29 protein-coding genes and 1 pseudogene are annotated in these 41,369 nt (G+C 39.6%); 15 read left to right on the forward strand and 15 right to left on the reverse strand.

What is annotated here, in order from left to right; translation table 11 throughout:
• The first annotated feature begins 530 nt into the window (after positions 1-530).
• Both H6G06_RS25615 and H6G06_RS25620 read left to right on the forward strand, forming a co-directional pair.
• On the forward strand, positions 531-953 hold the full coding sequence (locus H6G06_RS25615) for a hypothetical protein (protein WP_190564885.1): 423 nt from the start codon (positions 531-533) through the stop codon (positions 951-953).
• A 470-nt stretch (positions 954-1,423) separates the two neighbouring features.
• Complete coding sequence (locus H6G06_RS25620) at positions 1,424-2,164, forward strand: DUF429 domain-containing protein (RefSeq protein WP_190564886.1); 741 nt, start codon at positions 1,424-1,426, stop codon at positions 2,162-2,164.
• A 443-nt stretch (positions 2,165-2,607) separates the two neighbouring features.
• Here H6G06_RS25620 and H6G06_RS25625 read toward each other — a convergent pair whose 3' ends face one another.
• On the reverse strand, positions 2,608-3,060 hold the full coding sequence (locus tag H6G06_RS25625) for a DUF29 domain-containing protein (RefSeq protein WP_190564887.1): 453 nt from the start codon (positions 3,058-3,060) through the stop codon (positions 2,608-2,610).
• A gap of 286 nt (positions 3,061-3,346) precedes the next feature.
• Entirely contained in the window at positions 3,347-5,911 is a 2,565-nt protein-coding gene (glgP, locus tag H6G06_RS25630; RefSeq protein WP_190564909.1) for an alpha-glucan family phosphorylase, read from the reverse strand.
• A 1,065-nt stretch (positions 5,912-6,976) separates the two neighbouring features.
• On the opposite strand from glgP, the gene H6G06_RS25635 reads away from it, so the two are divergent.
• From H6G06_RS25635 to H6G06_RS25650, 4 genes are all read left to right on the forward strand, one after another.
• Positions 6,977-7,174 carry a hypothetical protein gene (locus H6G06_RS25635; protein WP_190564912.1) on the forward strand — a complete coding sequence of 66 codons (198 nt, stop codon included), beginning with the start codon at positions 6,977-6,979 and terminating at the stop codon, positions 7,172-7,174.
• 916 nt (positions 7,175-8,090) lie between these two features.
• Positions 8,091-8,789, forward strand: a complete 699-nt coding sequence (locus tag H6G06_RS25640; RefSeq protein WP_190564888.1) for an acyltransferase — start codon at positions 8,091-8,093, stop codon at positions 8,787-8,789.
• A 362-nt stretch (positions 8,790-9,151) separates the two neighbouring features.
• A complete protein-coding gene (locus tag H6G06_RS25645; RefSeq protein ID WP_013190888.1) occupies positions 9,152-9,268 on the forward strand; it encodes a photosystem II reaction center protein I in 117 nt (38 codons plus the stop codon).
• A 201-nt stretch (positions 9,269-9,469) separates the two neighbouring features.
• Positions 9,470-12,046 (forward strand): DUF3769 domain-containing protein, encoded by a 2,577-nt coding sequence (locus tag H6G06_RS25650; protein WP_190564889.1) that lies wholly within the window; start codon positions 9,470-9,472, stop codon positions 12,044-12,046.
• Positions 12,047-12,091: 45 nt separating this feature from the next.
• Here the strand turns inward: H6G06_RS25650 and H6G06_RS25655 are convergent, their stop codons facing one another.
• From H6G06_RS25655 to H6G06_RS25680, 6 genes are all read right to left on the reverse strand, one after another.
• Positions 12,092-13,681 (reverse strand): iron uptake porin, encoded by a 1,590-nt coding sequence (locus H6G06_RS25655; protein ID WP_190564890.1) that lies wholly within the window; start codon positions 13,679-13,681, stop codon positions 12,092-12,094.
• A 57-nt stretch (positions 13,682-13,738) separates the two neighbouring features.
• The gene (locus tag H6G06_RS25660; protein WP_190564891.1) at positions 13,739-14,746 is read right to left on the reverse strand and encodes a phosphotransferase family protein; all 1,008 of its coding nucleotides are present in this window, start codon (positions 14,744-14,746) and stop codon (positions 13,739-13,741) included.
• Positions 14,747-14,749: 3 nt separating this feature from the next.
• Complete coding sequence (locus H6G06_RS25665; protein ID WP_190564892.1) at positions 14,750-16,645, reverse strand: ABC transporter ATP-binding protein; 1,896 nt, start codon at positions 16,643-16,645, stop codon at positions 14,750-14,752.
• A gap of 1 nt (position 16,646) precedes the next feature.
• Positions 16,647-17,813 carry a glycosyltransferase gene (locus H6G06_RS27930; RefSeq protein ID WP_190564893.1) on the reverse strand — a complete coding sequence of 389 codons (1,167 nt, stop codon included), beginning with the start codon at positions 17,811-17,813 and terminating at the stop codon, positions 16,647-16,649.
• On the reverse strand, positions 17,810-19,066 hold the full coding sequence (locus H6G06_RS25675) for a glycosyltransferase family 4 protein (protein ID WP_190564894.1): 1,257 nt from the start codon (positions 19,064-19,066) through the stop codon (positions 17,810-17,812). The genes H6G06_RS27930 and H6G06_RS25675 overlap by 4 nt, the downstream gene beginning before the upstream one ends.
• A gap of 76 nt (positions 19,067-19,142) precedes the next feature.
• Entirely contained in the window at positions 19,143-20,429 is a 1,287-nt protein-coding gene (locus H6G06_RS25680; protein ID WP_190564895.1) for a glycosyltransferase family protein, read from the reverse strand.
• 671 nt (positions 20,430-21,100) lie between these two features.
• Here H6G06_RS25680 and H6G06_RS25685 point away from each other — a divergent pair.
• The 3 genes from H6G06_RS25685 (at position 21,101) to H6G06_RS25695 (ending at position 24,688) form a co-directional block, all read left to right on the forward strand.
• Positions 21,101-22,672 (forward strand): sensor histidine kinase, encoded by a 1,572-nt coding sequence (locus H6G06_RS25685; protein WP_338422991.1) that lies wholly within the window; start codon positions 21,101-21,103, stop codon positions 22,670-22,672.
• Between the two features lie 74 nt (positions 22,673-22,746).
• Positions 22,747-23,415: a response regulator transcription factor gene (locus H6G06_RS25690; protein ID WP_190564896.1), complete on the forward strand. Its 669-nt coding sequence runs from the start codon at positions 22,747-22,749 to the stop codon at positions 23,413-23,415.
• A gap of 148 nt (positions 23,416-23,563) precedes the next feature.
• Entirely contained in the window at positions 23,564-24,688 is a 1,125-nt protein-coding gene (locus tag H6G06_RS25695) for a HAMP domain-containing protein (protein ID WP_190564897.1), read from the forward strand.
• Between the two features lie 179 nt (positions 24,689-24,867).
• On the opposite strand, the gene H6G06_RS25700 is transcribed toward H6G06_RS25695, so the two are convergent.
• Both H6G06_RS25700 and H6G06_RS25705 read right to left on the reverse strand, forming a co-directional pair.
• Positions 24,868-26,358, reverse strand: coding sequence for a hybrid sensor histidine kinase/response regulator (locus H6G06_RS25700; RefSeq protein ID WP_190564898.1), 1,491 nt, complete (start codon positions 26,356-26,358; stop codon positions 24,868-24,870).
• The gene (locus H6G06_RS25705) at positions 26,345-28,786 is read right to left on the reverse strand and encodes a GAF domain-containing protein (protein ID WP_190564899.1); all 2,442 of its coding nucleotides are present in this window, start codon (positions 28,784-28,786) and stop codon (positions 26,345-26,347) included. Before H6G06_RS25705 ends, H6G06_RS25700 begins: the two co-directional genes overlap by 14 nt.
• Positions 28,787-29,148: 362 nt before the next feature.
• On the opposite strand from H6G06_RS25705, the gene H6G06_RS25710 reads away from it, so the two are divergent.
• The gene (locus H6G06_RS25710) at positions 29,149-30,741 is read left to right on the forward strand and encodes an alkaline phosphatase D family protein (RefSeq protein WP_190564900.1); all 1,593 of its coding nucleotides are present in this window, start codon (positions 29,149-29,151) and stop codon (positions 30,739-30,741) included.
• A 449-nt stretch (positions 30,742-31,190) separates the two neighbouring features.
• Positions 31,191-31,454 (forward strand): DUF3146 family protein, encoded by a 264-nt coding sequence (locus tag H6G06_RS25715; protein ID WP_096566311.1) that lies wholly within the window; start codon positions 31,191-31,193, stop codon positions 31,452-31,454.
• 111 nt (positions 31,455-31,565) lie between these two features.
• On the opposite strand, the gene H6G06_RS25720 is transcribed toward H6G06_RS25715, so the two are convergent.
• From H6G06_RS25720 to ntcA, 3 genes are all read right to left on the reverse strand, one after another.
• Complete coding sequence (locus H6G06_RS25720; protein ID WP_190564901.1) at positions 31,566-32,003, reverse strand: pre-16S rRNA-processing nuclease YqgF; 438 nt, start codon at positions 32,001-32,003, stop codon at positions 31,566-31,568.
• 123 nt (positions 32,004-32,126) lie between these two features.
• Positions 32,127-33,617, reverse strand: a complete 1,491-nt coding sequence (locus tag H6G06_RS25725) for a DUF3084 domain-containing protein (protein ID WP_190564902.1) — start codon at positions 33,615-33,617, stop codon at positions 32,127-32,129.
• A 179-nt stretch (positions 33,618-33,796) separates the two neighbouring features.
• Positions 33,797-34,468, reverse strand: a complete 672-nt coding sequence (ntcA, locus tag H6G06_RS25730; protein WP_190564903.1) for a global nitrogen regulator NtcA — start codon at positions 34,466-34,468, stop codon at positions 33,797-33,799.
• A 389-nt stretch (positions 34,469-34,857) separates the two neighbouring features.
• On the opposite strand from ntcA, the gene fabI reads away from it, so the two are divergent.
• From fabI to H6G06_RS25750, 4 genes are all read left to right on the forward strand, one after another.
• Complete coding sequence (fabI, locus tag H6G06_RS25735) at positions 34,858-35,634, forward strand: enoyl-ACP reductase FabI (RefSeq protein ID WP_190564904.1); 777 nt, start codon at positions 34,858-34,860, stop codon at positions 35,632-35,634.
• 97 nt (positions 35,635-35,731) lie between these two features.
• Positions 35,732-36,328: an imidazoleglycerol-phosphate dehydratase HisB gene (gene hisB, locus H6G06_RS25740; RefSeq protein WP_190564905.1), complete on the forward strand. Its 597-nt coding sequence runs from the start codon at positions 35,732-35,734 to the stop codon at positions 36,326-36,328.
• Positions 36,329-36,460: 132 nt separating this feature from the next.
• On the forward strand, positions 36,461-37,444 hold the full coding sequence (locus tag H6G06_RS25745) for an ABC transporter ATP-binding protein (RefSeq protein WP_190564906.1): 984 nt from the start codon (positions 36,461-36,463) through the stop codon (positions 37,442-37,444).
• A gap of 562 nt (positions 37,445-38,006) precedes the next feature.
• The gene (locus tag H6G06_RS25750) at positions 38,007-39,449 is read left to right on the forward strand and encodes a polysaccharide biosynthesis/export family protein (RefSeq protein ID WP_190564911.1); all 1,443 of its coding nucleotides are present in this window, start codon (positions 38,007-38,009) and stop codon (positions 39,447-39,449) included.
• 300 nt (positions 39,450-39,749) lie between these two features.
• On the opposite strand, the gene psbC is transcribed toward H6G06_RS25750, so the two are convergent.
• Both psbC and H6G06_RS25760 read right to left on the reverse strand, forming a co-directional pair.
• Positions 39,750-41,135, reverse strand: a complete 1,386-nt coding sequence (psbC, locus tag H6G06_RS25755) for a photosystem II reaction center protein CP43 (RefSeq protein WP_190564907.1) — start codon at positions 41,133-41,135, stop codon at positions 39,750-39,752.
• A pseudogene (locus H6G06_RS25760) lies at positions 41,119-41,369 on the reverse strand (photosystem II D2 protein (photosystem q(a) protein)); the annotation flags it as partial. The gene psbC and the pseudogene H6G06_RS25760, both read right to left, overlap by 17 nt.

A 41,369-nucleotide genomic window follows, 5' to 3' on the forward strand; every position in this document is an offset into this window, starting at 1 on the left:
GACAAGCACCAAATCACTGAGGAGCCGTGTGAAGTTAACGTTTCATGCACGGTTTTGTAGCCGAGTCAGGAGGGTGACTTCCTGGCTTAGGCATCCATATATTTTACAATACTGTTGCCTTTCCATTTTCATTTGTGCTTAATCAATTCTGCTGTTGTAATTGCTGCCAAGCTTTGTATATATGTTCTGGTTTAAAGATAGTGCGTTTTATCTCGCCACTAGTAAGTATATCTTGGTTGTGATCAAGAATTATTTGGATATATTTGCCCTGGTCTAGAACACCGATTACTGAAATAGTTTTCTAGCAACACCCCTATTTCAGCCTGAAATTGAGCATTGGAGAGTATTTGATAGCCTTTGCCCAGTTTAGATTAATATTTTTCAGGTATTACCATTAGATCGGGAACTTTCTTTGGTTCTTACCTGTGATGGATATTTAAGCAAATACTAGCTCAATCTGTAGCATGATGATCAAGAAGTATTTATTTGAGATGGTTAGTAACTGATGACATTTGAAAAAGGTTTCATTTATGACTATCAATCGATCAGCATTAATCTCTGTATTGGGTGCCGGCTTGCTTATGTTTGGTGTTCCAGCTGTAACACTCACTCAATCAGCATCGGCACAACAAAAAACAAAGCAAGCTACCTTTGCCAATCTGATTGCAGCTCTCAACAACATCAGCGCAGAGATTCAAAATTTGAGTGTTCTCAATAATCTGACTGTTAGCCAAGTGAGGGTGGTTAATGTTGAGAATCTACTCAATGATAATAATGTAAAAGTCTTCAATGATGCTTTGAATAAAAACAATGTTCAGATCCTCACCTTACGCAATGTTCTCAATAATAACGAAGTGATCCAGAATGTTCTGAACAACAACAATGTTGATATCGGTCAAGTAGTTGCCATTGATGTTCTTAGTGGTGGCGATGTTATTGTCTTCTACAAGTAGTTAGAGCATTTCTAGGTCATAAGCTTCAGATAGCTTAAGTAGTTGTAGCGACCTGCAATAGACCTCTCCGGAAATATGGTAGAGACGTTCCGGCGGAACGTCTCTACAAGGGTTTCAAACCACGCACATTTAATTACCGGAGATGTCTAATAGACATGACCTTTCTAGAGACGTTGCATTCAACATCTCTACAAAGGTCATGTCAGACACATATTTGAATTTGGTCGATGTCTAATGGGAAACTAAGACACCATAAGTAGGTAGGCGTTGAAAATTGTCGTTATGGCAAGGCAAGAGGCAAGAGGGAAGAGACCTTCAGAGATTTTAAATTTTGTTACATACCTTGGTTTTTCCGAGCCGACTTACTTACAAGAATCTGTGTCTAAACCGAAACGTCTGAAAGATAGATTTATTTCCTACCTGTATTCATGCCAAATGCGATAATAATTGCATATTGAAGCTAAAAAAGCATGAAATTTATTGGTATTGATTTGGGCTGGAAATCACAACCGAGTGGTTTATGTTACTTAGAATTAATAGATGGAAAACTGCAACTACTGGATTTAGATCGCCAAGATGCCATTGCAGACATCTTGACTTGGATTGATAACACCATAAAACTAGAAGAATCAGCCATTATTGCTGTAGATGCACCCACCTTGATCCCCAACGCTATTGGCAGTCGTTTACCAGATAAACTTAGTCATAAATACTTTGGTAAATATCATGCTGGATGCTACCCAGCCAACCAAAACCTAGCCTTTGCAGAACGCACTATTAATTTTGGTTTAGAATTAGAATCCCGTGGTTTTGTTCATGCACCCTGCATTGAACCTCAAAAACCAGGTAGATATCAAATCGAAGTCTTTCCCCACCCAGCTATAGTTAACTTATTTCAATTAGAACGCATCCTCAAATATAAAAAAGGAAAAATTAGAGATCGCCGTTTAGAACTAATCAAACTATATAATTACATCATAGATATTCTCCCTTCACTTTCTCCTCCTCTGCGTTCTCTGCGTCTCTGCGGTTCGTTTCCTTCAGAAATACCAAACACAGGTGCAGCACTCAAAGAAATAGAAGATAAACTAGATAGTTTAATTTGCGCTTATGTGGCTGCATATTGGTGGTTTTGGGGAACAGAAAAAAACCTAGTGTTAGGAGATTTGAGTACAGGTTATATTGTTGTACCTCAGAGAATTTGTACCTAAGTTTTCTATAGATTTTTGTGTCTGAATCAGTCAGAAAATATCCAAAATAGATCATGTTATTTCCGTTTACTAATCCATATTCCTAACATAGCGATAAGAGTACATTCAATGGTAGCAACAACACTTAAAAATAAAGAAGCATAAAATGGATTCGCTGAACTATTGAGCGGATACAAAATGTTGATAAGTCTGTAGTATTGCCGCTTCTTCACCATCTACACAACTTAACAGTTGTTGATATGCCTGTAAACGCTTTTCATCCATAAGCTAGGGTTGGGTTAGGGTAGCATTTATGATCATGCTTCAATAGTATTTTCCCCATTTCGGACAATTTTATCCTAAAAATCCTCAAATCTTGAATATCCTGATTCAGCCCAAAAAATCCCCATCCTGTAAATCCTCAAATCTCCTCAAATCCTGGACATCCTGATTCTGACAATTATTTATTCTTCCCAAAAATCAACATTTAACATTGCTTCAATATCACAACTAAACGGCCACGTATCAGGAAACTCAAACTGCGGATAACCATTGCGGACAATTTTCAGAGCATCTGTGTAAGCTTCATCAAACACTTGGCTAAAATAAGGCTTGAGACTAGGTGAATTTTTGAGTAACTTTCTGATTCCAATCCTTTGTTTAATAATTGATTCTACCCACCCACGATAACAATCAGTCATGTTCACATAATTCCGCTTGAGAATATGTTCTAAAAGTTCTACTAACCTATTTTCAAGTTCACGTTTATCTGAGCGCCCCAAGTCCTCTATCTCCTCAATCAAATTCTCAAAATCTAACCCCTCAATATTCCTACTCCGTAACTTATTGACCGTATCCTCAATCCACAGTAAATAGTCTTGTTCATATAAAGATATTGCAATCGGTGTCTGTGTCATTGCTGTACATCCTGTAAATGACCTAATTCCATTTTAAGTGAAATCATTTGCAATGTTTAACTAGACAATCAACCTGTAAACTAGCAACGCTAACACAATTTAAGTTGTTTTAATATTTTGCTTATGCAAAGCATAGCATATAGTGATAAATCAAATCCTAGAAATCCTGATTCAGACAATTAAATCCTGAAAATCCTCAAATCCTGGACATCCTGATTCTGACAAATAAATAACAAAAAGCGTTGCCAACCTCAATCAGCAACGCCTAATATTAAAGATTCAAAAACTATTCAGCCCAAGCAATTAACCGGGGTTCATAAGGAGTAGCAAGGTATTGGTTTTGTGGTAACACACGCAAAGATAAACCTTGCAAACCAGAAGTGGTGTAAGTGATATCTACCGTGTAAATGCTTAAGCCTTGATTATCTTCTCCTTGATAATCCATCTCCACTGGTACAGCGTTGACAATATCGCCATTAGCATCAATGGAACCTTGATATAATTCCACACGCACATCATCATTTGTTAAAGTGGCTAAATCAACCTTAGCTTTCACAGCTACCGTTTGATTAACCTCAATTTCTGATGCTGCGGAGACATCAATATCTTTGATTTTGATGTTAAACCAGTGCTGACCTAATTTTGCTTTCCAAGCTGCTAATTCTTTAGCTGGGGCATAGTTATCAACTGTGAGGGTATGATAGCGATCGCTGGCAGGGAAATAAGCTCTCTGTGCATATTCCCGCACCATCCGCGCTGTATTAAAGAAAGGACAATTCAAGCGAATTGCATCTTTCATTTTCGCTACCCAGGGACGGGGTAAACCATCGCCATCACGGTGATCATAGAATAAAGGTACAACTTCCTTTTCTAACAACTCGTAGAGAGCGTTAGCTTCTATTTCATCCTGATAATTAGGATCTTCGTAATTTTCCCCATGTCCTATCGCCCAACCAGTGCGGACATAATCAGCCTCATCCCACCAGCCATCTAGTACACTTAAATTAGGCAGTCCGTTCATAGCAGCTTTCATGCCGCTAGTACCAGAAGCTTCACGGGGACGACGGGGGGTATTTAACCAGATATCACAACCAGCTACCATCAACCGGGCAATGTGAATATCATAGTTAGGAACAAACACCACCTGTTTTTCTAAATGGTTTTCGCGGATAAAGTGATTGATATCGCGGATGAGTTCTTTACCGGGAATGTCTTTGGGGTGTGCTTTCCCCGCAATCACAAACTGCACCTTGCGATGTTTATTACCTAACAAAATCCGCTTGATTCTTTCCAAATCACGCATCCATAAAGTAGCGCGTTTGTAAGTAGCAAAACGACGAGCAAAACCAATGGTTAAAACATTAGGATCGAGAACTTCCTGGGCTTGGGCAATATCAGAAGCAGAAGCACCGCGATCACGTAAATGCTTGACCAAATGATCCCGCACATACAAAATCATATCCAAACGACAGCGTTCGTGATTACGCCATAACTCCTCATCGGGAATAGAATCCATCCGTTCCCACATAGGGCTATCTGGTGGTGCTGACGACCAGTTTGGACCAAGATAGCGATCATATAACTCCTGAGTTGATTTAGCCACACAACTGCGAGCATGAACACCGTTGGTAATGGCCGCAATTGGCACTTCCTCTACTGGTACTTTTTTCCACAAACCTTGGAACATTTGCCGCGATACAACACCGTGCAGTTGTGCCACACCATTAGAAAATGTTGCCATTTTCAATGCCAACACAGCCATACTAAAAGGACCAGATAAATCCCCAGTATTTTCTCGTCCCAATCCTAAAAATTGTTCCTTTGGTAAACCAAATATATCTGCGTAGTAACCCAGATAATACAAAATCTTATCGGGAGCAAACAAGTCTATCCCTGCTGGTACAGGGGTGTGGGTAGTAAATATATTACTGGAAGACACCACCTGTCGAGCTTGAGCATAACTCAAACCCTCTTCCTGAATCAAAATCCGAATGCGTTCTAAAGCCGAGAAAGCCGCATGGCCTTCATTCATATGGTAAGCTGTCACCTTGTATCCCAAGGCTTTCAACATCTGCACGCCACCGATCCCCAGCATAATTTCCTGGTGGATACGCATATCGATATCACCACCATACAACTGATCGGTGATATCGTGGTCATACGCCTTGTTAGGCTCAATGTTGGTATCCAGCATATACAGTGGCACTGTACCCACTTGTACACGCCACACTCTAGCGTATACCTTGCGTCCTGGATAATCTACCGCAATCCGTAGCTCTGAGCCATCAGGATTACGTTCCAAATGCAAGGGCATATTATAAAAATCGTTGATGGGGTAGCGTTCTTGCTGCCAACCATCAGCATTCAGATACTGGGCAAAATAACCCTGTTGATACAATAAGCCTACACCCACCAGAGGTAATCCCAAATCACTAGCAGATTTGAGGTGATCCCCCGCTAGTACACCCAAACCACCTGAATAGACAGGTAGACAATCTACCAGTCCAAACTCAGCAGAGAAATAAGCGTAGCATTCCTTTGGGTTCTGACTACGCTGTTTGTGATACCAAGTGCGCTCTTGCAAATAATCTTCTAGTTGTCGAGCAGCACGATCCATTTGTGCTAGGAAGCCTTCATCTTCCACAACTTCCAATAGCCGCCCTTGGCTGATAGTACCCAGCATCAACACTGGGTTATGACGGCTAGATTCCCACAAATCTGGATCTAAACGACGAAATAAGTCTTTGCTCTCAACATTCCAATCAAAGTGTAGATTGTATGCTAATTGCCGCAGTGGTTCTAGTCGTTGCGGTAGGGAAGGAGAAACGTTAAATGTGCGAATTGGCTGCATATTGTGAGACAAGTTCAAATTTGGCTATGGTTATTGTTTACTGTTTTTACCTAATCTTGCCAATTCTTTATACTATGTTTGTGAATTTCTGATGACTTTGTTAAGTATTAAGAATAATTTTCTCATATTTTGCTAGAATTTACACCAAAAAACGTTTTTGGTCTATGAGTTTCCGTCATTGAATTTCTTAATTTACATAAGATTTAATTTCTTGTTGTTACTTATGTAACCCTTAGAGTTGAAAAAATTTATAGTTATCACCATGGACAGGGTGCTTAGGACATCAATTGATAATGAAACTCCCATTACAAGAGGGTTTTACTCCTGACTCCTGACTCCTGCTATACCATTAGATTTTAGTCTAAAAATACTAACTACTGTATCAACAAACGGGAATATTTTTAATTATTTCTTAATATTTTCAGTCTTGAAGTATTCTTCCCAAAGCATTGGTGTAATTCCTGTTTTTTTTACATAAACAGCTAAAATTTGTCTAAGTAAACCAATAATCAAGGAATTTTCCCTACAAAATTTTAGCAAAGTGATAACAACCGCGAACGAACAAGTCAGCGATTCCTACGCTTCGCTATCGCACTCAGCTTCGCAAAATTTAATAATCTGCTGAGATATGCTAATCAGATAATCATTTATATACCGACACAAGGCTGATCATGGGTATTGTAAAACTTCGCCCAATCCATAGACAAATATTGCCATCTATTGTCATTCATAACAGTGAAACCAGCTAATAGATGGGGATAGAGCAAACCTCAAGCCAGATAATTATAGCAGAAGGCAAGAGGCAATCTTGCTCTCATGCAAGAGTAAAACCCTTGTTATTCTTTGGTTTCAAGGACTAATCATGTCCTAATTATCCTGCCTACAGCTATGGCTACACAAAGCAAACTATAAAAAATCAAATCCTAGTCCTACAGATTACCATATAATAAAACTGTATCAAAATATGCAATATTGCTACTATTACAGATACAAACCATAGAAAATAAACGGATTTTTTGGGGAAAGTTATCCATAAAAAATAAATTATGCTATGGTGAATAGCAATTGTCGTTAAAAGCTGCTAATGTTAGTGAAGTTGTGATTTTCTTAGCCTATAACTCATTTGTGTGCAGCATGATTAGAGCATCATCCTGTAAAAATTCATTGCCAGACAGCCGTCATAGCAGTCGGGGAAGTGCTTACTTGTTTGCACCGATGGTCAACTTCAATGTCATGGCAGAAGTTGGTGATACTCCACCCTAAATTTTTATACTAAAACACACATAAAAATTCAAAGTAATTCTAGGCAAAAAACCTTGATTACATAGATTTTCAAGTAAATAAATCACACTTTAATGAAAGTTTCGCACAATCGCTCTTAGAGGATGTTTTAAAAGTGGTTGGTGATGTCTCAAAAACCCTCATATCCCCCCTAACCCCCCTTGATAAGGGGGGAATAAAGTTTAAAAGTCCCCCTTTTTAAGGGGGATTTAGGGGTATCTCGATACAACATGAGACTTTACAAACATCCTCTTAGCGTAGCCCTTACAGGAGCCGTAGGTATTTATCGTCAGAGTAGACACAAAAAAGCAATGGAAGAAAAAGATCACAGGGTGTGGTTCAGCATAATTGTGAGCTACTTTTTTGGGCTTTAATACCTCTAACTGAACTGTATTGAGATATCAACTTTCGTGAGAATAAGATTTTTACCTGAAAATCCAGAAGGCAGGAAATGAGGTTTTCTCAGGCTGTAGCTCAATACTGTTCGGTTAAGGATTTTAGTAGGTTGGGTTGTAGCAAGATCCCGTAGGGTACAAAGTGAAACGTTCCATTGCTCCGCGAACGTTTACGTTCCACAACCCAACCTACATAATTTCATTGTTTTGAGCTTAACCGACAAGTATTGGGCTGTAGCTGACTGCGGAATTCTAAATAGTTACTAATTAAACGAATCCTAGTAGAAACACTAGAGAAATCCGGTTTGATTACTGAAAATACCTGTGTAGGCAGGCAAGAGGCAAGAGGCAAGAGGATTGTAGAAAATTAAGGTGTACCGATTTTTGTATGGCTACGCCACGCACGCTATCAAAAATCGAATAGGAGTCCTATAGAAGCGAAAATACGATTTTGAACAAACTTCAAACTTGTCAAACAAAATTTACTGGAGAGATTTGCAGCCATGATTAACCAACAATATTCTGCCAAATTACAGCGATTTCAAGAACTCCTATTAACTACCTTATTAGGTGATATTCCGACAATTTTTTTGGGTCCCCAATTGAGAAGGTTAGGATATCGCCGTCTTTTTGCAGCCCTGGGTGAAAAAGTGTATATTCAGCATGGCGCTGAGTTTCTCTGTACTAACTCTATTGAAATTGGTAATGGGGTACACATCTTTAAAAATGTCCGTTTAGATGCCAAAGGACACCCAAACAATAAAATTTTTCTAGGAAATGGAGTGGCAATTGAGCGCAACGTGGATATAGGCTGCATGGAAAATACTTCCATACACATTGATGAGGATACTTTCATTGCTCCTAATGTCTGTATTGCCGGACCTGGAGACATTAGAATTGGTAAGCAATGTATGATAGCATCCCAATGTGGGATCTATGCCAACAATCATAATTTTGCAGATCCGTTCTTACCTATAAAACAGCAAGGCATTACCTGTAAGGGAATTGTGATTGAGGACGACTGTTGGATAGGAAATGGAGTAACTGTATTAGATGGCGTGACTATTGGTAAGGGTAGTGTCATTGGTGCAGGAGCAGTAGTCAGTAAAGATATTCCTCCCTATTCAGTTTCTGTGGGTATACCTGCACGAGTGATCAAAAGCCGAAATGCCAAAGAACTAGTGCCATCTTCTCAAGCTTGAGGATAAATTGGGGAATAGATGATTGGGGAAGAGGGAAAAATAAAACTGATTATCCAGTCCCCAGTCCCCAGTCCCCAGTCCCCAGTCCCCAGTCCCCAGTCCCCAGTCCCCAGTCCCCAGTCCCTAGTCCCCAATCCCCAGTCCCCAGTCCCCAGTCCCCAGTCCCCAGTCCCTAGTCCCCAATCCCCAGTCCCCAATCCCCAGTCCCCAATCCCCAGTCCCCAGTCCCCAGTCCCTTGAACTCCTTGTTTCTTGAGAGATCTCTCCAAAAAGTGACCAGATGTGGGTAAGATAGAGGAGCTATATTTTCTGCGTAGCAGATTGCTGAGAACTTTTTTGTCTTACCCCTGGGAGATATTTCTATGGTGACTTTAAAAATCGCTGTTTATATTGTTGTTGCTTTCTTCGTCGGAATTTTTGTGTTTGGATTTTTGTCAAATGATCCTGCACGTAACCCCGGCCGTAGGGATTTAGAATAAGAACACAACAAATTTATTGCAACGGCTGGAAGGTGGACGACACTAAACGCCCGAAACCTGGCACAAATCTGGAAAAATAATACAGTGTCCTCCTCTTGGCGGCTTGCTGCAAGTCAGCAGAAGGCGAAAGTCGGAAGGCAAAGTGTAATTAATCCTTCCGGCTTAATATGTGGCTTTCTTTTAGCTCGATTTTCCTGAGATATGCTTCATCCAGTTTTGCCACCTGACTCACCTCCTGTTCAAGAATACATACAACCTGCTAATCCTCTGGCTGCTGCTCCTGTTGTCGAGGATGAAACTGGGATAAAGCAACTGGTAATTCCAGGAAATACCGAGACTGCTCATAGTCTGGCAACTTCCACCAAGGCTAATCAAAATGATTTGGTGGTTGCCAAACCGTTATATTCATATCCTGTTCCAGAAACTTTACCTCCAGAATTTTCCCCCCTCACTGTTTCTAGAAGTGCGGCGCTTTTAGGAAAATCCTTGGCGGTTGGTAATCCCACGCGGGAAAATGCTGATGCTGATGCAGGAAAATCCTTGGCGGCTGGTAATCCCACGCCGGAAAATGTTGATGCTGACAACACATCACTCGCTAAATTTCCACCAATTTCTGGCGAAGTTGCCAATACAGACAACGTATGGTTATCTGATTTACCAGTTGTTATCAAAACGCCAGCCCCAGTAGAACATAAAAATACTGTAAATTTACACAAATCTGGGGAGAAAATTCGTCTTTCTGGAGAGATAGAAACGGCAGAAAATGTTCCAGGTTCTTTGCCAGTCCAAAATATTATTGAGTTCAAGCCACGTAATCCTAATAACCAACCATCAACTTCTACGACTGTAGAATTTCCGCCAAACCCAGAAACTATTTCACCAACAGATCAACCGACTGGGAATACTCAACAAGCAAGGAAACGAATTGTAGAGGTAATAGCTGATCGTCAGGAATATGATGAGCAGAGGCGAATTGTTACGGCAGAAGGTAATGTGGTGGTGCGATTTGATGGAGCCGTGGTAGATGCCGATCGCCTGCAAGTAAATTTGGATAATTTAATTGCTGTGGGGGAAGGTAATGTTGCTCTAACTAGGGGTAATCAGGTATTGCGGGGAGAACGCTTTACTTATAACTTTATCCAGGATAGTGGGGATCTAGAAAATGGCAGGGGCGAAATTTACATCCCCTCAACTCAAACAGATTTCGCTTTCTCACCCTCCCCAACTACAGATATTACAGCAGGTGGTATACCTAGCCGCCCACCCAGTGACCGCATTCGCGCTAATCAACCGATTACTGGTGTGGGTAGTCCCGGAGGTATTGATGTTACCATTGGTGGTCAACCAGACGCGAGAAACATTCCCGCACCAAAAACAGGTGGTGTTGTCAAGCGGTTGCGATTTGAAGCCGAGCGCATTGATTTTTATCCGCGTGGTTGGCAAGCTGAGGATGTGCGGATTACTAATGATCCTTTTTCACCACCAGAATTAGAATTACGGGCTTCTAAAGTGACTCTGACGAGGGAAGCACCTTTGGTAGATCGTATTACTACCCAGCGTCAACGTTTGGTATTTGACCAAAATGTTACTTTACCTATCCCTATTGATAACCAAAAAATTGACCGTCGGGAAAGGCAAGTTAATCCATTTATCGTCTCTCCAGGTTTTGATAATGGGAAACGGGGCGGTTTGTATGTAGAACGCAATTTTACAGCCATAAATAATGATCAGACACGCTGGAGCATTACACCTCAGTTCTTTGTACAAAGGGCTTTTGAAGATAGTAGTAATGTGGCAGATTTATTGGGTGTAAAAACTAAGCTGAATACTGTTTTGGGTCCGAAAACTACAGTTGAAGGCAAGGGAGAATTAACAAGTCTGGATGTCAATAAAGTAGAAAATGAGTTACGGGGGAGTTTACGGTTGCGTCAGGCTTTGGGTGAGGTAAATCCTCATACATTGAATCTGGAATATAGCTATCGCGATCGCCTTTACAATGGTACTCTCGGTTTCCAAACTGTGCAGAGTAGTCTGGGTGGTGTGATCACTTCTCCTATCATTCCCTTGGGGAAAAGCGGTATTAATCTTAGTTATCAAGGAGGCGCTCAGTATATTAATGCTAATACGGATCGCTCAGATTTACTGGAACCACAACGCAAAAATGACCGTATTTCTTTAGGTCGGTTACAAGGTAGCGTGGCTCTTGGCACTGGTTTCTTGCTATGGCAGGGAAAACCATTACCACCGACTGCGACACAAGGATTAAAATATACACCTAATCCGGTAGTACCTTACTTGCAAGCGATCGCTGGTGTGACGGGTACTAGCAGTTATTACACCAGTGGCGATAATCAAAGTACCTTGATTGGTACAATCGGTTTAGTCGGGCAGGTTGGTCATTTTTCTCGACCATTTTTAGATTATACAGCCTTTAATATTAGTTATTCCCAAGGTTTCAACAGCGGATTATCACCTTTTTTGTTTGATCGCTCAGTGGATAACAGAGTCCTCAGTGCTGGTATATCACAGCAAATATATGGACCATTTCGCTTAGGCTTGCAAACATCAGTGAACCTAGATACAGGTCAAGAAAGTAGCACAGATTATATTGTGGAATATAACCGCCGCACTTATGGGATTGTATTGCGTTACAATCCAGTGTTAGAATTAGGTGGCTTCACTATCCGCATTAGTGATTTTAATTGGACAGGTGGTACTGATCCATTTTCTCCAGATGAGATTAAGCCTGTTGTGGGTGGTGTGCGTCAGGATAATTAAGAATTCATAAAACAACACAATCACCCCATCTATCCCAAATTTCTCTTAGAAGGTAAATGTTGTTCGCACAGTACCAACATAAATGGTGTCATTACTATTATCATGTTCCGGGTTTGTAATCACAAAAAACCCCGGAGTTATAGCCAAATCATCCGTGATAGGAAAGTAGTAAAAAGCTTCTAGATGTAAAGATGTATTTTTATCCTCAAAGACTTTACCGAAACTATTATGAGTCACTTTGGGGGGTTGACCGACTACAAAACCGACAAAGCTACCTTCTTTACTAATATCTTTGAGAGTTAACAACATTGCCCATGTCGAAATAGTAGCATTTGCATCTGTTGGTAAATCTTCTGTTTCAGCATGAATAAAACCAACTCTACCACCAAGAGTAATAGTTTTATTAAGTTGCCAAGCTGCTTCTGCACCAAAAGAATTAGCAGTAATTGAATTTGCCTGATCATTAAACGGATCGCTAGTTAATTCACTGCCAGTTCCCGTATTCAAATTGTTGTGAGAATAGACGTATGTCAAACTAAATGCTGTTGTTTTAGAAGGTTCGAGAGTGAGTTGAGCGATCGCACCATTAGGACTAGCAAAAATTCCCCTGTTTGGATCATCTGCATCACTAGCAATATATCCCAATGAAAAGTTAACAGCATTATTGAAATTATGAGAAATACCAATACCGACTCCCCCACCTTGTCGTCGAATGGGATTTTCTCTGCCAAATGTAGAAATAGAACCATCTCCACTACCGCTAAAAAGAGGATTGATACTAGGAACTAAATCACCTAAACCTCCTCCTAACCCATATAAAGTCATTCGGGTTTGTTTCCCTAACCTAAATCTATATTCTATTTCATCTAATTCCACCTCATTATCATCATCACCATCAAATCCTAAATTTGACATTTTAGTGCCTGTGACATCTTCTAATTCTGGTGTATTGCTGCCTTGTAAACGCACTTGCAATTTATCTTTACCTGTGAAACTGCTTTCTAAACTGAGACGGACACGGTTACTAAATACTAAGTTATCATTAATTGGCTTATTAGTATTCCCAGCTTTTTGTTTACCCACCACTCCAGTTACAGCAAAAATCACTTCTCCCTCTAGTTCAACATGGGGTGAAAATTGTTGATTTTCTAATTTATCAACCTTGTTTTCTAATAAATTAACCCGGTTATCAAAAATCTTTAATTCTTCTGAAAATTCCGTTTGTAATCTTTCAAGGGCAGTTAAAGTTTCTTGATTTATTAAATTAAATTCACTATTAATAATCAACCTGTTGATACTAGCAATACAAGCATTAAGTCTAGCTGCAAACTCGTATCTAGTCAGACTTTGATTAGGAAAACTTGTATTTTCAGACGAAAGATTTACACAATTATATTTTTCAGCCAATGCTTGTAGAGTTTTAAATCTCCAACCATCAGCACTAATATCCGATAATCGAGAAACAGAATTGATTTGATTAAAATCATTAACAATATCTGAAGGTATAGAATTAGCTTTGGTTTGACTATTAAGAATGAAAGAAACAAATAAACTCATCAAACCAGTTTTTAGTAAATAACCACAATTACCCACAGCAATCTCCTGAAAATTACAAACCTCTCTTCTCAGCACCATTTAGGGAAGAAAGAAATAACTTTATGCAATATCGAGCAATTGAAAGAACATATATGACTAAGAATTGCGAATTATACTAAAACGCTGTTCGCATAAATTTAATAATGATTCCGTAAAAGAATAACGTTCTAAAAATAGAGTGCTAATATAAATATGTCTAACTAAAGTCAAAATCGTATAAACTTCAATTGCTACCCTAAATTCATCACTTGTAAGTTGTGTAAATCTTTGAATTATAGATGTTTCTAAATCTTGTAAATATCTAGCATTACCAAATACACGCAGACTATATTCTTGAATATGTGCAATAAAATTACCAATATCTAATGCTGGATTACCTTGGCAATATAAATCTAAATCAATTAGATATAAACGCTGATTATTAACAATCACTTGATCTGGATAAAAATCTCGATGAATACCACAAACATTTGTTTCTGGAGTGTTATTTCCTAAATAATTACATTCCTCTAAAATTCTTTCTAAACGTTCTTGCCATTGTGGATATTTTTGCATAACTAAGGGAATGCGTTCATGTAAGATGCGTAATTCATCATTCATAGTATGAGAACGACAGGGAGAAATATTAGTTTTGTGTAGTTTATGAGCAACTTCAGCAATTTTTTCTGCTAATAAAACATTGTTATTTGGTGTTAATAATTGAGTAAATGTCACACCTTCAACTTTACGCTGTAACCACATTTGCCATTCAGGAATTATACTCATAGGTTCAGGAACAGAAATTCCATCAAAACTATCATCACCAAATCCTGTTTCCCATAAAGACTTCTGTAGTTCATAACTATGAAAATCAGTACCCTTTGCGCGAACCTTACCAATTAGCGTTATCTTTTGCCCAAAATCATTAATCAATTCATATTCAATCAAACAACGTCGCCCTGGTTTGTATCGAATAACTTCAATTTTTTCTAGATGCGTATTTCGGGCAATTGATAAACATCTATCAAAACATTCTTCCACTTGTACTGGATCAATCGCTGCTGATAAAAAAGGCATTTTAATATCAGCCACACTATCAAAAGGATCGCTCACAAAAACATTCATATCCTACTCTCCTCCGCTCCTCTGCGTGACGGACACTTTGCTCAAGTCGGGAGACCCGCCCATGCAAGTGTCCTCCTCTGCGTGAGAAAAATCCTCTTCATTTCGCATTGCACTTTGTATTTGATACAATGCTGCATAATGCCCATTTTTTTGTATCAATTCCAAATGAGTACCTTGTTCTAAAACCCGCCCATTTTCCATGTAAACAATCATATCTGCGCGAGTTGCAAAGTTAAGGTCATGGGTAATTAAGAAGGTTGTACGGTTTTGAGAAAGCCTTTGCAGAGAATTAATTACGGCTTTTTCATTACCCTTATCTAAACCAGTGGTAGGTTCATCTAAAATGAGAATTGGAGTTTGACGAATAGCAGCACGAGCGATCGCAATTCTTTGGCGTTGTCCTCCAGAAAGTGTTGCTCCTCTTTCCCCGACAAAAGTATCATATCCTTGGGGTAAAGCTTGGATAAAATCATGTGCATTAGCTAAACGAGCAGCATTTTCAATTTCAACATCAGACACCCCAGCAACACCATAAGCGATATTTTCCCGAATAGTCGCCGCAAACAAAATACTTTCTTGTAAAACTACACTAATTTGCGGGCGTAATGATGCTAATGTGTACTCTCGAATATCCTTACCATCAATCAAAATCTGACCGAAAGAAGGATCATAAAGTCGTAATAATAAACTCACTAATGTAGATTTTCCACTACCAGAAGTACCTACAATTGCTATTTGTTGTCCTGGTTGAATGTTTAAACTGATATCTTCTAACAGAACTTGTCCTGGGTCATAGCCAAAATTAACATGATCAAAACAAACCGCACCTTGAAAAATTGGTGCTGGAATGGCATTTGGTAAATCTCTGATATCAGGCTGTTGTTGTAATACGTCTAAAATTCGCTCACCAGAAGCCGCAGCTTTAGCCAGTCTACCTGTGTACTTAGCGAAGTTCTGCACTGGCTTAAAGGCATTTTTGAGATAGGTGATAAATACCAGTACATCCCCTGGTGTCAGTGCATCTCGCAACGCTAACCACGAACCATACCAGAGAACAATAGCTGTTCCTAAAGCAATGACAGCATCTACCGTGCGTTCTAAGTGAGCAGCTAAACGTTGGGTTTTGACACTTTCATTCAGACTACGCTGATTTTGTTGAGAAAAAACCTGTGCAAAGGCATCTTGCAACCACAAAGCTTTAACTAATTTAATAGCTGCAATAGATTCAGACGCAATAGCAGCTACAGCCCCTTCTTGTTTGCGTTGCTTTAATGAAGAATCTTTAATTTGTTGGCTGAGGCGATTGGTAACTAACCAAAATAACGGTAAGGTGAGGAGTGATAATAGGGTAAGGCTGGGATTCATCCAAAACATTATCCCAATCATGCCCAATAGACTGAAAATACTGACTACTAAGGGCAATGCAGCCGTAATCATAATTTCTTGCAGACGACTGGCATCACTGCTGACGCGAATAATTAAATCACCGCTACGGGCTTGGGTGTGATAAGCCAAAGATAAATCTTGCAAATGACAATATAAATGATTACGCACTTTAGCCATAACACGGCTGCCGACTGTGGCTAATCCTACGGTACTCCAATAAGCAGCAAGGGCGCGTAATCCTGTAAATACAAGGACTGCAACGGCGGAAAGTGTGAGTAAAGTAATCGGTTCGAGACTGGCAATTATGGGAATATTGGTAGGTTGATTATTCCCGATGAGAACATAATCAAATACAAACTTCAGCGGCCAGGGTTCTAGTATTCGGAGTCCAACATCTGCAAGTAGAGCGATCGCGGAAATTAATAGTAGTCTGTAATGTGGGCGAATGTAAGGCCAGAAATAAACCAGAATGCCCCAAAGACCAGGAACAGATTTTTTGAGGGATTTTGCCATTTTATCGTCTTACCCCCCCATAGAGTCCCGCTATATGCAGAATTTGTTGAGCGATCGCATCCCAAGTATGATATTTGAGGACTTTTTGGCGTGCAGCTTGTCCGAGATTTTGACGGAGTTCAGGCGATCGCCATAATTTTTCTAAAGCATCTGCTAGTGCGATAGCATCACCAGGAGGACAAAGAATACCATTCACCCCCGGCTCAATTAAATCGACTAATTGCCCAATTCCACTTACAACCACAGGCAAACCAGCCGCCATATATTCATAAACTTTCAAAGGTGAAAAATAAAAATCTGATTGTGCTGGATAGGGTGCAACTGCCACATCCATTTTTGCTAAAAATTCAGGAACTTGATCTGGATTGACTGCCCCAGTAAATTGAGTATCAGCATCTAATCCCCGTGCGGATAATTCAGCTTCGATATTTTCTCTTTCTGGACCATCACCAACAATTAAAAGTCTGGCATTAGGAACTTTTTGATGCAGTCGTGCAAAAGCTTCTGTGAGAATTGGTAAACCATGCCACGGTTTTAATGTTCCCACAAATCCCACCGTAAAATTTTCTGATTGAGTAGAAGTATTAATAGTAGAAAACCGTTCAGGATTTACAGCATTAGGGATGACATGAACTTTGCTACTATCCACATAATTCATTAAATAGGTTTTCACTTCCTCAGAAACAGCAATCAAAGCTGTAGCAGCTTGAAAAACCCGACGTGCCACTTTTTCAGCACTATCAACATCTATCAAACCGCGATGCTTTGCTTGTTCTGTAATCAAAGGAGAATTGACCTCTAATAAACCAGGAATACCCTTTTCTTTGGCAAATTCCATCGCGCCATAACTCCACAGAGAATAACGTTCATAAATAAGATCAAAATTTCCCAATTCCTGCAAATATAAACGTAAATCAGAATTAATTCCTAAAGAAATTTGTTCCCTAATAGCCCTTTCCACTTTAGGAATACCAGGCAGTTGATGAACAATAATATTAGCAATATTAGCTAAATCTGTCGGTGCTGTTCCCCCAATTCGAGTCGCAAACAATTCAATTTCACAACTTTGTTTTTGTAATGCTCGTATCACTTCCTGAACATGAATAGAACATCCTTTTTGACCAAATATAGGAATTCCGGCATCAGCACAAACATAAGCAACTCTCACCTTAATACCTCCTCTGCGTCTCTCCGTCTCTGCGTGCCAAATAATTTCCGTAAAATTTGAGTATTACGCTCAATATCAAACTCAGATGCAATTAAATTCATAGCTTGCGTTGATAACTTAACCCGCAAAGCTGAATCACTGAGAAGTTCCTGAAGTGAAATCGCTAATTTCTCAGGATGATTTTGTGGCACAATCAACCCAGTTTCACCATGACGCACTACTTCAGGAATACCAGTTACATCTGTACTTACACAGGGCGTTCCTAATGCCATCGCTTCTAATAAAACTGTAGGTAGTCCATCCCGGTTGCCATCTTTACCAATTACATAAGGTGCTGCAAACACAGCCGCTTGTTGCACTAATTGAAACACTTCATTTTGCGGACGTGGACCAATAATTTCTACCAAAAATGACAATTCTAAATCTTGAATTTGTTGTTTTAATGCTGTTTCTAATGAACCCGTACCCACAATTTGACATTGAAATTCATAATTTTTTTGTTTGAGAATTGCACAAGCATCTATTAAAATAGACATTCCTTTTTTTTCAACCAAACGCCCAACAGAAATAATTACAGGAGGACGTTGAGCAGGTGAAGAATATTGTAATCTTACTAAATTCAAACCATTATAAATACGTTGAATTTTTTGTTTAGCTTGAGGATATTTTGTTTGTAAATAATTGAGGTTGTAATCACTAACAGTTACCACTGTCGCAGCATCTTGTAATTTACGTTCCATATCTGCAAAATCAACACTTTCATGAAAGATATCTTTAGCATGAGCCGTGAAGGTATAAGGAATGCCCGTGAAATGAGATGCTAATCTAGCTACACTGGTGGCTACAGTGCCAAAGTGAGCGTGTAAATGAGTGATACCTTTGAGTTTTGCTTCCCGTGCTAACCATGCAGCTTGATAGACGGTGCTTGCTTGTTCACCTTCAGCAACTGCCAACTTTGACCAAAAATCAGGAATGACTTTACTGGCCTCTTGTAATTCTGCCCAAAAATAGCTGGCTGCTGTGGGAGCAAGACTATTGAGAGATACACTCACACGACCTTGAATTGGTTTTTTAATGTAAGTGACAGGCGCTCTGACTTGGGAAATAATGTTTTGAAAGTGAGTATCACTGGGCGGTCTTAACGCGAAAATTTCAATGTTTAAACCAGCCGCTTCATGCGCCAAAATTTCATTAACGACAAAGGTTTCTGAATAGCGGGGATAACGTTTAAGAACGTAACCAACAATGGGCATAATTTGTAGTTCGTAATTCGTAATTCGTAGTTCGTAATTGGGAAAATGATGTATTTATTCCCCCTGACTTCTTTATTTAAGAAGCTTGTTTTGATGGATGATGAACAGGCAGGAGTATTTCGTCTATAAATTGAGAAATGTGGTTGAGTCCGTTGAGATTAACAAAGTTACGAATCTGTGGTTTCTCGGTTTCTTGTGTTAACCAATCTGTCAATGCTTGAGATGTGAGGTGATGAGGGTGTAGCACATCAACTAAGCCAAGTGACTGTAAGCGTTCGGCACGGACTAACTGCTCTCGACGGGGTTTAATTCGGGGTACAATGAGCGATCGCTTTTGAAATGACAGCAATTCACAAGTTGTATTGTATCCACCCATCGCAATGACGCGCTCGGCCTGATTTATCAACAATGTCGGCTCAGATAAATATTTCAATACTCGCAAATTATCACGTTTAGCAGCCAACTTTTGCAGCCGTTGCTGTACCTCTTGCGGCATGAAAGGACCCGTCAAAATGATGCCGTTCATCTCTGGTGGTAGTTCAGCAGTAGCAAAGGTTTCTGCTAACCGCGCTCCATCTTGTCCACCACCTAGCAAGCATAATGCTAATCGTCCTGATGGCAAATTGAGTGATTTAAAAGCCTGAATGCTTTCAATATCCATAAACTTGAGGCGGTTACGTTGATCAAGATAGCCTGTGTAGCGGAGTTTATTAACAGTATTGGGGTGGAAATTATATTCCTGTGCTAAATCATAGATGCTGGGATCTCCATACACCCAAACAGCATCATAATAAGTTTGAATAGCCTCTTCATTAGCCAGACGTTTCCAATCTCGCTGTACGGATGCAGGTTCATCTAGCACATCCCGTAAACCGAGAATGCAGCGTGTTTCTCCTTGGCTACGCAAGTAATTCAATGTTGGTTCTAGTTCTCTGACTGCCCCTCTGGGTACATTATCGACAATGAAAATATCGGGTTTAAAAGTTTTGATTGTGGTGAGAATAACTTGCGATCGCAGTGTAATTATTTCCTGCAATGACAAATCTAATCTTCGTGCCTGATATTTACCATCAATGTTTTTGTACAGAGCAGGTAAGCTCAAACAATCAACGCCTTGAGGTGTCGGTACATTGCCACCATCCTGTATGCCACTAATCATCAAAACATCAGTTTCTAGAGGTGAATATCCTAATGTTTGTGCAATTAAGAAATTGCGGCGTTTGTGTCCCAATCCCATTGTGTCATGAGAATATAAAGCAATGCGACACTTACGAGAATTGCTAGATGAACTACTAACCTCCACAGACTCTTCTTTAGCCACCGTTAGTCCTATTTTTTTAGAGTAAGTTAATAAGTTTTTCATGGGCAATCCTGACAAATTTTTCATTAGGGTAATTAACTACAACTTAAGCATTCAGTTATTAGCCAAAACTAAATTGCTGCCGAATTTATAAGTTTTGAGTAGAGCAATTTACACCTTTGTAAGTTTTTCATTTTTCAGTTGCTTGCAGACGGCTTATAGCTTATACAACAACAATGATTAATGGCGATTGATGAATTTGCGCTTAAATCAGAGACAGAAAAAAACAGGCAGGACTAATAAATAACTCTTATTTCTGATAGCGGATTGTTGTATCAGCCATAATGCTTTGAGCTTATTTAATTGATTTATCACTTGATAAATTCTCTCCAACAATTGAATTTAACAGGGAAAAATAGTAGTATCATTCTTGTACTCGTTGGCTAGATGGATTTTACAAACCTTGTTTCTCAAATAGAATATTAAGATTTGATTTTGATTTCTTTAAGATTTCTTAAAGATTATTGCTAACATATCAATTCCTCATGAAAAGTGCATGAAAAATAGATGAAAGTTTTCTCATCTTTAAATAATTATCAGTCTCCAAAATTCATCTGCATGAAATAACGGTAATTTTGAATAGCCCAATTTGCATGAGTTTAACCGTGATATGGGAATGGGAAAACTAAGTTCAAAATAGGAAACAGGAAAAATTGAAATCAAGAATATTGAAAATGATCATGATAATAAATCGTTTTCGTGAGCGCATATCTATTTTAAAAATATCTCAGTTATTTTTAATTTGGCAGCAAGTATTTGGAGAAGTCCGCACCCGAATTTTGCTGTGGTATTTGCTGATTTTAGGAATAACCTTTCTCATTGCCATTCCCGCATTTCGCTACCATCTCTATCACAGCATTGATGAGCGTGTTCGGCATAATATGGCAGCAGATATCAAAGCTTTCCAGGCATTGATGAACGGACAAACTTTGATACCAGAAGATGGACTCACTGATGATAAATCACAACAAGAAATGGTCATCAGTCCCAAGCAATTAAACTTGTTAATATCTGAACAATTAGAAATTACTGTTCTCAAATCAGTAGAAGACTTAAAGAAGCTTTTCAGGTCTTATTTGTTATATCGGCTACCCAAAGATGAATCCTATTTCATCACTTTTATAGATGGTGAACTCTATAAATCCAGTCCTAGCGCCCGTCCTAAGCTCCTAGCTAGAAATTCACTATTAATGAGACAGTGGGCAAAACAGACTTATGCAGAAAAGGGAGAGAAGGAATTTCTCACCTCTAATGTTAGTAATATTATGTACATTGTGGAACCGATTACTATCAATGGAGAAACACGGGGGGTGTTCGTGGTTGCCCACAACACTGCTGGGGATAGGACACAAGCTCTAGAAGCGGTGACAGCAATTATTGAAGTTTCCAGCTTAGTTTTTGTGCTGTCGTTAATTTTGGCTTGGTTAGCTACGGGACGGATACTGAATCCTCTAAGGACAATTATCACCACTGCTCATGCTATTAGTGAGTCAGATTTAACACAAAGGTTGCCAGTAAGAGATAAGGGAGAATTGGGAGAACTGGCCACAACATTCAACGAAATGATGGATAGACTCGAAGCAGCTTTTGCCAGTCAGCGTGAATTTGTGAATGATGCTGGACATGAACTGCGAACACCGATCACCATCATTCGTGGACATTTAGAACTGATGGGAGATGACCCCCAAGAACAACAGGAAACCCTGATCATGGTGATGGGAGAACTAGACCGGATGAGCCGTTTAGTTGATGATCTAATTTTGCTGGCTAAAGCAGAACGGGCAGACTTTTTACAGGTAGCAACGGTGAATGTGGCAGAGTTAACCCAAGAGTTATTTATGAAAGCCCAAGCACTGGCAGAAAGAGATTGGCAATTGGATGCTGTGCCGAAAGGTCAGATTGTTGTTGATCGCCAAAGAATTACCGAAGCTATCATGAATCTGGCGCAGAATGCTACTCAGCATACTAAGAAGAGTGATACTATTTCCATCGGTTCAGCGATCGCCAAAGGAAAAGTACGCTTCTGGGTACGTGATACAGGCGAAGGTATTCCACTGGTTGATCAAAAAAGGATTTTTGAACGATTTGCCCGCACTTCCCACAGTCGTCGTCGTTCAGAAGGTGCGGGTTTGGGACTTTCTATTGTCCGAGCGATCGCAGAAGCTCATGGTGGGCAAGTATTACTTCGCAGTCAGTTAGGGAAAGGTTCGATGTTTACCATCGTCTTACCTCTAGATCCTCCATGAAAGGGGTGTAGGGGAAGCAGGGGGAAGAATAATTTCTTTGTTCATAACGACAATTTTTAACTGCTAACCTATTTATGCCTAACATTCTCATTGTTGAAGATGAACCCCGAATTGCGTCATTTATTCAAAAAGGATTGCGATCGCAAGGATTCACAACCACAATTGTTACAGATGGGTTGTCTGTGCTGGATGTGATCCAAAGTAGCACTTTTGATTTATTAATTCTGGATCTGCGGTTGCCTGGAAAAGATGGATTTGAAGTTCTCGAAGAACTGCGGGGACAGGGAGAAGACATACCAGTAATTATCCTTTCTGCTCGCAGTGACATTCATGATAAAGTTGCAGGACTAGAAGGGGGTGCAGATGATTATGTTACTAAACCCTTCCGATTTGAAGAACTACTGGCACGGGTAAGATTGCGGTTACGAAGTGCTAGACCCGTTAGAGATGCTCAAGAGTTTACCCTGAAAGCTGGTAACGTGGTACTAGATTTACGGACTCGACAAGTCAAATTAGGCGATCGCATCATAGAATTACCTGCCCGTGAATTTGCAATGGCAGAAATGTTTTGTCGGCATCCAGGACAAGTCATCAGTCGAGAACAACTGCTAGATTCTGTTTGGGGTTACGACTATAACCCAGGTTCTAATATTGTCGATGTGTATGTCGGTTATCTCCGCAAGAAACTTGGCAGCAATGTAATTGAGACAGTGAGAGGTATGGGATATCGTTTACGAACATAGTACAGGAGGCAAGAGGCAGAAGGCAGGAGTTCTTAATTTTGGATTTTGGATTGTTTTTGTCAACTCCAATCTAAAATGTTTCTCCCTTACACCCTTACACCCTACCATAACAGGAACGGATTCAAGTTTATCTGGGTCGTTGTGGAATATGAAACAGCAACACAACTTAGATAAACAGACCTTCATTAGGTCAAATATCCCCTTGGAATCAACTAATTTAACCCCAGACACAAGCAATTTTAAGTATTGGATCAGCCATCTGAAAGTTGGCCAAAAGATTGGTATTGGATATGGACTGCTTTTGAGTATTGCTGTTTTGGGAACTAGCATTGGATTTTTGATTGCAGATCATTACCAGCGACAAGCCCAGAAACGAGAAGAGGCAGCAATTCAAGAGTTATATCAAATGTCCCAACTCAAAACTATTGTGTTTCGTGTTCGTACGAACCAACATAAGCTGCTTTTATATATGGATCAACCAAAAAGATGGCAGGAACAATATACTTTATTACTGAAATATGTTGAACAAGCTAGACAAATTTGGTTTGATTTTCAAGCCAACTACAATATTGAAAATCCTATTATTTATGATTCTCTAATTGAGCAGAAAGCCGTTTATCGCTTATTGCAAAACTATAAAGGATTTGATGCTTACTTACAACACACGGGAACTTTGTTTCAGGCTAACAATCCCAGTCAATTATCACCAAATGAGATTAGAGCAGCACAAACTCAACTGTTTAATTTCATGCACGGCTCATCAGTTTTCAGGATTGACGATTTTCTCGATGATATCACAAGGCTTGTAGAAGTGATAGCCCAGGAGTATCAGCAAGCTAATTGGGAACTCAAAAGGGTAGAAAAATTACGTCTGTATATTATTTTAGGTAGCTTATCACTATCAATTGCGATTGCCACATTATTAGCAATTTACACCAGTCGCACCATTGCTCGTCCTATTCAAGTAGTCACTCATATTGCTCAACAGGTGACAGAAGAATGTAATTTTGATTTGCAAGCACCCGTAACAACTAACGATGAAGTAGGAATTTTAGCTGCTTCTCTCAATCGGCTCATTTTGGAAGTTAAACAACTCATCAAAGTCCAAAATGATGCCAATGAACAACTAGAAATATACAGTCAGATATTGGAAGAAAAAGTACGCGAACGAACGCTGGAGTTAAACGAGAAAAATCTCAGTTTAGAGTTGACATTAGAAGAATTACGTCGTACTCAAGCTCAACTCATAGAAACAGAACAAAATGGTGAGTAAGGTACAAAAAATGCATCTAAATTTACTAATAAAAACGGTTCTTGCGTTATTTATTTTTATGAAAAATACTGCTCAGTTGATTTCCTAACTAAGCACTTTGGCTGTTAGAACATGGTTGATTGCACAAAGCCTTGAAAGAACTGAGTTTATACTCAGAAATCAGCACTTGTCTATATGATTTATTGTAACGGTAAAGTGACAGTAAATGTTGTCCCTAAACCAAGTTGACTGTTGATTTCAATTTTACCATTATGGGCATCAATACACTTTTTCACAATTACTAAGCCTAATCCGTTACCATGAATTGACTGAACATTTGAAGCTCGATAAAAAGAATCAAAAATTCGATTCTGATCTGCTGTGGGAATGCCAATTCCTTGATCTTTAACCTGAAAAATTGCCACTCCATCTGCTAAATCACAGGTGAGATCGAACTTAATTTTACTACCTGGTTCAGAATATTTAGCGGCGTTAGAAAGCAAATTTCTGAACAAATAATGTAATAGTCTTTCATCCATTACAGCATCGGTATTCTGACTGTGAGAATTAAAAACAATTTCATGATAGCTATTTTCAATAAGAGAAAATTCCTCAATTAACTCTTGGCAAAATTTATCTAACTTGATTGGTGCTGGACTATAAAGTAGGTATCCTGCTTCAGCTTTACCCATGAAAAGTACATCTTCCATGAGTTTTTCCATTGATTGCACAGCACCATAAATTCGAGTTAAATAGGTGTTTCTTTTGGCTTCTGTTAACTTGGTTCCTTGAATGTCTATAAGTTCTACTGCTGTTTGAATCATGGCCAGAGGATTACGGAACTCATGGGAAACAGTGGAGATAAATAGAGACTTGAGACGATTGAGTTCTTGCTCTTTTTTCAAGGCTTGCTCTAGGTACTCTTTTTGACGGCGTTCGCTGAGATCCCAAAAAACTACTACTGCACCACCAATCTCATTCTGTCCTAGTCTTAATGGTGAAGCACTATCACCAATTGGTACTCTTCTGCCATCTTTAGTAACTAAAGATGTAAATTCCTCTAAATAAACAACCTTTTGCTCGCGCAGCACTTTAGCGACAGGGTTTTCTATTAACTGCTCTGTGGATTCGTCAATAATATGCAGGATATCTGATACATTTCTTCCCAGAACCTCTGCTTGTTGCCAGCCAGTTATCTTCTCGGCTGCGGGATTCATAAATGTGATCATTCCCTGCTCATTTGTGGCAATTACAGCATCACTCATGCAGTTTAACAGGGTTGCTAATTGGTCTCGATTTTCCCGCAGTTCCCGTTCTAACTTATGCTGTGATAGACCTATTTCAATGGCTATACGTAAATCTTTAATCGTAAATGGTTTAACAACATAACCGAAGGGCTGAGTAATTTTAGCGCGTTCTAAAGTATGCTCATCGCCGTAAGCAGTGAGAAAAATCATGGGTATATCTAACTGCTTACGAATTTCACTAGCAGCAGTAATCCCATCCATTTCACCTTTAAGGATAATATCCATTAAGACTAATTCTGGTTTAGTTTCTAACGCCTTGACAATGGCATTTTTCCCAGAAGAAGCTGTACCCGTAACAATGTACCCTAATTGATGTAATTGACTAGCAATAGTTCTAGCTACAATTACTTCATCTTCGACCACTAAAATTTTAGCTTGCCCCATTTGCTATTGAGTTGTGCAAAGTTAACTGTGGAAATTCAATGTGAAATAATGTTCCTTGGTTGCGTTCTACAGTAATATTACCTTCTAGTTGTTCCGTAACCAAGTCATAAACTAATGAAAGACCTAAAGAATTAGTATTTCTCCAATCTAAACCATCTGGCAACCCTATACCATTATCTTGAACGGTAAGTTCAATATTATTACTGCTATTATGTAAACTAATACTAATCTCTCCCTTTTGGTTATTAGGAAAAGCGTGCTTGAGAGCATTAGAGATTAGTTCATTAATAACTAATCCGCAGGCAATAGCTTCATCAACATTTAAACTAACTGAATCTATATTAGTTTGGAGATTAATTTTTCCAGGTACTATCTGATAGGAAATGAGCAGACCAGCGACCAGATTATTAATATAATCAGCAATATCAAGTTTCCCAATATTAGGAGAAGTATATAAGTTTTTGTGAATTAGGGATATTGACTCAATGCGATTTTGGCTTTCGCGGATAGCTTTAATAATTTCAGCGTCTTGGAGTGTTTGAGCTTGGAGTTGCAACAAACTAGAAACAATTTGCAGATTATTTTTAACGCGATGATGAACTTCTTTTAATAGGACTTCTTTCTCAGCCAATGCGCTTCTGAGTTTAATTTCTGCTTTTTGTCGGTGAGCAATTTCAATTTGCGCCTGTTCAAATATGCTAGATTGTTGAATAGCGATCGCAATTTGTACGGTCAGGTGATCCAGCAAATCTAATTGATTTTCTTCCCACTCACGGGGGGCTGAACATTGGTGAGCAATGAGTAAACCCCACAGACAAGAAACAGAATTTTCTCCACTGGTTTCTATAAGAATTGGCACAATTAAGTTAGCTTTTACTTCAAACTGTGCTAATAAGTTCAGATGGCAATCTGTAAGTCCTGCGGTGTAAATATTAGAAATGGCTCGTTTACGTCCTTGGTGATACTCTAATCCTGCACCCAATTGAAAACAGTTATCTTCAATTTCTACACCTAAAGAAACTGTCCATCCAGGTGTTACAGATTCTGCCATAATTTTACCACTCATATCTGGTGCAAACTGATAGACTACCACTCTATCAACCTGTAACAAATATTGTACTTCTTTAACAGTTGCATTCAGAATATCTTGGAGATTCAGAGATTGGCGAATGCGTTGAGAAACAGTACGCATTAATTGTTCCCGTTCTGCTTGCATCTGAAATGCTTGCTCACTTTGCTTGCGTGCTGTAATATCCTGACCAATACCGAGAGTTTGACCATTGGGAAGTCTCACATTAGTCCAAGAGGTATCCAGCATACTACCATCTCTTAATTGGCACTTAAAGTCATGCCAAACTGGTTGTGACGACTGCATAAAATCAATCACTCTTTGACGATATTCAGGATGAGGATATAATTCTGCAAAAACATTGTGTGTTTGAAATTCTTGCAAACTCCAGCCTAAAGTTTCCTCTAAATTATGGTTCACCCACTGCACTTTACCACTAACATCAGTAAGTGCAATCATTAAAGGAATACTCTGGAATAAAGATTGTAAAAATTCATTCTCTTCTTGCAGTATAGTTTCATTATTTTTGTGTTTAGTAATATCATAAAAAACTACTAAGACCACAATTTCATCATTATATTTTAAATACTGTAAGGAAGTAATAGCCCATAAAGAAGAACCATCTTTTCTTTTAAAGAGAATTTCCTGATTATGCAGATAACCGTTATTAGACAGAGTTTCTATGAGTGAATTGAATTCTGCTATTTCCTCATATAAATCTGAAATTTTGGTATTATATAAATCTTCAGAATAAATCTGAAAGGTTTGCATAAACTCCAAGTTGGCATATAAAATCAACCCATCAGAGATGCGGAAAAGCATTAAGGGTATAGGAATGGCTTGAATAATATCTCTAATTTTGCTATGGTTAGAGACTTTTTGCCAATGTAAATCTAAATAATTAATTACTTGTTTTGCCAAACCTTGTAAGGCTTTTTGCTCCTTAACGCTCAAGTCGCGTGGCACAAAATCCATCACACTCAAACAACCTAAAGTAAATCCACTGGAATTAATTAATGGAACTCCTGCATAAAAACGAAAATAGGGATTTGAGATCACAAGAGGATGATAAATAAACCTTTGATCCTGAAGTGTATCAGGAATAATAAATATTTCATTTTGCAGAATAGTATAACTACCAAAAGCCAAATTTCGTGGAACTTCTGTGATAGTGATACCAACTTTTGACTTAAACCATTCCCTGTCAGCATCAACTAAACTAATTAAAGCAACTGGTGTTTCACAAAAGTCCGCAGCTAGTTGAGCTAAATCATCAAAATTTTCTTGAGATTGTGTGTCTATAATTTGATATTCATAGAGGATTTTTAGCCTTTCACTTTCATTATTAGGTAATTGCATCGTTTCAGATATTGTATTAATAGTGTTTTGTCACCCCATTCTCAAGAAATAATTAAGTTTTTAGGTAAACCGAAAATTGAGATTGACAAGTTTCTGTTTTTGTGTTTGCACCCTAATAATACAAATAACTGCTTGAAGTTGCTCAAGAATAGATGTCAAAGACGAGACAATATATTTTTCCCATATTTCGCTGTTTTTATATCGTAATTGTAACAAATGGTTAATTAAAAAAAACTACTTCTTGAGGAGGATGCTAAAACAATAGTTATAAATGTTAACACTTCTTTAAATGAATTAAAGAGGAAAATCTCACTGTCAACTATTAAATTCTCCGTAGTCCTGAAAAGTAGAAGTTTAAATTTATGCAATTCCACATTTCACCAAAACTGAAGCGTCGGCAATTTTTATTACAGGCTGCCATGACTACTGGTAGTATCATAGGGACAAACCTGTGGACACAATCGGGTTTAGCGCAAGCACCAACATTGATTACATTAGATAAAAATCGTCCCAGCATACCCTACGGTGTCGTTAGTGGCGATATTAACAGCAATAGCGCAGTGATTTGGAGCCGCAGCGATTGCACTTCCCGGATGATTGTAGAATATTCAACTAATGATAATTTCCGCAATAGTCGCCGAATTATTGGACAAGTGGCTGTGGAAAATACGGATTTTACAGCGCGAACTTATCTGAGTAATCTACCACCTGGACAAGATATTTTTTACCGCGTTATTTTCCAAGATTTAGCTGGTACTAATATTGACAGCGCCCCAGTGATGGGACATTTAAAAACTGCACCCCAAGGAAAGGGAAATGATATATTTTTTGCTTGGTCTGGAGATACCGCAGGTCAAGGTTGGGGAATTAATCCCGAATGGGGTGGTATGAAAATTTACGAATCTATCAGAAAATTAAACCCTGATTTTTTCGTTCATTCTGGTGATTATATTTACGCTGATAATCCCATTAAATCAGAAGTGATACTAGAGGATGGTAGTATCTGGAAAAACATCACCACAGAGGAAAAATCGAAAGTTGCAGAAACACTCAAAGAATTTCGCGGTAACTATATTTACAACCTGTTAGATGAAAATGTACGTCGCTTTAACGCCCAAGTTCCCCAACTAGTACAGTGGGATGATCATGAAGTCATAAATAATTGGTATCCAGGGCAAATATTAGATGATGATAGATACAAAATTAAGGATGTTAACTTATTAGCATCTAGGGCAAGACAAGCATTTTTAGAATATACGCCTATTCGGTTTGAGCGTAAAGACCCAAAACGCATTTATCGTAATTTTAATTATGGTGAATTGCTAGAAATTTTTATGTTAGATGAAAGAAGTTATCGTGGTAAAAACTCTCCTAATAACCAAACAGTATTAAGTGCAGAAACAGCATTTTTAGGTAATTCCCAATTACGTTGGTTAAAGAGTCAATTAAAAAGCTCAAAATCTACTTGGAAAGTAATTGCTAGTGATATGCCAATTGGTTTGATAGTACGTGATGGTAAAACCAATTTTGAAAATGCTGCTAATGGTGATGGAAAACAATTAGGAAGAGAATTAGAATTTGCTGATTTATTCCGGTTTATTAAACAGAATAATATCAAAAATGTGGTTTGGATAACTGCTGATGTACATTATGCAGCAGCCCATTATTATGATCCTAATAAGGCGCAATTTACAGACTTTAAACCTTTTTGGGAATTTGTCGCTGGTCCTCTGAATGCTGGTAATTTTGGACCTGCCCAATTAGATAATACCTTCGGTCCAGAAGTGAGATTTAAAACCGCATCGCCAGAAATAAAATTAAATCAACCACCGAGTTCAGGATTACAATTTTTTGGAACAGTGAAAATTGATGGCAAAACTGAAGTTTTAACTGTTAGTTTTCATAATTTGGAGGGTAAGAAAATCTATAATGTAGATTTACAACCAGAGGCTTAGGTATTGGTGACTGGTAAACGGGGATAGGGAATGTGGAGAATAACTACAATTGAAATTTGGGAAGGGGCTTTTGCCAACTCTTTGACCTTAACAAAGACTGCCCTAAAGATTTACTGTCAGGGCATAACTACTAATTCACGATCGCGTTACAATTTCTAGTCAAACATGACTGAAAATCACTAGTGTATATTAAGCCCTTCCTACTCCCCATCATCATTTCTTTTTCTCGATCCTGCGATCGCACCATCCAATTTAACTACCTAAGCAACTTCACAGAAAGCGTTAAATTTAATACATTCATACTACTTTTATTTTCGCAACCAGCAACATCAGTAAAAAATGAGAGTTTTTCCTTCTTTGCCAATTTGTCAATTTCAGAGATTTTTGGTACATAAAAATTAAGTCAACTACAAGGTTCACTTTTTATCCCTCATTGGACACCCAGCATAGTGAGTGCTAAACGTCTACCAGAAACCACCGCCCATGTCAGAATCACCCGCCAATCTTGGCAACATGGCTTTCTTGAAGGTGATGTCAGCGCCGGCGATTTTGAATGGCATTTTCAGTGGCATTTCCGGCGGGGAGAACTTTCTGTGAAGCCTTCCCAGGGTCGCGCTTTAATTAAAGAACCTCTCGGCCGCTTTTTGGAAAAACAAGATTACCAGTTAGAACCAGGGGGAGATTATGCTTTTACTATTCGAGCAGAACTGTAAATAGAAGAATTCAGGAGCCAGGAGTCAGAATGTACACAAAAACCTGAGATTAATTCTTGCCTATTGCCTTGCCTGTCTCCACAAAAAAATTTTCTCAGTAAACCTAATTAGTCAGTTGTCAGTAAGACTGCTGGAAGTTAAGCGGTTGAGGTAGCGTTCAATCAATAAGATGGCTACAATGTCATCTATGGGTCGCGGAGGCTGTCGCAAACCCTTTGGTAAGAGTTTGGTGAGTCCTGTTGGTGGAAACATTTGCCAATAGCGATCGCGTGCTTCTAGAGTTGTATAACGCTCATCAACTAAAATAATATTCAGGGATGGAATTAATTCCTGATTAAGTTGCTGTTTCCACTTTTTCGCGGTTGTTTGGTCTCCCATGACGATTAAGGAAATAGGAAAACTTTGCCGCAATGACGAAATCTGAGCGATCGCCTCAGTAGCAGGAACAACTTGATGATAATACAGCTGCCGATCCAATCCCATCACGGCTACACCACATTTATCTCGACCAGGATCAAAGCCTAAAATTGCTGGTTGTGTATTAGTCATAGGGAACAGGGAACAGGGAACAGGGAACAGGTAATAGGGAAGTGGGGAAATGGGGAGATGGGGAGATGGGAAGGATTAATCACCCAATCACCAGTCACCAGTCACCAGTCACCAGTCACCTATTTACGTGCTAAAAATAACTTGTCCATTCAAAATTGCTACAAGTTTTACTCTCAAAGGACCGGCTGTATAGGTATCCTCAGCTGCTATGGCTTTAATTTCCAGTGGTTGCTCGGACTGTTGCAATTGGGCAAAAAAGCGTATAAAAGTACCATCTATCTGGACTGTTTCCACAATACCAGCATTGCGAGCGCGAAATTGAGAAGCAGAAATGAGCAAGTCTAGACGTTGCCGTAATTGATATGATGTCATAGTTTTCATATCAGCAGATGTTGTAGCTAGAATCTCACCTGCGGAAAATACCAGTTGATTTGGCATTGCATCAGCAAAAAATTCTATCTGTTTTTCTCCCCTGACATAATTACCCGCAGAGAAAATTCGCACTACATATTCTCGACCATTTTGAATTTGTTTAATTAGTTGCTCAACTCTTTCTTGGGTAACACGCAATAGCTCTGTATTTGCAGGAATTGTACCAGGTTCGCTTAATTGAATGTTGGCATTGCGGTTAGCTTCCTGTAAAATTTGGATTACCACTTTACGAGCAGCAGCAGGTTGCTCTACACGAACTACACCAGCAGCTATAACTTGACCACGAACCAAGGCCAGTTTACCCAGACGCAGGTCACGGTATGACTGATAATATTTTTCTAACCTTGCTACTTCCTGTTCTAAGTATTTTTGCTGGTTTTCCAATTCTTTGAGGCGAGATTCTCTGGTAGCAATTACTTGTTCTCGCTTTTTAATTTCTAAGTTGCGATTTTGAATAAGTGTATCTAAATTAGCAATTTTCTGATCACGTTGTTCAATAACTTCTTGGCGATTAGCAAGCTCGCGATCGCGTTTTTCAATGGCTGTCTTGGCTTCCTCAATCGCTTTTTTGGCTTCAGTATATAGTCGCTGGCGTTCTGCCTTTAATTCTTCTACTGCGCTGTGCAATGCCTGACGCTGATTATAAAGGCTTTCTAGTTCAGCTATAGCTTGTCTGTACTGAATCACTACTTCACCAAGTCGGCTTTGAGTGCCTTGCAGTTGAGCTTGGGTTTTGGCTTGTTGGCTGATAGTGCGGTTAAGTTGAGCTTGTGTTATCCGTTGTTTAGCATTGGCAGCTTGTAAAGATTGATTAATTGTCTGTAAATCCTGCTGTGCCTGAGCTTGTTCTTTTCTAGCTTCATTAAGCTTTTCTTCTACCTGGCTTTTTTCAGTTTCTGCGGTTTTGAGTTGTTCTCGCTTGTTTCTGAGGTCTTTTTGAATATCCTCCAACTCAAACACCCCTTTCCGTAATCCTTCGTCAGCAGCAAATAAAATTGCTAAAGTTGAGGCAGAAATCACACCACCCGTAAAAATAGTTACTATTACCGCTGTGTTTTTGGGACGCAAATTGAATAATGAGAGGCGTGCCTTACCAACTTTTGTGCCGATGCGATCGCCCACTGTGGCAATCACGCCTCCCAGAATTAAAATTGCTGCTATCAGGATGTACCCGGTGGCCATCTTCAACTACCGCCAGAAATGCTTCCAGATACAGCCTACTACTTTCAACCATTGTCTGTGGGGGAAAGGAGATTGGCAAAAGTAGAATTTAGTCAATTTTTAAATTACCTCCGATTGTGGTATTTTTTCTCAAAACACAACTTGACAAAACTTGTACCAATTTCCTCCCCCAGCAGCTTTTAAGTAAATTGCTTACTTAATGTGACAGGTTTATGCACAGTAATCTTTTTCTTGTGGATGGAAATCATTTTTTTCTCGCGTAAATCTCCAAGCAATCTGGTGACAGTAACGCGAGTAGAACCGATGGCTTCAGCGATCGCCTGATGAGATAGCTTCAAATCAATGGTAATGCCATCAGCACAAGGTACACCAAAGTCTCGACAGAGAATTAACAAAAAACTCACCAACCGAGAACCCATATCTCGGTGAGCAAGGGTTTCAATCATCATCTCTGTCTGGAGAATCCGCGAAGATAGCCCCCGTAGCATCAACATTGATAATTCTGGATTTTCCTTGAGTGCTTGCTCTACTTGTTCAATTGGTGCAGAAAGTAATTCTACCGCCGTGAAGGCAACTGCATGGTAGAATCTATCCGACTTATTACCCGTTAGCAATGACAACACGCCAAAAACACTATTTTCCCGCAGCAATGCTACCGTTATTTCTTCTCCTGCCTCATATACCCTGGAAAGTTTCACAGCACCCTTGAGAAGAAAATAAACTCGTTCGGCGGGATCGCCGGGAAAAAAGATCGTTTTGTTGCGTTCAAACGTCTCCACAACCGGTGGAAAGGCTCCAGTTGCCATCTGACGAAAAACATTTGCTAGGGCTTTATCTTGTGTCACGATCATCTCCCTTCCCCTACCCAATGCCGGAAAAACAAAAACTGATTACCTAAGAATACACCTGAAAAATCAAGAAAGCACCGTCAACCTTTCTGTTTTTTCCTATACTTAAATTTATCACTTCATATTCATTTGTTTATCATGATACCTAATTGTTGTTATTTTTAGCTAAAAATTGTTGATCAGTAGTTTAACAAACTCAACTTAAGAGGTTTTTTGGCAGAAAAATTTTCCATATCTTTATAACTTCTTAAACAATCTGCAGAAATTTTGTCGCTCTCAACACCCTACTGAATTAAATTTTTTGAAAATCCCATCCCCAACTAGGTCAAAATATACTCAGCTTCTAGTATTGTAAATATGCTCCTAATGATTGATCACATTGACCTATTTCTATGCTGAATCTGTCCGGAAAAAACGCCCTAGTCACAGGTATTGCCAATAACCGCTCCATTGCTTGGGGTATTGCTCAACAACTACACCAAGCAGGTGCTAACCTGGGCATTACCTATTTGCCAGATGAAAAAGGCAAATTCGAGAAAAAAGTTGCAGAATTGGTGGAACCCCTCAAGCCCAGCCTATTCCTTCCCTGTAACGTTGAGAATGAGGAGCAAATTCAATCTACTTTTGAAACAGTGCGCCAGCAATGGGGTAAATTAGACATCCTTATTCACTGTCTGGCTTTTGCAAACAGAGATGATTTAACCGGAGATTTTAGTCAAACCTCCCGTTCTGGTTTCAATAAAGCTTTGGAAGTTAGTACCTATTCACTGGTACAGTTAAGCGGTGCTGCTAAACCTTTGATGACAGAAGGCGGTAGTATTATTACTCTCTCCTATTTGGGTGCAGTCCGAGCTATCCCTAACTATAACATCATGGGTGTAGCCAAAGCTGGATTAGAAGCCAGTGTTCGTTACTTAGCAGCAGAACTAGGACCCCAAAATATTCGCGTTAATGGTATTTCCGCAGGCCCTATCCGCACTTTGGCATCCTCAGCAGTAGGCGGCATTTTGGATATGATTCATCATGTGGAAAAAGTCGCACCCCTGCGTCGCACTGTCACTCAACTAGAAGTAGGCAATACAGCAGCTTTCTTGTGTAGTGATTTGTCTAGTGGCATCACTGGGCAAATCCTGTATGTAGATGCAGGATATGAAATCATGGGAATGTAATGGGGATTGGGGATTGGGGACTGGAGACTGGGAAAAATTAATCAACTCTTGCCTCTTGCCTTTTGCATGAGTGCCTTCTTTCAATGACTTACGACTCATGACTAACAACCGCATTGCTACAGTTAAGCGCACCACCGGGGAAACTGATGTACAAGTAACCATCAACCTCGATGGTACAGGCATCTGCAAAGCTGCCACAGGGATTCCCTTTTTAGATCATATGCTGCATCAAATCGCCTCTCATGGGCTGTTTGATTTGGATATTCAAGCCAAAGGTGACTGGGAAATTGATGATCACCACACTAATGAAGATGTGGGTATTACCTTGGGTCAAGCTTTACATCAAGCATTAGGTAATAAAAAAGGCATTGTCCGCTTTGGTAATTTCCTTGCGCCTCTGGATGAAGCTCTGATTCAGGTGGCTTTGGACTTTTCTGGACGACCTCATCTTAGTTATGGTTTAGACATTCCTACTCAACGGGTGGGAACTTATGACACCCAACTGGTACGAGAATTTTTTGTGGCGTTGGTGAATCATAGTCAAATGACCTTGCATATTCGCCAATTTGATGGTGTTAATTCTCATCACATTATTGAAGCAACTTTTAAAGCCTTTGCTAGAGCTATGCGGATGGCAGTAGAAATCGATCCTCGTCGTGCTGAAACTATTCCCAGTTCCAAAGGTGTGTTATAAGTTACTATTGGTAGCGCCAGAAAGCTACTCGCTTGGCGATAATTGACACATTAAGATAGTGGTGTTTATTATCGTGATACCGTAAAACTTGTAATCAGTCACACCCAATCGGTAATTGGTAATTTAACCACAATGAATTCTGTTGCAGAAACTCCTGAACCTCAACTGAATCCTGTAGATCAACCACCAGTAGTCCTAACTTCTGAGTTGCGAAAAGTCTATCGCACTGGTTTTTGGCTGAATCAAAAAGTTGTATCTCTCAAAAACTGTTCTCTACAAGTTTACCCAGGACAAACCTTTGGTTTGCTAGGTCCCAATGGTGCTGGCAAAACTACACTGTTAAAACTGTTACTAGGAATTATTCGACCTTCTGCCGGTAGGGGTTTATTATTAGGTAAGCCACTGGGCGATCGCTCTGTGAAGCAACGTATTGGCTACTTACCAGAAAATCCTTATTTATACGACTATCTCACCGGCTGGGAATTTTTGGAATTAGCTGCTGGGTTATTCCAAATTCCCCACAAGATACAGCGTCAACGCATTCCCCAACTTTTAGAATTAGTCGGTTTATCTCAAACTGATGCTCGCAAAAAGCTAATGCGTCGTTATTCTAAAGGAATGCTTCAGCGTGTTGGCATGGCTCAAGCATTAATTAATGATCCAGATTTAGTATTTTTAGATGAACCAATGTCTGGACTTGATCCCTTGGGACGTTACCAAATGCGAGAAATTATTCTCTCACTCAAAGCAGCTGGGAAGACGATATTTTTCAACAGTCATGTTTTGAGTGAAGTAGAACAAATTTGCGATCGCATTGCCATTCTGGCAAAAGGAGAATTAATTTGTGCTGGTTCTCTCAATGAACTGTTAGGCACAGAAAACACATATCATGTTAAAGGTCAAGGTGGCGATGGGGAAGTTCTGAAAAAAAGAATACCTGATCTACAATTTGAACCTGATGGCACTTGGCACGGTATTCTACAAGAAGATTACTATGATTTTCTTGCCAGTCTACGATTAATGGGAGGAAAAATCATCACCATTAACTTATCTCGTCAATCTCTAGAGGAGTTCTTTATCCAACAAATACAAAAACAAAATTCTTCACCTAACTAGTTTAGGCAATTTCTCTAGTGACCAAACCTGAGTTAGTCTTGATTACGGATGTTGTGTGCAGTTTGTTGTTACCTGAATAATATGGGCAGAATGTATAATTAATTTTAAAGTAATAAAAAAGCATAAGTGTAAATTATATTTCTTGTGATACAGCTATATTGATAGTTTTTCTATTTAGAGAAAATTGATATGAGCTACTGTGTCTGAGTTAAGAGTTAATTACCAAAATAATTTCCCAACATAATGTTGCTACCTATAAATTTAAACAGTTACGGTTTAGATAAATCTATTCTTAAAATATTGGAACTATAAATATAAATTCTGATTCTTAACTATTGACTAATTTCATAAAACTTGCTCTAATCGTTAACAATTAATTTATCTAACTGAGTTAAGCTTTAAATTAACTTCACTAAAAACTCAGAATCGCTATTCAGGTTATATCCGGAAAAACAGAGTTTATCGGGAAAATAAGAGTGTCAGGGAACTTCAATAATTAAGTATAGTCAACGTTAAAATGTTTAGAACTTTACAGATGCTAGTCTCAGATTCTCAGGTAAATATGCTTAATATACATTTGTGGAAAATTTTAACTCATTCAACTACGGCTGTAGTTTTGTTAACGACTGTCACCAATGCTTTACCATCTGTCAGCCTAGCGCAGCAACAACCAGTATCACAAAGGTCAACCATATCCACAGATTATTTATTAGGAGGCGGTGATCGGATTCGCGTCAATGTATTTGAAGTACCCGAATACACCGGCGAATACCAAGTTCCCCCTGGTGGTGCGATTAACCTACCTTTAATTGGTAGTATATCCGTTCTCGGATTAACCACGGAACAGGCATCTGACGAAATAGCTAGAAGATATGCTCGCTTTCTGAAACGTCCCCTGATTTCTGTCAATTTGTTATCACCTCGTCCCATCAACGTTTTTGTAGCTGGGGAGGTAACACGACCAGGGTCTTACACTCTCAACTTACAAGGAAGCGGAGGCGATAATCCTGGTTTACAATACCCAACTGTATTAGCAGCACTAACTACAGCCCAGGGGGTAACACTAGCAGCAGACGTAACTAAAGTACAATTACGCCGTAAGGTCGGACGTTCTGGTGAACAGGTTATCAGTCTTAACTTAAAAGAAATCACCCAAACAGGCAGAATACCCCAAGATATTACCTTAAGGGATGGAGACACTATTGTTGTACCCACCGGCACAGATTTCAACGTTGCCGAAGCCCGCAATTTATTTGCAGCTAACTATGCTGCTAGTCAAACTGCACCTCGTACCGTGGCAATTACAGGTCAAGTTTACCGTCCTGGGTCCTATCTGGTGTCAGCAGGAGGTACTAGCGCAGCTGGAAATGATGCTGGAGCTGGAGCGCCAGGAGCTGGCTTACCAACTGTAATGCGGGCAATTCAATTAGCTGGGGGAATTACATCACAAGCGGATGTTCGGAATATTAAAATCCGCCGTCCTACAAGAATTGGCTCAGAACAAAGTTTAAATATTAATCTCTGGGAATTATTGCAGACTGGGGATCTCAATCAAGATGTAGTCTTGCAAGATGGAGATACAATAGTTGTTCCCCTAGCAACCGAGATTAACACAGCAGAAGTAACTCAATTAGCTACCACTACTTTGTCGCCGGCAAAAATTCAAGTAGGGGTAGTAGGAGAAGTGAAAAAACCTGGATTAACAGATTTACAGCCCAATAGTTCTTTAAATCAGGCTTTACTGGCTGCTGGTGGCTTTAATGATGCTAGAGCTAGTAGTGCTGCTGTCGATTTGATTCGTCTTAATCCTAATGGTAGTGTTACTAAACGTGTAGTAAAAATAGATTTCTCAAAAGGGATTAACGAGGAAACCAATCCTATATTACGCAATAATGATGTTGTGGTAGTAAACCGTTCGGGTGTTGCTAAAACTAGTGATACGGTGGGTACTGTAGCCGGTCCTTTAGGTATTATCTTGAATATTCTCAGGTTTGTTGGATTCTAAAATACTGTTCACAACTGGGGTATTTTTCAATTTTCCCACTTCAGCATAGAAAATTTAAGCCTGCAAGAGCAGGCTTTGTTTTTTACAGTCATTGCGAACATTCCTCTATGGGTGTAATTAATTCTGTCTGACTGCTTCCTCGTGGACAGCGAGGGGCATCAATTGATAATGAAACTCCGAATGAGTGTACTCCTGACTCCTGCTATAAAATCTCAAAACAGACCAAAAAAAAGCTCTTGCTTTGCAGCAAGAGCAGGAAAATTAATTGATTGTCAGTGATGAAAGAAAACTAGAAAAAATCTAGTCAAGATCCTTCATGTAGTATGCTGGTTCGTTCTCACGGTCAATACCTCTCTCAAAACCACCAGCAGCAGCACGAGCGCGTCCTGCGTGCCACAAGTGACCGATGAGGAAGAAGAAACCTAACACGAAGTGAGAGGTAGACAACCACGCACGAGGAGATACATAGTTGAAAGAGTTGATTTCAGTAGCCACACCACCTACAGAGTTCAAAGAACCCAGAGGAGCGTGAGTCATGTATTCAGCAGCGCGACGAGCTTGCCAAGGCTGAATATCATTCTTGATTTTTTCCAAATCAAGACCGTTAGGACCACGCAGAGGCTCTAACCAAGGACCACGGAAATCCCAGAAGCGCATGGTTTCACCACCGAAGATAATTTCACCGGTAGGAGAGCGCATCAAGTATTTACCTAGACCGGTAGGACCTTGAGCAGAACCGACGTTAGCACCTAAGCGTTGGTCACGAATCAAGAAGGTTAAAGCTTGTGCTTGAGAAGCTTCAGGACCAGTAGGACCGAAGAATTCGCTGGGGTAAACAGTGTTGTTGTACCAAACCATGATGGAAGCAATGAAGCCCATCAAGGAAAGAGCGCCCAAGCTATAGGATAGGTAAGCTTCACCAGACCAGATGAAAGCGCGACGCGCCCAAGCAAAAGGTTTGGTAAAGATGTGCCAGATACCACCAGAGATACAAATTAAAGCAATCCAGATGTGACCGCCGATAACATCTTCCATGTTATCAACGCTAACAATCCAGCCTTCGCCACCGAAGGGAGCTTTAATTAGATAACCGAAGATGATAGCTGGGTTGAGTGTTGGATTAGTAATCACACGCACATCACCACCACCGGGAGCCCAGGTGTCATATACACCACCGAAGAACATAGCTTTCAAAACCAACAGCAACGCACCGCATCCCAGGATGATCAGGTGGAAGCCGATGATGTTGGTCATTTTGTTCTTGTCTTTCCAGTCGTAACCAAAGAAAGAGGAATACTCTTCTAAGGTTTCTGGACCACGAACGGCATGATAGATACCGCCAAAACCTAGAACCGCAGAGGAAATGAGGTGTAGTACACCAGCTACAAAGTAGGGGAAGGTGTCAATAACTTCACCACCAGCACCAACGCCCCAACCTAATGTGGCGATGTGAGGGAGAAGAATCAAGCCCTGTTCGTACATGGGCTTTTCTGGGATAAAGTGAGCAACTTCAAATAAAGTCATTGCTCCAGCCCAGAAGACGATTAAACCAGCATGGGCAACGTGAGCGCCAAGCAGTTTACCAGAGAGGTTGATTAAACGAGCGTTTCCAGACCACCAAGCAAAACCGCTTGATTCTTGGTCGCGTCCGCCGCCTATAACTGATCTATTAGAGAGCGTTACCACGAGGTAATACCTCCTCAGGGAATATAAATTGTTCGTGGGGTTGGTCTTGAGGAGCCATCCAAGCGCGGATACCCTCGTTCAGCAAAATGTTTTTGGTATAGAAAGTTTCAAACTCTGGGTCTTCTGCTGCCCGTAATTCTTGGGAAACGAAGTCATAAGCTCGCAGGTTTAATGCTAAACCCACGATACCGACAGAACTCATCCACAAGCCTGTGACTGGGACGAATAACATAA

The sequence above is a fragment of the Anabaena sphaerica FACHB-251 genome, assembly GCF_014696825.1.
Lineage (GTDB): Bacteria > Cyanobacteriota > Cyanobacteriia > Cyanobacteriales > Nostocaceae > RDYJ01.

Excerpts from the sequence above, each read along its gene's own strand:
- H6G06_RS25615 (WP_190564885.1), top strand. The coding sequence starts at position 531 with ATGACTATCAATCGATCAGCATTAATCTCTGTATTGGGTGCCGGCTTG.
- H6G06_RS25620 (WP_190564886.1), top strand. The coding sequence starts at position 1,424 with ATGAAATTTATTGGTATTGATTTGGGCTGGAAATCACAACCGAGTGGT.
- H6G06_RS25625 (WP_190564887.1), bottom strand. The coding sequence starts at position 3,060 with ATGACACAGACACCGATTGCAATATCTTTATATGAACAAGACTATTTA.
- glgP (WP_190564909.1), bottom strand. The coding sequence starts at position 5,911 with ATGCAGCCAATTCGCACATTTAACGTTTCTCCTTCCCTACCGCAACGA.
- H6G06_RS25640 (WP_190564888.1), top strand. The coding sequence starts at position 8,091 with ATGATTAACCAACAATATTCTGCCAAATTACAGCGATTTCAAGAACTC.
- H6G06_RS25645 (WP_013190888.1), top strand. The coding sequence starts at position 9,152 with ATGGTGACTTTAAAAATCGCTGTTTATATTGTTGTTGCTTTCTTCGTC.
- H6G06_RS25650 (WP_190564889.1), top strand. The coding sequence starts at position 9,470 with ATGCTTCATCCAGTTTTGCCACCTGACTCACCTCCTGTTCAAGAATAC.
- H6G06_RS25655 (WP_190564890.1), bottom strand. The coding sequence starts at position 13,681 with ATGGTGCTGAGAAGAGAGGTTTGTAATTTTCAGGAGATTGCTGTGGGT.
- H6G06_RS25660 (WP_190564891.1), bottom strand. The coding sequence starts at position 14,746 with ATGAATGTTTTTGTGAGCGATCCTTTTGATAGTGTGGCTGATATTAAA.
- H6G06_RS25665 (WP_190564892.1), bottom strand. The coding sequence starts at position 16,645 with ATGGCAAAATCCCTCAAAAAATCTGTTCCTGGTCTTTGGGGCATTCTG.
- H6G06_RS25675 (WP_190564894.1), bottom strand. The coding sequence starts at position 19,066 with ATGCCCATTGTTGGTTACGTTCTTAAACGTTATCCCCGCTATTCAGAA.
- H6G06_RS25680 (WP_190564895.1), bottom strand. The coding sequence starts at position 20,429 with ATGAAAAACTTATTAACTTACTCTAAAAAAATAGGACTAACGGTGGCT.
- H6G06_RS25685 (WP_338422991.1), top strand. The coding sequence starts at position 21,101 with ATGATCATGATAATAAATCGTTTTCGTGAGCGCATATCTATTTTAAAA.
- H6G06_RS25690 (WP_190564896.1), top strand. The coding sequence starts at position 22,747 with ATGCCTAACATTCTCATTGTTGAAGATGAACCCCGAATTGCGTCATTT.
- H6G06_RS25695 (WP_190564897.1), top strand. The coding sequence starts at position 23,564 with ATGAAACAGCAACACAACTTAGATAAACAGACCTTCATTAGGTCAAAT.
- H6G06_RS25700 (WP_190564898.1), bottom strand. The coding sequence starts at position 26,358 with ATGGGGCAAGCTAAAATTTTAGTGGTCGAAGATGAAGTAATTGTAGCT.
- H6G06_RS25705 (WP_190564899.1), bottom strand. The coding sequence starts at position 28,786 with ATGCAATTACCTAATAATGAAAGTGAAAGGCTAAAAATCCTCTATGAA.
- H6G06_RS25710 (WP_190564900.1), top strand. The coding sequence starts at position 29,149 with ATGCAATTCCACATTTCACCAAAACTGAAGCGTCGGCAATTTTTATTA.
- H6G06_RS25720 (WP_190564901.1), bottom strand. The coding sequence starts at position 32,003 with ATGACTAATACACAACCAGCAATTTTAGGCTTTGATCCTGGTCGAGAT.
- H6G06_RS25725 (WP_190564902.1), bottom strand. The coding sequence starts at position 33,617 with ATGGCCACCGGGTACATCCTGATAGCAGCAATTTTAATTCTGGGAGGC.
- ntcA (WP_190564903.1), bottom strand. The coding sequence starts at position 34,468 with ATGATCGTGACACAAGATAAAGCCCTAGCAAATGTTTTTCGTCAGATG.
- fabI (WP_190564904.1), top strand. The coding sequence starts at position 34,858 with ATGCTGAATCTGTCCGGAAAAAACGCCCTAGTCACAGGTATTGCCAAT.
- hisB (WP_190564905.1), top strand. The coding sequence starts at position 35,732 with ATGACTAACAACCGCATTGCTACAGTTAAGCGCACCACCGGGGAAACT.
- H6G06_RS25745 (WP_190564906.1), top strand. The coding sequence starts at position 36,461 with ATGAATTCTGTTGCAGAAACTCCTGAACCTCAACTGAATCCTGTAGAT.
- H6G06_RS25750 (WP_190564911.1), top strand. The coding sequence starts at position 38,007 with ATGCTTAATATACATTTGTGGAAAATTTTAACTCATTCAACTACGGCT.